This is a genomic window from Pseudoalteromonas sp. MQS005, from assembly GCF_001661605.1.
In the GTDB taxonomy this organism is placed as follows: domain Bacteria; phylum Pseudomonadota; class Gammaproteobacteria; order Enterobacterales; family Alteromonadaceae; genus Pseudoalteromonas; species Pseudoalteromonas tetraodonis.
Window position 1 is genome coordinate 1 of sequence record NZ_LYRQ01000022.1, and the last position, 57671, is coordinate 57671.

Here is a 57671-nt window from a genome sequence, read left to right on the forward strand (position 1 = left end):
GGCTTAACCATACAACGCCAAACGCGTTTTATGCGACAGTTTAAGCAAGAAGTTAATAGACTAAAGTAGATACTTAAAGACTTTTATTATCAGAATTCCAAATTTTAGTTAGTACGTAGCGATACGGACTGACACCCAAATTTGCTTGGTGACAATAGCGTTTTGGACCCACCTGACCCCATGCCGAACTCAGTAGTGAAACGAAACAGCGCCGATGATAGTGTAGCATTTGCTATGTGAAAGTAGGACATTACCAGGCTCCAAATTAGAGAAAGCCCGACTAGCAATAGTCGGGCTTTTTTACGTCTGCAGAAAAGTAAAAACGTAGGTGAAAGGTAAAAGGCATCAGGTAAAAGGAAAATAATAAGCGCCTAATGCCGACTCTATACATTTGCTATGTAACTCTCTACCGATGTGGGCACTACGACATTACCAAGCTCCAAATTAAGAAAGCCCGACTAGAAATAGTCGGGCTTTTTTACGTCTGCAGAAAAGTAAAAATATTAGCTATCAGCCGTCAGCTATCAGCTGCACAGCGTTAACTTGACCACTGTATCATGGGTTGAGTATCTCGAAACCTATGGGTAAAAGAACGCGACGACCACCTCAGAGCCTAATATATACTCTACCGCTGTAGGGACCACGACATTCTATTGCGTTGTCGCTAAGAATAACGTATCAGCATCAGGTAGCAAATCCATATAATACCAATCCGCAATAATACTCAATAATTTTGCGGGGCTAAACATGTCGCTATCTGTGTTAAAAAATTCTTATTTAGAACAACTAAATAAGAATTTTTTGCCTAGCTATCACCCCGTTTTTCCTGCCTCAAAATAGACCGCTTAATTAAGCGAATTGGTATAAGTCTGGATGATGAAGTGAAAAGTAAAGTTTAAAAACCGACTATGCTTGTGCGTAGTTTGATTTATTACCTAACCAGCGGTGAATAAGAGGGTCTATATGCTGAGGGTATTGCTTAAGCATTTGTTGTGCGATGGGCCTTACTTGATTGAGTGTTTGTTTATCGCGTGTTAAATCAGCGATTTTGAATTCGGCTAAACCGGTTTGTTTAGTTCCAAGTACTTCACCTGGGCCGCGTATTTCTAAATCACGCTCTGCTATAACAAAGCCATCGTTACTATGGCGCAGTACTCCTAATCGCTTCTGTGCAGTCTGAGAAAGTGGTGCATGGTATAAAAGAACGCAATGCGATGCGGTTGCCCCACGTCCTACACGGCCTCGTAATTGGTGAAGCTGTGCTAAACCTAAGCGCTCTGGGTTTTCAATAATAATTAGGCTCGCATTGGGGACATCAACACCGACCTCGATTACGGTTGTTGCGACAAGTACATGAATGTTCCCCGTTTTAAACTCACTCATAATGGCTTGCTTTTCAGTGGCTTTCATTCTCCCATGGACTAAACCAATATTAAGTTCAGGTAAGGCTTCTTTTAATTGTAAAGCACTGTCTTCAGCTGCTTGGCATTGTAATACTTCAGACTCGTCTATAAGAGTACATACCCAGTAAACTTGTCGACCTTGTTCATTACAGGCAAGTTTCACTCGACTAATGATGTCATCTCTGCGGGTATCAGGGATAGCAACAGTGGTAATTGGTGTTCTTCCTGGTGGTAATTCGTCGATCACTGAGGTTTCTAAATCGGCATAAGCAGTCATCGCGAGCGTACGTGGTATAGGTGTTGCTGTCATTACTAGTTGATGTGGATAACAATCACCAAAGCGCCCTTTTTCACGCAGTGATAAACGTTGATGAACCCCAAAGCGATGTTGCTCATCAATAATAATAAGTACGAGATTGTTAAATTTTACTTCATCTTGAAATAAAGCATGGGTACCCACAATCATCTGCGCTTCACCAGAGGCGATCATTGCAAGGGTATTAACTCGCTCTTTTCCTTTTGTTTTACCGCCTAGCCAAGCAACCGATATTCCAAGGTTTTCAAACCAGCTGGAAAAGTTAATTCCGTGTTGCTCTGATAATATCTCTGTTGGCGCCATTAATGCGACCTGATAGCCTTGTGCTATCGCAGTTAAAGCGCTCAGGGCTGCGACTAATGTTTTACCAGAGCCTACATCCCCTTGGACAAGTCGCATCATAGGGTAAGCGTGTTGCATGTCTGTTTTAATTTCTGATACTACACGGCTTTGTGCATTGGTTGGCGCAAAGGGTAACTGTGCTAGAAATTGCGCTTCTAATGGATTAGTGGGCTCAAGGGCAATAGCTTTAACTTGTTGTCCTTGCTCTCTTACTTTTAAGAGGCTGAGATTTTGAGCCAACAACTCTTCAAAAACGAGCCGTTGTTGTGCTGGGTGAGTCCCTTGTTCAAGCGCAATTATATCAACATCATTAGGGGGGCGATGCAGTAGCAATAACGCATCACTTAACGGTAGTTGCGATGGTTGCCATTGTTGAGGTAGTAGCTCTTCTACTGCGTATTTTTGAAGCAATTCTATTGCCTGTTCACTCAACGCCCTGATAGAGAGTTGCTTTACCCCCTCGGTTGTTGAATAGACTGGCGTAAGTGTTGATGATGTTGGTTGCTGTTCAAAAGTGTCGCTAATACTGTATTCAGGATGACTCATTTCAAAGCCAACACGTCCGCGACGTATTTCGCCAAAACAGCGAATTATTTTACCCGCGCTAAATGCGTTTTTTTGTGCTGCGGTAAAATTAAAAAATCGTAGTGTTAACCTACCTGTCCCATCATTTATTTGGCAAACCAGCATACGCCTTTTACCAAAGGTAATTTGGCTTGTTTCAATGGTTGCTTGAACCGTTACATGGCTATGTGCGGTAAGCTCACTAATAGCATAAATACGCGTTCTGTCTTCATACCTTAGCGGTAAATGAAAAAGCATATCTTGCACTGTGGTGATGCCTAGCTTTAAAAGTCGTTCAGCCATTTTAGGGCCTACGCCTTTAAGTTCTGTGATTGGGTATTGGCTTAAGCTAGGTTTAGACAAAGTAGGCTCAATTATTGTTATTTAGTGAGTTAAGTGTACTTATACACTGTATATGCATCAAGTATGTTTTAATGCCTGCCAAAATTGTTCATCCGCAACGATTTCGCCATGCTCATCAAGTGCGGGATAAGGTAAGTTCTTTTGCTTACACTGCCTTGCAATAATTGGGTGGCAGCCTTCAAAATACATTGGGTGTTTTATTTCTTCACTCAGCATATTTCTATTATATAACCCAGCTAACTCACGTTGACGTTGTGCTTCGAATAAGATTAATGCTGCTGCAACGGATACATTTAACGATTGCACCATGCCTTGCATTGGAATAATGATGTTTTGATCTGCATATTCGAGCGCTTTTTCTGAGATCCCCGTTTTTTCTTGGCCGACAATAATTGCAGTGGGTTTAGTGTAATCAATTTCTCTAAAATCGACGGCATCTTCACTTAAATGAGTTGCCAAAATTTGTACATCAGGGTTATGAGCACGGATACTGGCTGCGGCATCATCTATATTTCTGTGAAGGTGTGTGTCTAACCAGTTCTTACTGCCACCTGAGGTATTATTGGTTAGCCACTTTTGCTTTTCTGGCCAGACTGCATGCACATGATGGCAACCAACAGCATCGGCCGTTCTGACTATGGCAGATAAGTTATGGTGTTTATGTACGTCTTCTAAACACACGGTAAGATCGGTTTGACGACGTGAAAGTACACTTTCAATTCTTTGATAACGAGTTTGCTGCATGGGAGTCCTCTTTTTCGGCAAATTATACGAGATTTTTCACCTTAAGGCACCACTGTTCGGCTAATCGGGTTTTGTAATGAGATCAGGGTTTCGGTTGACTGAATAGCTTCTATTGCTTGTATTTTATTGATCAACACATCTTGTAGATGATCGATCGAGCGAGTCATTACTTTAATAAAAATACTGTAATTACCGGTGGTGTAATATGCTTCAACAACCTCTTCTAATGATTCAAGCTTAATCAGAGTTTGTGGGTAGTCTCTGGCATTATTTAAATTAATGCCGATAAAACAACATACATCGTAGCCAAGCTGTTTGGTATTAATGGTTAATTGGGTACCTGTAATGATCCCCGCTTGTTTCATTTTTTCAATCCGCACATGAATTGTCCCTGCACTGACACCGAAACGCTTTGCTAATTCAGCATAGGGTGTACGTGCATTATCCATTAATGCATGCAGAATCTGTTTGTCTAGATTATCGATTTGATAATTTTCCATAGGTTTAGTTGCTTTGTATTGTTGTATTTAATGTTTTTATACCATTTTTTTAATGATTTTAATATCTTAAAGCTATTTTTGTTATGGGTTATTGAATTAAACCGTTTAATTGTTACGATAACCATATTGAAGCGCTACTAAGCGCTGAGTCGCCAATACAATAACTGGGAATGAGGCCAATTATTATGAGTTCACACTATGTGCAGCAGCAGCAGCAAATAAGTAAAGTTAAACAGTTTTTTTCACAGCAATTAGAGCAAAAGTTAGGCTTAATTGAAGTACAGGCACCTATTTTAGCTAAAGTAGGTGACGGTACTCAGGATAACTTAAGTGGACACGAGAACGCTGTTGCGGTGAATGTTAAAGCCATTACAGATAGCCGTTACGAAGTTGTGCATTCGTTAGCAAAGTGGAAACGTAAAACTTTGGGCGAGTATGGTTTCTCTAAAGGTGAAGGAATTTACACGCAAATGAAAGCGTTGCGACCTGATGAAGATTCATTAAGTCCAATCCATTCTGTGTATGTTGATCAGTGGGATTGGGAACAAGTTATTTGTGAAAGTACGGAGCGTTCTTTATCTACTTTGAAGCAAACGGTTGAAACTATTTACCAAGGTATTAAAGCCACTGAGAAATATGTTAGTGACAGCTTTGGTTTAACACCATTTTTACCTACAGAGATTACTTTTGTACATAGTGAAGCATTACGTAAAATGTACCCAGATTTTACAGCCAAGCAGCGTGAAAAGGCGATTACTCAAGAATATGGCGCTGTATTTTTAATTGGTATTGGGGGAGCATTGAGTGATGGCAAAATTCATGATGTGAGAGCGCCAGATTACGACGATTGGTCAACCCCGACATGCGAGCAGTACATGGGATTAAATGGTGATATTTTAGTATGGAACCCAGTGCTTGAAGACGCTTTCGAAATCTCATCGATGGGAATTCGTGTAAGCCCTGAAGTATTGCAAACTCAATTAAGTATTACGGGAGACGAAGACCGTTTAGAGTTTGACTGGCATAAGGCATTGCTAGAAAGTAAGCTTCCACAGACAATTGGCGGTGGTATTGGTCAATCTCGTTTAGCGATGCTGTTATTACAAAAACAACATATAGGGCAAGTGCAGGTAGGTGTGTGGCCAGCGCAAACCTATACAAGTGTAGATGGTTTACTATAAAAAAGTTGGGGCTGTTACTAACAGCCCCTTATTATTAAGTTTTAAATTCAATTTCTATTTTATTATTTTCTAACTTAACACTACTCGGTGGGAAGTTACGGGTCGTTTTAAGCAGTTTATTGAAGATATGAATCTCTACACCCGAATGTAAAACGCTATTCACAGTCAACATGGCTTCATCGAGTAACGTATTCAGTTTTTGCTCTAAACCTGCTACCTGCTTTTCTAATTGTTCTGCTTGCTGACTATGGTGTAGCTGCGTAGTGCCAATTTTATTTATGAGTTCATTTTTTTTATCTGCATCTTTAATTAAATCTGCTTTTTCTAAAGCCGCTTGTAAACTATCAACTTGTTCATTTGTTGCTGTTAGTTCACTAAAAGATTTATCAATCTCTTTGGTCATTTCAGTGGCTGAAGCCGCTAAATTAATTACCATTTTAGCACCAGATTCATTACCTATCTCGCCGGCAATCAGTTTAGTGGCATCTAGAATTTCACCCCCAAATAGCTTTCCTTTAGGTAACTCTGATTGACCAATTTGTATTGTACTCTTTGCTTTCATTGAGCTGTGGCTAGCTTGACGTTCAAGCAGAATGTTATTAGCTTCAATGTAACAATATTGAGAGTGTGAGGCATGGACATCGCCTGCGCATATTATTCTACAAGACAGTGATTTATCTTCAGGCTTTTGATGGCCAATTACCCCTTGTTTTACAGTTATATCGCCTCCTGCGGTTAATTCGCCAGATTCAACCGTACCAAAAACGGTAATGTCGCCCGTTGCATTAATACGCATTCCTGGCTCTACATTTTTACTTACTATCACACTGCCTTCAAAGTCGATATGCCCTGTTTTTACCGACACATCGTTGACAGTAAAAATATCGTCAACACGCATGCCATTATTTATTTCAACCGGCACGCCAGCAATCGTAGAGAGTAATTCCATCGGATTATTTTTTGAGATTTCAGTGCCCTCACCTGCAATTAGAGTATGAACCTCTCCGGGTTTTGCAGGTAATACATCGCCTAACACGGTAAACCCTTCTTGGCCTGGTGTAGCGGGTTGTTGCTGTACTAGTAATTCACCTGGTTTTACACTTGCTAACTTACCAAAGTCACGCATATCTACACTGCCATCTTCTTTTAATTTAGGGGCTTTGAGACGATCTTTAAGTGTTTGAACCATTGCGTTAAATTTAGTTGGTTTACCGTCTATAGGTAAGCGCCCTTTGGCGAGTGGACCACTTACTACGGAGCCAGGTGGGAGTTCAGATTGCTTTTGTAAAAGTTGCTCTAAAAATGCTTGTTTATAACCTCTTGCGACGTGCGCTTTAACTAATTCTTTTTTAGCTTCATCAAAACTCAGTGTTGCTCCCCCTTTAGCAAGAGTGAGCGTGCCCGTGGCTAGCATTTTATCATCACTTATCTCCACGCTTAAGGTGGCATCATGACGTGTTGCAACAACTAATATACGTTCAGGTGTTGCACTGCTGAAATAGTTATTTATGGCGTCATGATTGATTTCACACTCGCTGTAAGGCGATTGTTCAATTGCTTCAATGATAAAAGCAGCACTGGCGGGTGCAGATTTACTCGTATCGAGCAATACATTGCCATTATGAGCAAGCTTAAACACAAGTTATCCTTTTCTACTACTAAAGTAAGGTTTAATAAAATAACGTGATTACAGAGTGCTAGAATTTTAGTTTTGAGTCAAGAATTCATCAAAGTGTAGTTACAGATTGGAATAAAAGCTATGAGCGGCGCTCATAGCTTATAGAGGTTAGTTTGTTGAAGGAAGTTCCATAATGCCGTCTATTTCTACTTGTACACCTTTAGGTAGTGCACGAACGCCAATAGCAGCGCGAGCAGGATAAGGCTGTTTAAAATATTGGCTCATTACTTCGTTAACAATGGCAAAATTTGAAAGATCAGTAAGGTAAATATTTACTTTTACTAAATCTTGAATGGTGCCGCCAGCTTCTTCACAAACCGCACAAATATTTTTAAATACTTGGTGTGTTTGCTCGCTAAAGTCTTCAGATATAACGTCCATTGTTTCAGGGACAAGTGGAATTTGCCCAGATAAATAAACCGCTGTGCCCACTTTTACTGCTTGGCTGTATGTGCCAATCGCTGCAGGTGCTTTATCCGTTGATATAAATGCTTTATTCATGATGTTCCTATTTTATTTTTTACGATAGACTTTTTGTACATCCGGCATCACACGTATACGACGCATGATATTAGCGACATGGATACGGTTTTTAACTGTGATCCCTAAGTCTATCACGTATAAATTACTTTCTTTTTCATCGGTAGCTATTTCTACAATATTGGCCTGTGTAGTGGCGACCACATTGGTTAATTTAGCCAGCGCACCTTGGTGGTTAATAATTTCTACTCGTAAAGCCGCAATGTATTCTTTTTCTGGATTATCATCCCATTTTACGACTAGGTATTTTGAACGATCATTTTCCCAGCCACGAATGTTCTTACACTCTTGGCGATGAACTGTTAAACCTTTACCCTGGCTGACATGAGCTGTAATAGCGTCTCCAGGCACTGGACGACAACATTTTGAATAATTAACTAACATACCTTCAGTGCCAATAATGGTCGCTTTTGCACGTTTAGCAATATCGTTTAAATCATCGTTGTCGTTTTGTAATAAGCGTTTGGCAATCAGCATGCTCATTAAATTACCTGAGCCAATTTCTACCAGTAGCTCTAAGGTTGAAGAGAGTTCATGCTCCTCAAGCACTCGCGTAATATTTTCAGCTGGCAGGTTATCAAACTTGTTTTCACCTAGGGCTGAATCAAGTAAGCGACGACCTAATAATAATGCTTCTTCATGCTGTTGGCTTTTAAGGTAGTTACGTACGCCCAGTCGCGCTTTACCAGTAACAATAAAGTTAAGCCATGTTGCGTTAGGATGAGCGCCTGAGCTAGTAATAATTTCTATTGTTTGCCCAGTATCAATGGCTTTACTTAAAGGATAAGGTTTACGATTAACGCGTGCGCCTACACAAGTATTACCAACATCAGTATGAACGGCATAAGCAAAATCGACCGCAGTCGCGCCCATTGGCAGTTCAACGATGCGACCATCTGGGGTAAAGACATAAATTTCTTCAGGGAAGAGTTCGGTTTTAACGTTTTCAACAAACTCAAATGATGATCCCGCACTTTGCTGTAACTCTAGTAAGCTTTGCATCCATTGGCGAGCACGCTGCTGCGCAGTGTGACCCGCATTGTCGCCAGACTTTTTATACATCCAGTGAGCCGCGACTCCTTTGTCTGCCATGTGATCCATATCGTGAGTACGGATTTGAATTTCAACAGGAATACCATGCGGGCCAACCAAAGAAGTATGAAGTGATTGATAGCCATTAGTTTTTGGCACGGCAATATAGTCTTTAAAGCGGGTTTCAATTGGCTTATATAAGTTATGAGCAACGCCGAGTACGCGATAACAGGTGTCCATAGAATCTACCGCAATACGAAAAGCGTAAATATCCATGACTTCGTTAAATAGTAACTCTTTGTTGAGCATTTTTTTATAAATACTGTATAGATGCTTTTCACGGCCTGATACGGTGGCCTTTATGCCAGACTCCTCAAGGCGTGCTTCAATTTCTGTTTGAATATTTGAAATAACTTCTTTGCGATTTCCACGCGCTTTAGCCACTTCAGATTTAAGTGCACGATGACGCATTGGATACAGCGCTTGAAAACCTAAGTCTTCTAGCTCATTTTTTATATCGTGAATACCTAAACGATTAGCAATCGGCGCATAAATTTCTAGAGTTTCGCGAGCAATACGGCGGCGTTTATCAGGGCGAAGTGCGCCTAATGTTCGCATGTTATGCGTTCTATCAGCCAACTTGATTAAAATAACCCGAATATCTTGGGTCATTGCCATAATCATTTTTCGATAGTTTTCAGCTTGAAACTCTTTTTTATCTTTAAAGCTTAACTTATCAAGCTTGCTCACACCTTCAACGAGTTCAGCCACCGTTTCACCAAATATTTCAGCTAAATCTTGTTGGCTAAAATCGGTATCTTCAATCACATCGTGCATTAGTGCTGCCATGAGCGTTTCATGGTCAAGGTGCATGCTAGCTAGTATCTGAGTTACTTCAACGGGGTGAGTAATGTAAGGTTCGCCACTTGAGCGAGTTTGACCTTCATGGGCCTCTCGGGCTACCACATAGGCTTTTTGGACTAGCTCAACATCGTCTGCTGGCAAGTATTTTGAGATTTTCTTTTTAAGACCTTCAAAAAGATACATTCACACTCCAATGTTCTCGTGAAGCAAATAAGTTAGGATAAGTTACGAATATACGATGAAAACAAAGGATTGCCAACGGCTATAGTTGAAATACTATGCCGTTAGCTAAATCAAACCGGGCGGTTGATTATTGGTTGCCACCAACAATGGCAGCAACAGCAGCTAGTTCTGCCGCTTCTTGGTGTTGTTGTTCTTCACGATCAATAACATCCATTGAAGAATTATCAACTAAACCAAGTTCGATTTCACGTAAAGCAACAACTGTTGGCTTATCGTTCTCAGGATCTACTAGTGGGTCTTTACCACCAACAGCAATTTGGCGGGCACGACGGGCCGCAACTAAAATTAAGTCAAAACGATTACCAATTGCATCTACTGCATCTTCAACTGTTACGCGAGCCATCTTAGCACTCCAAAATAATTTAAAAGCAAAGGCGTAGTTTACTGCACGCAGCAGGTTTCGCCAATAGCCAGTGGTTAATTTTTATCTGTTTTAGGGCATGAACACCTAATTAATCTTAATTTAGATTATTTGAGTAGCTCATTAATTAAAGTTTGATGACGCGTTGTTTGCACTTTTAGCGTTAATCGCTGTGCAATAACAACACTTTCTATCTCACTTAAAGCAGTATCAAAATCATCATTCACAACAACAAAGTCATACTCATCGTAATGAGAGGTTTCTGATTGAGCTTGTGCCATACGCCCGGCAATAATTTCAGCTGAGTCTTGGCCACGGTTATTTAAACGTTGCTCTAACTCTTGCTTTGACGGCGGTAAAATAAAGATAGTTTTTACGTCTTTCATTATTTCTCGAACTTGGCGAGCACCTTGCCAATCAATATCTAAAAACACATCAATGCCAGCGGCGAGTTGCTCTTCAATAGCTTGCTTAGAAGTACCGTAATAATTGTCAAATACTTGTGCCCATTCAAAAAAGTCATCTTTGGCAATTAGTGCCTTAAACTCATCAACCGATACAAAATGGTAGTGTTCCGCATCATTTTCACCAGGGCGCGGTGCGCGGGTAGTGTGCGATACCGATACTTTCATATCAGCATGTTTTTTCAGTAATGCATTTATTAAGCTCGATTTACCCGCCCCAGAAGGCGCAGATAAAATAAATAAGTTTCCGCGAGAGTGTGCCATTATTTTTTACCTAAAATGAAACAAGCACAGCTATTAAAAAGCCTGCCTTAATTTCACTATTGTACTTTATTTGATGAAGCTTACTCAACTGCTGCAGCATTACCAATAAAGATAGGCAGCTTTAAAGAGTGATGTATGAGGTGTTGGGTCATAGATTTTGAATCTTGCATAATGCAAATAGCGGTATTGCAACTTGCATATTTAAGCATGGTTAAAAATTAATATACTTTAAATTCATGGTGTTAAATTTTGGAATAAAGCCTGCATTAGTTAAGTTATATAACTACAGAGGGCGTACTTATGAAATTAACCCATCTCGGTAAAGTGTGCTTTATATTGTGGCCTTGCACCGTATTTAGCCAGCCATTTGATAATTGCCCCAGCCAGGCTTTTTTAATGCAAGATGCTAAAGCGCAGCTTTATGGTATCGATTTAGTGTCGGCTAAGCCGACGGTGTTGGCCGCGGCTTTAGCGTTTAACACTGAAGCTAACAATGAAAGCGTAAATGCTATAGGTTTTAATTATAAAGATCAGTACTTATATGGCTTTAGCCGCCAAGCACCAAAAAGTGTGGTGCAAATAGATAGCAGCTACCAAATGACTCGTTTAAATGTCACTGGGCTGCCAGATACTAATTTTTATGTAGGTGACATTCAGGTAACAGGCGAAGATACAAACCAACGCGCTGCTTATTATGTTTACACTCCTCGATTTGGTTTATACGAAATTGATTTAAACTCAGATTTAACCGCTGAAATTGCCGCACGACTTTTGCCAAATAGTGCTAATTGGAATTTAGGGATTTACGACTTTGCCTTTCATCCACAAAGCAATTTACTTTATGCTGTTGAATCGAATGGTGATTTGCATGAAATTGATGTTGCTAATAATACCACCACGTTTATAACACAACTCGATATTGGTGATGATACTGGCGCTTTTGGTGCCGCGTATTTTGATATTGACGGTCAGTTTTATTTTAGTAATAACAAAAGCGGAAAAATACATAAAGTTGATTTAAGTACCAGCCCCGTAGTTGACTATACCCCAATAGCCAACGTATTTACCTCTGGACCTAAATCGAGTCAAAATGATGGTGCTCGATGCGCTATTGCAGAAGTTGCGGTAACCGATAGCTCTATCGACTTTGGTGATGCGCCTTTTCCATACAATACCAGCCTAGCTCAAAGTGGCGCCAGGCATTTATTCGATCCTAATGGTACTGGCAGTAGCCTTATTTATTTGGGTGAAACGGTCGATGGTGAAAATATTAATACGAATGACGATTTAATCAATAATCCCATAGACGACTCTGATGACGGGGTTAGCTTTGTTACCGCGATTGCTGCAGGGCAAGACAGTCAAATTATTGTAAATGCATCAGCAAATAGCTTTTTATATGCTTGGTTTGACTGGGATCAAAATGGTGGGTTTAGCGAAACTGAGCGCATGCTAACGAAGTACCCACTAAATCAAGGTGATAACAGTATTTTAGTTAGCGTACCAAGTAATGTTAAAGCCGGACAAACATGGGCTCGTTTTCGAGTAACCGATGGCTCTGAGGCATCGCTAATTACCGCCACGGGCGGGGTGCTAGGTGGCGAAGTGGAAGACTACCCAATAACCACATTTGCCAGTGCTATTTACCCCGGTGAAAACGATTGGGTAACGCTTGCTTATGAGGATAAATGGCCGTTTGCAGGCGATTACGATTTTAATGATGTGGTTGTCAATTATCGCACTACACAACTTATTGAAGGCAATGATGTGGTTGGCTATAAAATTGATGGTCAACTTGTTGGGGTAGGCGCTACTTATCACAACGGTTTTGCCGTTAGGCTTACAGAAACCATTAATAACACAACCAATACTATTTTAAGCAGTGAAATTGATGAGCCAAATATTATTTACACTATTAATGGAGAGCTACAACTCGACTCGCCATTAGAAGCAAACCGTGAGCAGGCTATTTTAATTTTTATGCAAGATACTTGGCAGCATGTAACTAAGCAAGCAGGTTGCGATTACTTCAGAACTCAAAGCAATTGTGATGTAAACAGTAAGGTGACGTTTAGTATGACGATTCCATTAAAAGCCCCTAAAGCTAAATCAAGTGCACCAGGTACGCTACTCGACCCATTCATTTTTGCTGCACAAGGCTTTTACCACGGTGACTTTTTAACCGGTAAAGATGCCAGAAGTTGGGAGGTTCATCTAAAAAACCAAGCGCCGACAGAGGCCTTTGATAGTAATTTATTCGCTGTTAGTGGCGCAGATGATGCCAGCCAACAAGCCTCCGAGCTGTTTTTTCAAACTGAAAATGGCCTTCCATGGGCGATTGAAGTCGGTATGCAGTGGCTACATCCTCTTGAGGGGGTAGACATCACCACCGCATATGACCGCTTTGCTAATTTTGCGCAGTCGTCAGGTCAGCAAGCACCGCAGTGGTTTAACAGTTTCAACGCACCGAGTGTGGTTGTTAAAGGAGAACAGTAATGAAAAAATTAACCGTTATTTTATGCTCATTATCACTGCTAACAGCCTGCGGGGGCGGAGGCGATGAAAGTGCTGCACCTGTACCGACCAATGTGGCTCCTCCCGTTGCTGACCCAGTAACGCCTAGGCCTCAAGGAATGGCAAGCTTAGTTATTAATAATGACTTTAACTTATCAACAAAATTTAATTTAGCTATTGATTTAGCGCTTTCTAGAGGCGATGAAAGAGCGTACCTGAATATTTGTCAGAAAAAATCGAATACAGAACGTGCAGATTACAATAACTGTTTATTTAGGGCTCCTTTAACGCAAGGAACACTCACAACCACACTCCCTATGAGTCGGCAAGATATAACACTGGTGGCCGAAATTTGGTTTTATGACACCAGCACGCAACCACTTGCTTATACATGGCAGTTTGACTCCCAAACACAAAATCAAGTGTTTGAGATCAGATAGCATCAAGCGATACCGGCTGAACCGCTAAAACTAAAAAGTGAAGTAAAGAATATACCTAGGTATATTCTTTTTATTGTTAAAAAGAGGTGTTCATGATTAAGGCTATTATGAGTTGGCGTTATAATTTTAAACAACGCTATAACTTCGCTGTTATCGTAGCAATTGCATTAATGCTGATAGTCGCTGCATTTAATCCATGGCAATTTTATTACGCTGATTTATTAATTTCCTTTCGATTTCCTTTACTGGTCGCAGCGTTGTTTTTAGCATTGTTATTGGTTGCGCTTAAACAAGGATGGTTTGGGGGAGTCATTGCGATGATTTGCATCATAAATTTAAGTTCACTGGTGCCGCTGCATTCATTAGAAACAGCCCCCTCTGAGGCGGCAATAACGGTTAAACAAATTAACCTAAATTACAATAACCCCTATATAGAAATGCATCTAAAAAACTTACAAAACCAGCCATGGGATGTGCTTGTTTTGCAAGAGTTTAGCGATTTAAACCGGCATTTACTCACGCCGTTTTTAAATACAGCTAGTTTGTTTGGTTATCGTGAGGTAGAAGGGATCCCCTACGGTATTGTGGTTATTTCGCGTTTACCGATTATACACAGGCAGCAAGTTAAATTGGATGGCGACAGATTAGGTTACATTAAGCTTAAACTACTATTGAATAAGCGCCCCATTACTGCTTTTGTTGCCCATCCTCCTTCACCAAGAACTGTCGCTCATTGGCACAACCGGAATCGGTTATTATCAGCAATGGGCAATGCTAGCTCACAAGAAAGTGGCCCTTGGTTTATTGCTGGCGATTTAAATATTGTTCCTTGGTCGGGCTATTTTAATTGGTCTAATGCGCAAAGCTGTTATGCAGCTGCAAATGCATATACCAGCTTTGCACCTACTGCAATAAAACACACTTTAATGACAGGCTTGCCAATTGACCATTGTATTTTCAATCAAGAGTTTAATTTATCTTCTTTGGAAGTGAGTGACTTTAAAGGCAGCGATCATAAATTATTAAGCTATACATTAAACTTAAAAGTTAGGTGAACTTATTTGAGGCTAATATACAACAAGTAGCTTAAACGCTACTTGTTGTGATGGGTGCAGTATTTATGGGGCAGTAGTAAATGTGTTTTTTAAATCATGTAATAAATGGCGTAAATTACGCTTATGTGGGAATAACGTAAACGCGGCAGTTGTTGTCGATAACGCTTTAAATTTTGCGCCTATTTCTCGATAATACTCACCGTAGCACTCTAATATACGTGCTTGTGCTTTTATTTGTGCAATCATTCCAGCATCTCTTTTGCAGCGTGAAACAATTTCTTTCATCGCGTTGAGCCTGTTTTTACGATTCGCGGTAATAGAGCCTGCTCTCATTAAGTAATCCATGGCTACGCGCGGCGAAAAAGCTACATCACCAATTCTTGCAAGTTTTAACCAGCAATCCCAATCACTTGCGCTGTTTAATACGTTATCAAATCGGCCGACATAATTAATGGCCGAGCGTTTAACCATAACTGAAGAGGTCCCTATTACATTAGCAAAAATAAGTAAGTCCATTGGTGATTCTAAGTTTTGGTACCCCATATTTTTCTTATCAACAAATTTTGAAAACTCAGGCCAAAAAGAAAAGCAATCCACAATAGGCTTATAATCTTCATTTACATGCATATAGTTAGTAAAGCTTAAAACACATTCGGGGTGTTCTTTCATATAACCTAATTGCTCATACAGTTTATCATCGCTCCAGTAATCGTCGGCATCTAAAAATGCAATATAGTCACCTTTAGCAGCGGCAATAGCACGGTTGCGTACATTAACTACACCGGTATTTTCTTGCTCTAAAATAACCAACTGAGGAAATGTGTTCTGCGCTTTTTTTAACCAATCAACACTGCCATCAGTTGAGCCATCATCTATAACGATAATTTCTAGATTTACATTTTTTTGAGCAATAACACTATTCAATGCTTTTGCTAAATACTGTTTGCAATTGTAGTTTGGGATAATAACGCTTATTTCTGTTTTCATGAGCTGTACCCTAGCTTCTATTAATTAACTGGGTAAGTACTACGCAAGTTAAGCGCCAATTATTTTTATAGCTTTGCGCGGTGTTTTTTGTCTAATGCTTTGCATTTTGCAATATATGTTCGCAAATTGACTGTAATCTTACCATTTTCAGTGCTTTTTAACCGGGCACGGTTCTTGCGAAATACTCTTTAGAATCTTTTGGAGTATTTAGCATGAAACATATAGGCATTGTTGTACCAAGCTTCCATATCCCGTCGGAAACCTTTGTGGTGACAGAAATAAATGCACTTGTTAAAACCGGGCATAAAGTGAGTGTTATCACGTTTGAAAATTTAAACAACAGTGCAAATCTCGATAGCAGTGTCAAAGTCATTATTATTAAAAAGTCTTTTGGTGCTGCGGCTAAATTTGCCGTGTTTAAACCGCTTGCTGTTCTTAAGACTGCAAAAATTGCTCTGCGCTTTACCTCAATCTCAGCCACGTCGCTGCTAGGATATGGGTTAAACATTGCAGAAATAATTAAGCAGCAGGGCATTTCCCATCTACATTGCCACTTTATGCATGCGCCGCTGGCGTATTCTATTATTGCTAGCAAAATAGCGGGTATTAGTGTGTCTTCCATTGGCCATGGTCATGATGTGTATGTTAACGACACCGACCTCAAACTTAAACTTTCGCTATGCGACTTTTCAGTTGCTGTGTGTAAAGACATGGCGCAAAAACTAAGTAATTACAACGTTGGAAAAGTTGAATTATTACATTGTGGTGTTGATTTAAGTTTATTTAGTGCCACCCCCAATCGACTTAATGAGTCGGTTAAATTGTTATTTATTGGACGCTTAGTTGAGAAAAAAGGACTGCAATTTTTATTACCTGCTATAAAAAAGTTAAGTAAAAAATACGCTATTTGCTTAGACATTGTGGGAGAAGGCCCACTAATGAATGACTTAAAGTTTTTATGCGAAGAGCTAGGTCTTGATAAAGACATTCGTTTTTTAGGGCGTCGCACGCCACTTTGGCTATCAAAAAACACCAGTAATTATTCGGCACTCGTTGCGCCATTTTGTGTGTCTAGCAATGGTGACAGAGACACTGGGCCTGTGGTTCTTAAAGAGGCTATGGCCAGTGGTATTCCTGTGCTTACTACCAAGCTTATGGGAGCAAAGGAGATTGTAAATGATTCAGTCGGCTTTAAATGTGAGCCCTCAAGTATTATAGGTTTAGAGACTATTTTAACTCAATTTTGTGAGCTCAATCCGTATGAAAGATATGCCAAAGGTGTTAATGCTAAGCGGTTGGTTGCAAATAAATTTAATGCCAGCTCGCAAGCTAAAAAGTTGTCATCTTGGGTGCAAAACTCTTAAGGATTAAAGATGAATGGATTTAAGCAAATAGCCTATTTTGGATTATCAACATTATTACTCAAAGGGCTTGGCTTTGCTTTACTCCCTATATCGACTCGTCTTTTAAACCCGTCACAGTTTGGTGAACTTAATTTTTTAGTCTCTATTTCAGCGGTCATGTCTTTACTGCTGTGCCTAGGTTTACCTGAACTACTTTTTAAACAGCAAATGAAAAGCGTTGTTTGTAAGCAGGCCTTATTTAGGGATGCATTGATTTTATGTAGTGTGTTAAGCACTGCATTTGTAATTGCTGTTGTATTGTTTGCTGACCTAGTACTGGATTTATTGCCTATCTCTGTTAATGAAATAGATCTGCAATTATTAGCCGTTAACTTGGCATTTTCGTCGGTATTATCGATTGTATTTTGCTTTTTTAGGTATTACGAAATGGCTAAGCAGTTCTGTTATTTAGCTGTTTTACAAGGGGTAGGGCAAACTCTACTGACCATCGTGTTATTGTATTTAGGGTATGGTGTAACCGGCGTTATGCTTTCCGGTGCGGTGGCGAGTTTTATTGTGTTAATACTGTCGCTGTGGCAAATAGCACGCACTATTAATATTAGTTTTAAGTGTGTTGCATGGAATATTACGTCTAAAAATACGCTGTTTTTATTAAGTATTATTGTCTCTTCACTCTTTGTGTACGCTAATAATGGCGCAGAAAACTGGTTTATTGCAGCCAGTGTGGGTAAAGAAAAGCTTGCTCAATATTATGTTGCTCTGCAATTTGCAGTGATGACCTCGTTTACATTTGAACCAATCAGAATGTGGTGGTTTTCACGCCGTTTTGACGAGCTAACCTCAAGCCGCAGTCACTATGTGTTTTTATGTGAATTAAGCCTCGAAATTGCGATTGCCCTTTGCAGCATCATGCTACTTATAGCGCCGCACTTATTCACCCTGGTTTTACCACAAGGTTATTTACTTAATGCATGGCTATTACCTAGTTTAATACTCATTGTTGTGCTGAGGCACCATAGCGATTTACTTAATATTGGTTGTTATATTCACTATAACGGTTTGTTTGTGACTATTATTAATGCAGTGAGTGCTACAAGCGTATTAATTGCATTAAGTTTTTTAGTGCCAAAATGGGGAATATTAGGTGCGGTTGTATCGCTTGCGTTGGCGCAAACTTTAAAAACGCTACTGTTTGTAATTATTAGTCAAAAGCTAGAACACTTGGCATTTAAAGTACAAAGCCTGCTCCCCAGCTGGTTGTGCTTTATCCTTGTGTTTTCGTTAAGTGTGACGCAAGTGACTTACTACATTGTAGGGCAGGTTGCTGTGTTGGTGTGCTTGTTTGCGGTGTTATTTAAAAAGTATAAACACCACATCACGGGAATATTGCAACGGCTTTTAGCAAGGAAGGCGCATGGTTAACTGGTATAAAGAGCATTACTTATTAATAAATGGCTTAGTGATAACGGCGCTTATTTTAAGCTTGTATTCGTTGTTTGGGCCTATAGCTGCTTTTGCCTTGTTACTTTTACCATTTGCTGGCGTATTAGCCGTACGTATTAGTACTGTGTTTATTATCTTATTTATTCTATTTAGTTATTTTAGGATTCATGAAGCATTTGTGTTTTTAATGCCGCTTAAAATTCCTAAATTACTAGCGTTAGCCTCTTTACTGGCCATTGTCTGGCATTTATTTATCTCTAAAACATTAAAACCGCATTGGAGCTCAGCTCATCTTATTTTTGTCATTTGGTTTGTGTGGCTTACCGTGTGTGTGTTTTCGGCTTCAAACCGCGGCGTTGCCATTGAGTATTGGTCTGGGGTGTTGGTTAAAGTTTTTATTATGGTGTTTGTGATCAGCTGGTGGCTAACGCGATTTTCTCACTTTAGTTACGTAAGACTAGGTATTATGATTTCTGGTGTGACCATTGCGCTGGTGGCACTGAATAACAAAATTAATGGTGTGGGGCTAGTCGAGGGCACCCGTGTCACTATTTCCCGAGAGTATCGTTCACAGCTGGGCGATCCAAATGACTTATCTTTAGTGCTCATGTTTCCCGTGTCTTTTTTAGCTGCTGAATTATTTAATACCTACAACAATCCATATCGACGATTATTTGCAGGCGTTGGTTTAATTTTGGCTATTTCAGGAGTGATAGCCACGCAAAGCCGAGGCGGGTTGTTAGGTATTGCTGCTATTTTAAGTTTCTTTTTATATCAAAAAGTAAAAAATCCTGTGGTTGTGGCTTTGTGTGGAGCAGTTGCCATGATAGCTATGATGGTATTTGCAGGTATTTCAGATAGACAAAGTGGTGGTGCTGCCGAAGGCGGGGTTGATGAATCAGCCATGGGTAGAATTTATGCCTGGCAAGCGGCAATAAATATGGCGTTGTCTAACCCGCTAACAGGCGTTGGAGTAAATAATTTCTTTGTAAACTATTATTTTTATAGCCCACACTGGGATGGCAAGAATCATGCAGTACATAGCACATGGTTTCAGGTTCTCGGAGAAACTGGCTTTGTTGGGTTTTGTATTTTTTTACTGGTTATCGCCAGTATTTATCGCAGCTTGTCTCGAGTGTTTTGTATTAATAAGCTCAATCACAATCCTGAAGTGACAGTGAACGCAAACGCATTAAAAGCCGGCTTAATTGGTTTTATGGTTGCAGGCACGTTTTTAACTCAAGCTTTTACATGGCCTTTGTATATTATTTTGTCACTGACCATTGCCCTAGAAAAGCTGACTACCGACAGTAATAAGGACTCGTTTTATGTTGACCCAACTAAAGCATTGGCTAAAAAATAGTAACAGCCCCTCGGCAAGACGTTTGTTTAAGTTTGCAAAGTCGCTGCGTAATCCGCAGATCCCAGTTGTTCCTCTACTGCACAGTGGGCTTTATCATTTACACCACGTTATAAAGCAGTTTGTTCATGAGCTACTGCGAATATTTTATTACACCCCATTATTTAAAAGCCAAATTCAAGGCAGTAAAAAGCGCTTATATTTATATTCGGGTATGCCTCAGGTGCTTGGTAAATTAAAAATTGAATGTAAGAACAATGTCAGGATCTCGGGGATCAGTACTTTGTGTGGTCGGGTAAGTAACGAGCGTGAGCCGTTATTAAGTATTGGAAATAATGTTGATATTGGCTGGCAGAATGCATTTTCGGTAGGGCGAAAAATTATACTTGAAGATGATGTAAGACTTGCGGGACGCGTTTTTTTAGCTGGCTTTCCTGGGCACCCCATTGATTGTGAACGCCGCGCCAATTCTGAAAGTGATGATGAGAGCCAAATTGGCGATATTATTATTAAGCGCGGAGCATGGATTGGGACCGGCGTTACAGTACTTGCTGGGGTAACCATAGGCACGGGAGCTATTATAGGGGCAGGTAGTGTGGTAACGAAAGATATTCCCGATTTTACTATTGCCGCAGGTAATCCGGCTAAAGTAGTTAAAAACATAGCGGAGTGAACGGATGAAATTTATTGTTTTTGCAGAAGATTGGGGGAGCCACCCTAGTAGTACTCAGCATTTATTTTCAGAGCTTGCAAAAAAACAGCAAGTGCATTGGATTAACTCTGTGGGAATGCGCAAACCAAGCGTGAAATTAAATGATATAAAACGCATTATTAATAAATTTAAACAGCTATTTCAACGCTCAAAGAGCAGCAAAATAGCGACGCCTAAAAATATGAAGGTATATAAACTGCCTATTTTGCCATGGCACGATAATTGGTTAGTCCGCAGGTATAATCGTTGGGTTTTCTCTCGTAATATAGATGCTAATAAAACCAGTGAGCCAATTATATATTGGTTAAGCGTACCAACGGCGTGTTATCTGTTTGATAAAAGAGCCACAGACTCGCTAATTTATTATTGTGGTGATGATTTTAGTGCGCTGGCTGGGGTTGACCCTGTACTTATTGCACCTTTTGAGCAGCAGCTGATTAAACACGCAGATTTAATTTATGTGATCAGTGAGTTATTAAAAACTAAAATGCCTGCTGAAAAAACTAAGTTACTCACACATGGCGTTAGCTTTGATTTATTTACGAGTAAAGTCGAAAAAGCCGCAGAAATTAGCGCTATTAACACCCCCATTATTGGCTTTTATGGCAGCATTAATGCCTGGCTTGATATTTCATTATTAATGGCGCTGGCCGACACTAGGCCGCAGTATCAAATAGTACTGGTTGGCGATATTACTACTCCTATTTCAGCGTTGCTGCAGTTTAAAAATGTAACGCATATTAGCGCGGTTGAGCACACGCGGTTGGTCTCGTTTTCAGCTCATTGGGATGTATCTATTTTACCATTTGTCGATAATGAGCAAATTAGAGCCTGTGACCCGCTTAAATTAAAAGAATATTTAGCGGTAGGAAAACCGATAGTCGCGACAGACTTTGCGGCAGTCAATCATTACCACTCGCATATTTTTATAGCCCAATCGCAGAATGATTTTATTGAAAAAATCGATCAGGCGTTGTCACTCAGTCAAGCCAAATTAAGCTTATTACATGCAGTCCAAAAAAACATTGCAAAAGAGCATAGCTGGCCGGCCAAAGCGCTTACTGTGATCAACGACCTACAATTATTAAGTACCCCTATTAAGCCATAAATGTAATATTGGCGCGCCATGTGCAACTACCCCATTAAAGAAGGCTATTTACGCTGTAAATTTTTATTTTGCAAATAGCCGCAAAGTTTCGCATAGCAATATGCAAATTAATGGGTAGTGATTATGTTAGTTAGAGAGCAAATAAAAAGATTACTTTATTTAGCTTTGTACGCTGTTTACACCAGGGCAAAGCTATTTGTTTTGCCGTTGTTAATTGTACCCGTCGTAGTGATTGTATTAGCGGCAACGTCACAAAAGCAATATACAAACCATGCCACTATTCTTATCGAAGAGTCTGCACTGCTTAATCCCTATCTAGATGATTTGTCGTTCTCGTTTGATTTATCAAATAGGATGGCAGCTTTACGCACCTTAGTGATCAGCCGTAAAGTTTTGATTGCCGTAGCAAAAGAAACTAATTTAGTTGCAGAAAATGCCTCGCCCGCAAAAATAGAAAAAATACATCAAGAGCTTTCACAGGCGCTTTCGTTGTCCTTGGTGGGTGATGAGCTAGTACGCGTTAACTTTATTTGGCACGACCAAACCCAAATGAAGGCGGTGCTAGAAAAAGTGGTAGAGAAATTTATAGAAAGTTTATTAGCCCCAACGAAAGCATCACTGGATACCTCAGAGCAATTTTTTTATCAGCAACTGGTTAGCCTAAGAGAGGAGTTAGAGATTTCTGAAGCTTCGCTTGCCAGCTTTAAAGCAAAAAACAGTAATACCTTACCCGCCGTTTTACACAGTAATAGGCAAACCTTCGATAAGTTATTAAGCGATCAACAACAAAAGTCCATTGTGCTCTCGGGTGCTAATGCCAAGCTTGAGGCACTTACTTCAAAAATGGGTCAAGCAAACCCGATTCTAGGGCGCATAGAAGAGAAAATAATTACTGCAGAGTCAGAGCTAAGCTTTTTAAAAACCCGCTATACCGATAAACATAGCAAAGTGGTGTCCAAAAAGCGTGAATTACTTAGTATTAAAGCACGTCAGCAAGCGTTAATTGAAAATGGTAAAGGTCTTGATGCCACTAATATTGATCAGCTTTGGCAAATGGCTAATACCTTACCCAGTGGAAAAGATAATGAAAGTAATGTGCTGGTGTCACAAATACTCGCTTTAGAAGAAGCTAAAAATAACGTACTGCAGCACCAGCAAGAATACGACATGTTAGAGAAACAAGTGAATGAAGTGAGCGAGCGCTTACTAGTAACCAGTGATATAGAAAAACAACTCAGAAAGCTAGAGCGGGACTACGATGTAAAACAGTCTTTATACAAAGACATGTTAGGGCGTTACGAAATGGCAAAAGTGACAGGCAAGCTGGTTAAGTATGAAGGTCCTGACAAAGTGAAAACTATTGAGCGAGCTTATAGTCCTACGCAGCCAATTAATACCTCACTCGTGGTGGCAATCATTGTGGGTATTGTTTTAGGTATATTTACCAGTACAACCTGTGTTTTTGTAGCCACCTTATTCGACAGTCACTTAAAAGATATTCAAACCATTGAAAAGCTATCGTCACTAGACGTGGTAACCATTTTACCCATTGTTGGCCAAAGCACATTATATGCTCCGGTTAGTCCATCAATGCACGTCCTTAACAAGGGGAATTAACATGAACGTTTTACATTTAGTCCAACATTTTAAAATTGGCGGACTGGAAAAAATGGCCGTGACTTTAATGCAAAAAAGCCGATTTGCTAACACCAGTATTATCGTCTCTTTGGAGGGCACGGAGCAGAATGCAATAAATGAATGGCCAGCATTGTCAGCCTTTGAGCAAAAACTTATAAGCCTAAATAAAGCCCCTAAATTTGAACTAGGTGTGATTAAAAAGCTCAGTGTAATAATCAAACAACATAATATTAGCGTGATCCATAGCCATCATATTGGCCCGATGCTTTACGCTAGCCTTACCTGTTTAGTTAACCCAAGTGTTAAACATGTATCGACAATTCATGATGCGTGGTACTTAAAAAACTTTAAACAGCGACTAATTACAAAAGTGCTCAACAAGCTGACCAAAATACACTGGGTGGCTGATGCGCAAGTGGTAGCCAATGAGTTTTATAACGAAACCGCCATTACAGCCGATAGCACTATTCTTAATGGCATTGATTTTCAGCAATTTAGTTACATAAATGAAGCTACAGCACGGATTAAGCTTAACTTACCGCACGATAAAAAACTTATTGGCTGTTCTGCTCGTTTAGAGCCGGGGAAGGGTCATTTAGATTTAATTAAATTACTCCCTGCCTTACCTAAAGAAATTGAACTCGTATTTGCTGGTAATGGCAGTTTACGTTTTTCATTGATGAGTGCTGCAGTGTCACTAGGGGTGGTAGAGCGAGTGCATTTTTTAGGAAATGTGCAGCATATGGAATTATTTTACTCGGCCATTAATGTGATGTGTTTGTACTCACAACGAGAGGGGTTACCTCTGTCTATTTTAGAGTCGATGGCATGTGGAAAAGTAATAGTGGCAACCGATGTCGGTGGCATTAGTGAAGTGGTCAGTAATAAGCAGGGTATTTTAGTAAAACCTAATGATGTATTTGGCTTAAAACTTGCCCTATTAAAAGCATTGGAAATGAAGCACGGGCAATGCATTCGAGAGTATATTCTCTCAATTGCGGATGCAAACAAAATGAGCGAAGCCTATGACCATTTTTATAATGGCTTAGCTTCATAAGGGGATTACGATGACTTTCTTACTAATTACATTGGCGATTTTGATTGTGTTGGTGTTGTACCATCATGTTGGTTACTTATTGTTATTAAAGCTTTTTAGTAACGATGAAGTGAAAATCGAATCAAACGCTACCCCGGCAACAACGCGCTTTGGTATTTTAATGTGCGCCTACAACGAGCAAGAACATATTCGTGAAAAGCTCTATAACCTTGGCTCTATGTTATACAGCACAGAGCAGTATGCTATTCATGTTTACCTTGATGGCTGTACAGACAAAACCTATGACGAGGCGATGATTGCTCAATCGCATCTTGCAAAGCAAAATGTAGTGTGTCATTTGCATTTTAATAAGATCAATAAAGGTAAGTCGTTTGGTGTTAATGAGTTAATAAAACTAACTAAACCAAATTACGATGTATTACTGTTCACCGATGTTAGTGCATTACTCAGTGTGGATGTACTAAATAAAATTGATGCTGATTTTAAAGACCCTCAGGTCAATGTGATCACGGGAGTGTATATATTAGATGACTTAGCCACCAAAGAGCAGCAACAGTATTGGCAATATCAAAATAAAGTAAAAAGTATGGAGTCATCATTAGGCGCTGTTATTGGCGTACCCGGTGCCATGTTTGCTATACGCGCTGAATATGCTCAGTTATTAGATGCGAGCACTATAAACGATGATTTTATTTTGTCGATGAAAGCACTTAATAAAGGTGGTAAAGCGCTAGTAAATAACGAGATCAACATTGTTGAACGTGAATGCGATGAACAAAGCCATGATTACGCCCGAAGAGTAAGGTTAGGCGCTGGCAATTGGCAACAAATTAAAATGCTGTCTGAGCTATTTAATCCAAAATTAGGCTGGGTAAGCTTTAATTATATTTCGCACAAGGTATTACGTGGCATTATGCCCATTATACTGGTGCTGATTTATGGATTACTAATTTCTTTGGCGGTTTTTTCTAACGTGTTTTTAGCCAAAGTAGCCTGTATTACATTAGCCGTTGTACATGGCGTGGGTGCATTAAAACAGCTTTTGAGCATAAAGACTAAATGGCCGGTGATCGACAGTATTAACTATATTGTAGCGGCATACTTGTGTGCTTTTTGGGGGATTATTAAATTTGAACGCGGTGATTATAGTGAGCATTGGCAGCGCGTTCACCAAACCAAGCAGTCTAATAATCTTGTGATTAGAGCAGTAAAGCGCGGCATTGATATTTTAGGCTCTGCTATTGGCTTAATTGTTCTGTCTCCTGTAATGCTCATGGTTGCATTGGTGATTAAGTTCAGTTCTAAAGGACCTGTGTTGTTTAAACAGTTAAGAGTAGGGCAAAGTGATGATGACTTTGTGGCACTTTTTAACGTATTAAAATTTCGCTCTATGGTGGTTGATGCTGAGGTTAAAAGTGGAGCAGTGTGGGCAAGTAAAGATGATCCGCGTATTACCCCAGTAGGGCGCTTTATTCGCAAGACACGGTTAGATGAATTACCTCAGCTGTGGAACGTACTCATAGGTGATATGTCGCTGATAGGACCTCGCCCTGAACGGCCTGTTTTTTATTCCAAGCTTGAAAAAGATATTCCCTATTTTTGTCAGCGTACCTATGGCATAAAACCAGGTATATCTGGGTTAGCGCAAGTAATGAATGGTTATGATGAAACAATTGATGATGCACGCAATAAAATTGGTTGGGATTACGCCTATATGTTGAGTACATCGTCTGCTCGTAGTTGGTGTTATATGGAATTGACTATTTTCTTTAAAACATTGGTTGTTATTTTTACCGGTAAAGGCCAATAACCTGCTTCGCATAATGCAATTGCACACCCAAAAAGCAATTGCATTATGCATCTTCATTTCAAAATCCAATCAAAAAATCAATAAATATCATATTTTTCAAAGCGTTAAATTTGGCATTCTTCTTGTAACTGTCTATTTGAGTTCATACTTTTAATAGGTAATTAAAATGAAAAATGTAGCCAATAAAATAGATAACACCGTTGTTACCATTCCTAATGACTTTTCAGGCTTTGCTGTTGATGAGCTAAAAGATCAGTTTGAGCTGCTCGTTGAGCAAGACTCAAATTGTGTTGTTTTAGACTTTTCTAAAACCGAATTTATCGACTCTTCGGGAATAGGTGCTATTGTTTTTCTATATAAAAGAATTGAAAAACAAAGTAATAAGCTATCTTTACTTAATGTCACGGGGCAGCCGTTTAAGTTAATGAACTTATTAAGAGTGGATAAAACCATTCCATTTATTGATGCAGTATAGAGGTTATCAGGGAGAGTTTTATGAAGGCGCGCATAGCAATTGTCATTTTCATATTTTTAGGCGGATGTGCTTCTTGGCCAGATGAAGGACAAGGAGGCTTGGCCGAAAAATATCAAAACTATCCATTAAATGATCAACAGCTTGATGAAACATTTAACCAACCCGAGAGTGTGGTTAGAAGTGAGTTTGAGCACTTAGTACTTAAGCTTGAATTATTAAAGGCGCAAGATATTAATGCCTGTATGCCAGCACAGTTATTAAAAGCCCAAATTTATGAAAACCGTATTCGCCGTTTAATTGCAGCCCAAATGTGGGAAGACGCAGAGCACGACCTATTGATTCATTATCATGGCCTTAATCAATTAACTAATCACTTTGACACAGTGAGAAAAGCCACTAACTGTGCGGCGCCGACCGATGAACAACCGGCATTAGTTAATATAAAAAAGCAAATAGCAGAGTTATTAAATAGTGATAACCAATTTGCATTTAACGCCTTTGAAATAACCCCTAAATATGCCGTAAGGGTTGCTCAAGCAGCCGATTTAATTAAACAACTAGAAAGTATTAGTATTTTACTTATTGGCCATACTGACTCAGTAGGCAGTAAAAATAGTAATTACGAGCTGGCTTTAAAACGCGCTGAAACTGTTAAGCATTGGCTGGGTGTTTATGGGGTGCCTACCTATAACATTACCACTTTAACCCAAGGCAGTTTAAAACCATTTAGTGAGTCGGAGCAAAGCGAGCAAAAACGCCATTCAGACCGCCGAGTTGAGGCTGTTATTTTAGATGCTAACGTGCAAAGTGAAGATAGTAAACACGTAAAGTCACTAATGAATTGGACTAAAATTATTGAAAAGAAAAAGGAGTAATGTATGAAACTTATTTTTGCTGTCTTCGTTTTTTTCTTTTTAATAACGAACTCTGCGTTTGCAGCGCAAGCCGATGAATCCATAGTACAAGCAGGTAATAAGCTGTTTTTGTATGTGCCAGGGGAAGTTGAATTTGAAACAACCTTTGAGGTCGATAAAAAAGGTCAAATTAACATACCTGAGGTGGGGCAGTTTCAGGTAGGTAATAAAACGGTTGCGCAAATAGAGGCAGAACTTAAACCTATTCTTGCAGAGTTGTTTGTTGCAATAGATGACTTTTATGTGGAGCTCAGAAGCAGAGATATATTTATTAATGTTTTAGGGTATGTGATCACACCCTCACAGGTGAGTATTCCCGATGATGGTAATATTCAAATGGTGATAGCTAAAGCAAATGGACTAAGACCTGGCGCACAGCTCGATCGCTTACAAATAAGGCGCAAAGATGAAGTAATTGAATTTAATTACAAAGCATATTTAGACTCAGGCGACATAAATTTATTACCAAAGCTTAAAAGTGAAGATACTGTGTTTGTGCCTGTTTCTCCACTCCTTGGTAACGTACAAATTGATTTTGATGCACAAACGCTTAGTGCTACAGGGGATGCAAGCGACAACAGTGCCATTACTATGCTTGGTGAAGTGCACAACCCTGGTAGTTTTTCGTTTAAAGAAAATATGACGCTTCTAGATGCGCTGATGCGTGCGGAAGGGGTTACTCGCTATGCGGATGTAACTAAAATTAGAGTGATTGTTGATAAAGCTCCTGTTATTTTTGATTTAAAAGCATATTTAGATAAACCTACCGATAGCAACATGCCGCTACTAAAAGCGGGATCAACCATATATGTGCCGATTATGGTGGATGATGTAAACACCACATCGCGAACTGTTTATATTATGGGTGAGGTACAAAAGCCCGGTGCCTATGAGGCTGCCGACAGTACTAACTTTTTAGACATTTTAGCCAATGCAGGTGGGCCAACTCGCTTTGCAGAAACACGGCAAATAAAAATATTAACCCCTGCTGGAGAGAGCATACTTTTTGATTTGCAGGGCTATAGTGAGGGATTAATCACCGCCAAAGTGCCTGATTTAAACCCCGGTGATGTAATATTTGTCCCTGAAAAAACAGACGTTAACGAAAAAAGCTGGTTAAAAATTCCAACAAAACGCGCAATTAAAATTATAGGTGCTATTCAATCTCCTGGTCGTTATGAATGGAGTAATGAAATGGATTTTACTGATCTATTAGCGCATGCTGGTGGCCCTACTAAAGGCGCTAACGTAAACGATATTAAAATTTTGCGAAATGGCGATGTCACCCAACGATTTGATCTTGAAAAATACACTCTTACTAACGGTGAAATTGCGCTGCCGAGTTTAATTGCTGGCGATACTATTATTGTTGAAGAGTTACCCGTAGACCCAGGAGACAATAAATCGCAATGGATACGTCAAGAGTCGAGCAAGTCTATTTATATCATGGGGCAAGTAGGTTCTCCTGGGCGCTACGCGTTCAATGATAATATGCATTTTATTGATATTTTGGCAGCAGCAGATGGTCCTAATGGGAGTGCGGATATTCGTAATATTAGAGTTACGCATCGTAATGGTAATCGTGCTCGAGTGAGTAAACTTGATTTAGCGATGTATTTTGAAACTGGCGATGAAACGTTATTTCCTCATGTGTTACCCGGCGACACAATATTTATTCCAGAAAAAGACAAAGATTGGTTACGTACCCCTAAAGAGCGTGTTGTTCGTATTATGGGAGCAGTTCAAAAGCCTGGTCGATATAACTTTGATGATACGATGTCTATTTTAGATGTGCTTGCTGAAGCTGGGGGGCCGTCAAGTTCAGCTTTAATTGACAAAATAGTGGTTGTTAACCATTCATGCTGTAAAGAACAGTCTCGCGTGTTTAATTTTGAGGAATTTATAAAGTCTCCAAACTCAGCCAATATACCGGTACTTAGAGCTGGTGATACGCTATATGTGCCCGATAAAGGTCAAGACTTAATTAGCCAGTTTAAAGATAACTTTCTCGACTTTATAACGATTATTGCCTTGGTGATTAGCCTATGAACTTGATACCTGGGCAGTACCATGAATTAGAAACCATTTGTAATACCTTAATTGATGATGAAGCACGTTGTGTAACATTTATTTCCTTGTATGGTGGAGAAGGTTCATCAACCGCCTGTATTAGTGTTGCTCAACGTTTAAAAAGTCAGAATAAGTCGGTATTAGTCATCGACCTTAACCCTATTAGTTCGTTTCGTTTAGATAAGCAGCTGCCAACATTAACTAAGTTGTGGCGCTTTGATGATATTTCCTGTCAGCTTAGTGTTATGCCTTATCAAGGGATTGAAGTACTTACAATTCACAATTTAGAGTCCATTGATTCAGCAAAAAACAAACATGTTTTAAATGAGGCGGTACTGCGTTTAAAACAAGAATATGATTATGTGCTGCTAGATATGTCGCCAGCATTAAAGTTAAATCGTAATAATGTACCACTGCATTCTTTAAGCTTATGTAGCGAGCTGACCTTAGTTACTGTTGCATTGGGTATTAATGATGAGGAGTCATTATGCCAAGGAGTTGCAGAACTTAAGCAAGCGGGTCATAGCAATATAAAGCTACTGGTAAGTCAACATAACTTTGCCCCTTTAGGAGAACGCATGTTATTACTTTTACAGCGACACTCACCAAAGTGGCCGAGATTGTGCGCTTTTTTAACCAGCAAAATAAACAAACAAAAGTGGTTGTTTAAACATTACTGAGACCTTTATGGATATATTATTTGAGCGACGTTTTGAATTATTGTGGCCGACCTTAACTGAAATACGTCAAGTACTTAAACATGTATTGGGCGCTTTATCGGTGACTCGAGATGAAACCGATGCAGCAGGCTTAGTAGCAACCGAATACCTTACTAACTTAATTCGCCATAATGAGGGGGATGAGCAGCTTATTATGCTGCGTATTAACCAAATAAATCATGATACTTACCAATTAACTTTTATAGATGAACTTAAGCCCTATAATTTATTTAAACAAAACAACTCTTCATGGACATTAGCATCGAATGAGTTGGTAGAAGGGGGGATGGGGGTTGAGCTTATTCGCCATTACTTTGCCGATGCCACCTACGACACCCGTGCAGGTAAAAATTATTTCTCTTTTCCTTTAACCAATATCGATAAACGACCCAGCATTATTTATGTTGATGATGATATCACTCAATTAGCATTAATGAGTGCCTACTTAAAAGATAAGTTTAATGTCATCACTTGCGAAAACATAGACGCTGGTTGGCAAGCTATTTTAACCTCAGATGCCAGTATATTGTTACTTGATCATAAACTTAAACAAGGAACGTGTGAGCCATTACTCGAAAAGCTTAATAAATCAAATTTAAAGTCACAGTTATCAGTGGTGATGCTAACCGGTGATGATAGCGAAGAAGTGATCAGTAAAATTAACCGTTTGGGGGTTGATGATTACTTAATTAAACCAGTTAAAAAAAATAAGCTACTACAAAGCATAGAGCGGGTAACACACAGATTCGCTTATTTATCTTATCAAAGCACATTTGGGTTAACGCCCTCAAAAGTACTCTTGGGGCATAATAAAACAGCGCATATTTTTGGCTCAATTGGTGTGGGTAATGGGGGGGATTTTTTCATGCCAATTAACGATGAAGGTACGGCTTTTATACTCGGTGATATGATGGGCCATGGCTTACAAGCCCTCAAAGAAAGCTTTGCTATAAAAGGTTTTATAAGTGGCTTTTTAGCAACGGGGTTAGCGTATCAAGAAATGTTAGCAGCGCTGAATAATGCGCTATATAAGCAACAATTATGCAAATCGAGCTTAGTGACTTTAGTGATCTGTTTTTTAGAAAATAATAAACTGTATTGGCTCAATGCCGGCCATCCTGCGCCGGTTGTTATTAACAAAAATGGTGACTTATCTCAGTTAAATGGCACAGGGCCGCTACTTGGGCTTTCTAATGATCATCAATATACGTTGTATGAAGCCAAGCTTGATAATGTTGAACATATTATACTTTACACCGACGGCTGGACCGATAACCGTTTCACCGACAAAGACGAAATGACTGAATTAAAAAAAATCATCCCCACACAAAGCACCTCAGCAGAGGATTTTGCACACTCCTTATGGAAAAATTCACAGGTTGCCCTTTCTAAAGAAGTGGATGATGCTTCGTTAATAATCATTAATTGAATTTGATTTAATTAACTGTATAGTTAACTTAATATCCATAAGTTAATATTTTTTCTCTAAATAATTCTTAGCGAGTTGCTAAAAGGAATGGGATTATGCCACCAACAATACTGATTGTAGAAGATACCCAATCGCTTGCTATGATGTATCAGTCTTATCTTTTACCAACTGGTGTCAACACGCTGGTGGCAAATGATGGCGCAACGGCTTTAAATATTATTGATAAAATTAAACCAGACTTAATTGTACTTGATGTCATGTTACCCGACATGAACGGGCTGGATATCCTTGCTCAGCTAGAACCCGACAATTTTCCACACGTTGTTGTATTAACTGGGCATGCAACCAAAGAAATGGCAATTCAAGCGATTAAGTTAGGCGCTAGTGATTTTTTAGAAAAGCCAGTAGAGGCAGAACGTTTTCGTATAACCATTAACAACACTCTCAAAATAAAAGACTTAAAACAAACAGTTACCAAGTATAAAAATATTTATGAAAACGGCCGTTACTTTGATTTGATTGGCAGCTCTAAGCAAATGCAATCGGTGTATCAAGTTATTAGTTCTGCTTCAGCGAGCAAAGCCACGGTATTTATTACCGGCGAAAGCGGTACCGGCAAAGAGCTCTGTGCACGGGCTGTGCATCAAGCGTCTAATCGTGCCGACAAGCCTTTTGTGGCACTTAATTGTGCCGCTATCCCAAAAGATTTAATTGAAAGCGAAATATTTGGCCATTTAAAAGGTGCCTTCACTGGAGCAATTGCAAATCGGTTAGGCGCTGCAGGGCAGGCCGATGGCGGTACGCTGTTTTTAGATGAGTTATGTGAAATGGATATTAATTTACAAAGTAAATTACTCCGCTTTATTCAAACAGGTACTTATCAACAAGTCGGCAGTGAAAAACAAGTAAAGGTTGATGTGCGATTTGTTTGTGCAACTAACAGAAACCCACTTGCTGAAGTTGAAGCAGGTCGATTTAGAGAAGATTTGTATTACAGGCTGCATGTTATTCCAATTGAGTTGCCGCCACTTAGAGAGCGCGGCAAAGATATTATCGAAATAGCACAAGCGCTATTTATTAAAATAGCCAAGGAAGAGCAACACCCTTATAAAGGGATCACCGACGATGTAAAACAGTTTTTAGCGCAGTACGATTGGCCCGGTAATGTTAGGCAGCTAGAAAATGTGATCCGTAATATTTTAGTACTTAATCCACAAGAGTGGATTGACGTATCTATGTTACCTGCGTTGCCACAAAGCGTGCAAAAGGAGCCTCGCAACGAGAGTCAAGCTGGGCAGCTCAACACATCGATACAAGTGCAAGAGTTTGAAGAGTTACCGCAGGTTGAAAGTGAAGTTAAGGCTTTATGGGTCGCCGAAAAAGAATATATAGAACGAGTAATAAAAATATGTGCAACCAATATTCCTAAAGCTGCCGCTCTTTTAGATGTAAGTCCTTCAACCCTATACCGAAAAATTAAAGGGTGGGAAGAAAATTTATAATAATGTTTTTGCTGTATAAGCAGTTTGTAACAAAGCAAACTGTTTTTTACCTGAAAAACGCTCTTCAAGCATAGCGTATGCTGAGTGTGCCATTTCGCTTTTTTGTGTTGTAGATAAAGCAAGTAATGCTTCTATCGATTGTTGGCATTCTAGTGCGCTTGCTGATTTCATTAAAAAACCATTCACTCCATTGTTTATAATGCTAGGAATAGCGCCCACTGGACTGCTAATAACAATTTTATGATTGCTCATACTCTCAAGCAAGGTCATAGGCAGGCCTTCCTCTCTAGAGCAAATGAGTAAAGCATCAACATGTTGCCAAATAGCATCTCGATTAGTTAATCCATGATAATGAAGATTGTTTAGTTGGGGGATAGCGCTGCGCATTGGGCCATCACCAAAAAGGTGAAACTCCACTTGTTTATTTATCAGCATATTTTGAGCTAAGGCATAAAAGATATCAGGGCCCTTTTCATAAGATAAGCGGCCAACAAAGCCGATTTTAAGTACCGGTTGAGCAAAATCAGTACTAGGAGGTTCGGTTATTGCGATGAAGTTTTCCAGTAATTGAGCGTTTTTTATTGTTTTACTAATTTTTTCAGACACTGCAAAGTTCGTTGATAACCCACTAAGCCATAAATCTAATTTGTTATACAGCCATATTTTTCCTGTACCAGCCTCTCCTGCATGGTAAGTGCTAACACAATGCTTATTTGTAAGTTTACAGGCTAAGCGCCCTAAAATTCCAGCTTTATAGCCATGGGTATGAATGACTGTATTGCGATCGTAACTGCTAAACCGCATGATTAAACTCACAAGCGAGCCTTGCAGAAAATCATACTGTATGCTTTGATCATCAAGTAATCTATAAAATTCATTATTCCTATGATTCTTATAAAATAAAACTGAACAATTAACTCGATTTTTATTAAGCAGTTTGTGTAACTCTATAATGTGAGTCTCAATACCACCAATTATGGAAGAGTCTACAAACAATATAATCCGATTATTCACAACGAGCTCCAAAAGAAAATTATGATAGATACATCTGTAATAGAACAATTAAAATATGATGTTGGCGATAGCATGGCTATTGAGCTTTTAAATGTTTTTGTTGATGAGTCTAAAAAGTTAGTTGCACAAATGCTTGCCTCAACCAAGCCTGAAGAGATTGAACTGTATGCACATAGCTTAAAAAGTAGTGGCTATAGTTTTGGTGCAACAAGGTTAGCGCAAACGTGCCAATTGATTGAACAGCAAGTTAAAGTCAATGGCTTAGATACTGAAGTGACAACGCTTTTAAAATTAGCCGATGCACAGAGTAAAAAAACTTTTGAATATATGAACGAACTTATCCAAAACCATTAAGCGTGTTTCTCTGCATTAAAAGAGCTTTTTAATAACTCTGAGAATACATTTTTTAACTCATCAATATTATGTAAATGTTTACCCGTTTCCTTGCATTTCTCTCCCTGTTGTAAAATCTCGATAATGGCAGAAGGAGAAATGCTTAAATCGTATATTTTAGTGCCGAGCTTTTTTTGTAACCAATCAATACCAGCAATGTCTGTATGCTGCATAACACTGCTTTCCCGAGCCGTGTTTTCTATAAATATGCGACACGCAGAGGTTTGTTTTATAGCGTTGGTAATATCTGTAATTAAAAATGTTGGCATAACGCTAGTAATGATACTTCCAGGGCCAATAATGATTAAATCGGCATCTAAAATAGCCTCAACAGCACCAGGCGCTGGTGGCACAGCTTTTGATAAGTAAACTGAGGTTGGTAGCTCATTTAAGGCATCAATCGCGCATTCACCAAATATTTTTTCACCATTATTTAGCTCGGCAATTAAATCTGTTGGTAAATCAGACATAGGTAACACAGTCTCTTTGTTCCCAAGCAAACGATTAAAAGACGCAATGGCCTCGGTAGGAGAGTGTGTTAGCTGGGTTAACCCTAATAGCGTTAAGTTTCCTAAGCAATGACCTGCCATGTCGCCATGCATAAATCTATGTTCATACATAGCATGAGCTTGTGTACCTTCTCCGGCGAGCTGTACGCAGCAGCGTCTTATATCACCTAAAGCAATGCAATCCTGCTCATCTCTTATGCGTCCGGTACTACCGCCATTATCAGTAGTGGCTACAATCGCGGTTAAGTGATTACATAAGGGTTTGATAGCACTTAATACTTGCGCTAATCCGTGACCACCACCGATACACACTATTTTCATAGCTATGCCTTTATGTGTTTATTTATATTAATAAAGCAGAAATCATTCCATCCTGCCAAAAAAAATAACTCAATGATTTATATTAAATTTTGTTCTATATTAATTAGTCATAACATCGATTTTGATATTCTTTGCAAAACGCGATGCATTTTAGCTGAGGGAGTGGGTATGCAACGTAATGAATTAATTACTATTACGCAGTTGCAAAGGCAGTTAGCGTTATTGCATCAGTGTGATGATGAAATTGATATTTTAGCGACTATCTCAGCGTTACTGCAGCCGCTACTGCGATACCAAGATTGCATTGTTTTAAAAAAAACACATAATCACTTCTTAACTGTTGGCACATCGAACATCGATTTTGATGAGAAAATATGGCCGCCATGCACTGCATTTTTACAGGCACTCGAAAGCGGTTATTCATTTAGCCATAACCCATCGGCAGAACAACTATTTGCTACGTCAAAAAAGATCAATAGCCGCGATATAAAAACAGCGCTGTTAATAGGAATTAACACAACAAGCGAGCAGTGCTTGTTTATTTTCACTCATGTGAATAACAAAAATAATGATGAGATTATAGTCTCACAGCTAATAAAGGTATTTCTTCAGCAAGCATTTCATGCTTTTTTACAGTTAAATAAATTACATGCCCACACTCAACAGTCGGTTTTATTGCTCGATAAATTTTCACAGCTTTCTACTTTATTTAAAGAATTAGCGAGAGAGTGGTTTTGGCGAACTGAGCCCGATATGACATTTATTAGCGTTAATAATCTTGAAAGAGAAGACAATACCTATGCGCAAATTTTTATTAATAAAAGCATAGAGTCTTTGCGCACTAAAAATGAGCAAAAAAATACACAAAAATGGCAAGCCTTCGCAGCATTATTGGCAGAGCATGAGGATTTTAGTGGGTTTGAGTTTGAAGTTAACTCACCCACTCCTTTATGGGTTTCGCTCAATGGTAAGTCACAATTTGACGAGCAAGGAAACTTTATTGGTTACTTAGGTATCGCTAAAGATATCACCATTTCAAAAGAGCGAGAAACAGCACTTGAAAATGAAAAACTAAAAGCAGAGGAAGCCAGTAAAACAAAAACAAAATTTTTAACCATTATGTCGCATGAAATAAGAACACCCATGAATGCGATTATGGGGATGATCGAGTTATTAATAGACACCGACCTGACTCAAGAGCAACGCCAATGGCTAGATTACGCAAATTCGAGTGCAGATATTCTGTATGGATTAATCACCGATGTATTGGATTTCTCAAAAATTGAATCAGGAACCATATTAATCGCCAACAAACCCTTAAATGTAAAACTGCTTATCGAGAATATCGTCGGACAGTTGCATATAATTGAAGACAGTGAAGATATTATTTTTTCAGTTTCGATTAATGATGATATTCCCACTTTTATAATGGGGGATGAGTTTAGATTAGGGCAGATACTGTTTAATCTTATTGGCAATGCGTTTAAGTTTACCCACTCAGGACACATTGCATTATGTGTAAGCATTGTCGATGACAACTTAAAATTCACTATTGAAGATTCAGGAGTGGGTATTGCAAAAAAAGATCTGGTCTTTATATTTCAGCCATTTCGACAAGTTAATGAAGGAATAAACAGAAAAAACGAAGGCGTTGGACTGGGACTGAGTATTTCAAAAAACCTAATCGAACTTATGGGTGGCTCTATTAGTGTAGAAACACAATTAGGATTAGGTAGTAAGTTTACGATTATACTGCCATTTAAAGAAGCAGCTATTAATGAAATTAAACCTGAGCTCTCATCACAGCAGCCAGAATTATCAGTTCTTGTTGCTGAGGATAATAAAACCAATCAAGTACTCATAAAGGCATTCTTACAAAAGCTAAATCATAAAGTCACTATTGCTAATGATGGGGTAGAAGCAATTGAGTTTATGAAACTCAAACACTTCGACTTAATTTTAATGGATATCATGATGCCAACCATGGATGGTTTAACCGCAACACAGCATATCCGTAATGAGCTGTTAAGTGACATTCCAATTTTTGCACTGACAGCCAATGCCTCAACCGATGACAAGGCATCGTGCTTTAAAGTAGGTATTAATAAAGTACTTACCAAGCCTATTAAGTTTGAAACCTTAAAAGCGTCTCTAAGTACGCTTTTATAAGCGGTAATAAAAAAGGGCATAATTACACGTAATTATGCCCTTTTTTTAATTTATAGCTTGTTACTCGATATTTTGGATCTGCTCATTGAGTAGCGGTCTAGACCCTCAAAAAATCAATAAGTTACCGAAAAGAAACCGTTCAAAAATGCCTGTTTGCCCACCAAACTGCCCACCACTTGCCTATGGCTTTTACTAAATCTTAGTGGTTAGCAATGGAAAAACAGTGTCGTTTTTATGCTGCTGTTAGAGCTAAAACATAGCAGTTTTGAAGGGCTTTATCGAGTAATTTTTTCAACACTTTATTTAATAATGGATACAATAATATCCACTTTATGTTTATTTCGCTATAATGGATATGACTGTATCCATTTGGCCTTTGCGGATGAAATTTACCTTACTTGATGATACCGATGTAAGCCACGCCTATGCGGCTTATTTACGTGAGTTACGAAAGCAGGCAAAGCTGTCACGAGCGGCGCTTGCTGAGCGAAGCTGCGTACCTGCGGCCACCATTAAGAAATTTGAGCTGACCGGGCAAATTTCATTTCGCCAATTGCTGTTGCTATGGCAGACCCTTGATTCGCTAGAGAGGCTCTATCAACTCACACAACCTAGCAAAGAACGGGTCACTATGCCCTCTAGTATTGATGAGGTGCTAAAAGATGAGTTTTAAACCCATTCAAAAACTCGCCGTGACTCGCACCTTAAGTTCAGGTGAGCAGGTTGCAGTAGGGGTCTTGGCGCAGAATCGGCAAGGCGTTTTTTTTCAGTATGCAGACAGCTATTTGCAGCAGTTTGGCAATTTATCACCGTTTACCTTGCAAGCGAATACGCTAGTTCAAGCCGCACCTAAAGCGCCGCACCAAGGTGTACATGGCGTATTTGGAGATTGTTTGCCCGATGGCTGGGGCATGTTGTTACAAGATCGTATTTTCCGGCAAAAGGGCATCCTACCTAATCAATTAACGGCGATGGATAGACTGGCCTTTGTCGGTGATAAAGGCATGGGAGCGCTGTCTTTTTCTCCGGTGTCTGAGTTTTCAGCCACGACATACGCGGACATTGATTTAGCAACCTTGGGCTTAGAAGCACAAACGCTGTTCGATGCTTCGATGTCAGATTATATGGATGATAATCACGATGAGTTAGATGGGCATACGCAACAAGTGTTGGCCGCATTAGTCGCCGGTGGTAGTTCGGGTGGAGCAAGGCCCAAGGCGCAGATTTATATGCCTGCAGGGGAAACTCAGCATTGTCGAACCTTTGCTCAGCCTAGAGATGAGGCTTGGCTGGTGAAGTTTACCTCGAAAAATCTCGCGCTCGGCCATGAAGAAGGTTTGTGCGAGGCAGTTTATTTACAAATGGCAGAACTTGCTAAGTGTCAACCGCCGCAATGGCAACTCATTGAAGCACCAACTACAAGCGGTGCGTCTGCTTGGTTGGCGCTTAAGCGTTTTGATTATGTCACTGAACAGGCCGACTTAGGCAGAAAGCGCAGTGCAGGTCGATTGCATATGCACAGCGCTTGCGGGCTGCTGGATGCAGACTTTCGAACGCCAAGTTTAGATTACATTGATTTAATTAAAGCCAGCCGTCAGTTGTGTAAATCGCCAGCGGCTGGACAGCTGCAATTTCGCCGCGCCATTTTTAATCTGCTGTCGTCTAATCAAGACGACCACAGTAAAAACTGGGCGTTTTTGCAAGCGGATGACGGTCAATGGGATCCTGCCCCTTTTTACGATGTTACCTACAGCCCGCATCCATTCAACGAACACGCCACTGCTTTCGGCGGTTATGGCAAAGCGCCATCGCTTAAGGTGATGCAAAAACTTGTTACTAGTGCTGGCTTTGCGAATTGGAATGATGCAAAGCAAGTTATTGAAGAAGTCGCAGAAGCCATCAGCCAGTTTACGTATCTGGCACAGCAGCAAGGGATCAGTAAAACAACAGTGTCTGCGATTGCTAAGACATTGGAGCAGCGTAAACAAGAAAATGCAGCGCTTTTTCTATAACGATTTTGTTAAAACAAACTTTTCAATTCACCATAAATAGATAGCAAGGTCATCGTGAGCGAATATCAATACTATAAATTTGAGCGTCTGGATGGGTATTTAGATGCTAAAGCACGTCAAGCACTCAGGGCCATTTCAAGCCGTGCCGAGATCAGCGCTACGTCCTTTCAGGTGTATTACACCTACAGTGACCTAAAGGCGGAACCTTCTGAGCTGATATTAAAATACTTTGATATTGGTTTTTACTATGCCGATTGGGGCTCAATCGATGTATACATCAAGCTACCAGCAGGAACGCTTCCAGATGCGTTACTTGGCTTTTCAAGTGATGGACTTCATGTTCACGAAAACGATGAGTGGCAGTTACTGATTTTTTCCCTTGAGGAGTATGACGAATATTTTGACGATGAGCATGCCGACGAATTTTTCCAGCATTTAGCTGGGTTACGCAGCGGGTTAATGCAAGGGGATTGGCGCCTTGTGTACTTTATGTGGCTCAAAGCGTTTGATTTTAATGATGGCGTTGAGCGAGTGCCGTTAATTCAATTCGATTTTGAGCACCTCAGTGAAGAGGAGCAGGCGTTTGCTGCGCTGTATGGTATTCCCTTAGCATTGGTTAAGGCGCTCGCCATGGTGCTGAGCGAACAACCCAGTCACCAAGCCAAACAAACTCAGCTTACGCTTGATGCGTGGATCCATAATCTCTCGCAAGCAGAGAAAGACACGCTATTACGCACGTTGTTTGAGCAAGGCCAGCTAACCCGTCACCAAGCCTTAGCGCTGACGCGAAAAGAACCCGCTAACACAGACGAGATCTATCAATACTGGTTAACCTCCGCCGTCATTTCTCCTTTCATTGAGCAAGCGCAAAGTCAATTACAGCAAGAGCAAGCCGCAGCACTCGCAAAAAAATTAGCTATCGAAAAAGCAGAAAAAGAAAAAGCGTTGACGGATGTTTACAATCGGCGTGAGCACTACTGGCAGCAAGCACAAGAGCAAGCGGATCGCACTTGCGCCAGTGGTTACGATGCGGCATCACGCTATTTGCATCAGCTGTTTGAGGCCTATCAGTTCAAAGCGGATGAAGCAGTGTTTGAACAACGCTTTGAGCGCTTTGTTGTGGCGAATAATAGCCGTAAAGCGCTGTTAAATCGGTTGAGTGATTTGCTTAAACGATGAGGCAAGAGACTGGCCAAATGACGTTAGCAAAAAACTGATTGAGGGTTAATGGAAGGTTGTAAGCCCGCCAAAAGGTTTACAGATTGTTACCCATAAAGTCACTTTGTGTAGACCTCTAACCTCTGCATTAGCCCGTTCAGTAAAAATACACAGATGAGCACTTCACTTGAATTCCACACTTTAACGCGCAGAAAAGTGTGGAATTATACATTTCTATGCGCATAAAAGTGTAATTCGCAACCTTTGGCGTTCAGGGATCCATTTCATCGCCTTGGCCAACGCGCAAGCTAAACCTAAAGGTGGGATATAAATCCAATTATATTGAGTAAAGTAGGAATATAGTCCCACATGTAAATTGTTGGAGTTGCTTGGGATTCAAAGTTGGACTATATTCCCATTAACGGTTAAATAGTGGGAATATAGTCCCTTTGGTTGGTGATATGGCTAAGCGTGACTTACACAATGTACTGTTTCCGAAGCAGCGAAAAATCCTGACGCATTTTGGTGAAGACTTGCTGTTGGCGATGAAACGACGTGGTTTTACCAAAAAGCTACTGTGTGAACGTACTGGTTTTGATCATAAAACCGTGAATAAAGTCTTCGCCGGTGATCCGGGCGTTGCCATAGGCACTTACTTAAAAGTGATGGCCGTTCTTGGCATGGAAAGCAACTTTGCAGAAATGGCCGCTCATGATGAAGTGGGTATCAAGCTGCAAAACATAAAATTGCTGGAAGGTTCAAAATGAGCCGTGAAATCGTCGAAGTCTATGCCGACTGGCAGCCAATTGAAGCGCCTTTGCTAATTGGGCTGCTTGCTTACAGTGATTCAAGCCGAGGTGGCGTATTTAGTTTTGCCTACGATAAAGCATTTTTAACCTCAGCCTATCGCTTGCAAATTGATCCAATCCTAACGCTTCACTCCGGTGAACTCTATAACGATGAAGCCGATAAAAACTTTCGCGCATTTCTTGATTCATCGCCTGATAGATGGGGGCGTATTTTAATGCAGCGGCGTGCGGCGATTGAGGCGCGCAAAGGCATTCGAGCAACAAGTCGATTAAACGAATTGGATTACCTGCTGGGCGTACATGACTCTTATCGGATGGGGGGGATTCGATTTAAGCGAGTAGGCTCGGATGCTTTTTTGGACGACAACTCTGAGTTTGCTGCGCCACCAATGGCTTCTTTGCGAGAGCTAGAGCACGCAGCAATGCAGATTGAAAAAGACGATAACATCGACAGTGACGAGTATTACCGCTGGTTGAAAATGCTGATTTCACCAGGATCATCATTAGGTGGTGCAAGACCCAAGGCTTGTGTCACAGATGAACAAGGCCACTTGTGGATTGCCAAGTTTCCCAATTTAAATGATACCCATGACGTGGGCGCGTGGGAGATGGTCTGTTATGAATTGGCTCTGGCGGCAGGTGTTGACATGTATCCAAGTGAGATCAGGCAATTTTCATCACAGCACCATACCTTTTTAACAAAACGGTTTGATCGCGACGGTGAAAAGCGGCTGCATTTTTCATCGGCTATGACACAGCTTCAATACTATGATGGTGAACAATCTCACGGTGCCAGCTACTTAGAGATTGCTGAATTTATTTCCAATTGTGGTGCACAAACCGAAGCTGATTTAGCACAGTTATGGCGTCGAATTGTGTTTAATATTGCAGTGTCCAACACGGATGATCACCTGCGTAACCATGGCTTTTTATTAACGAAGAATGGTTGGAAGTTATCACCCGCTTATGATTTAAACCCGATAGTGGGTAAGCATGGCCTGCATCTGAATATAACCGATGCAGACAACACTTTAGACTACCAATTAGCCTTTGACGTAAAAGACTTCTTCAGACTTTCGCAAACCCAAGCCACGCAAATTTACGATGAAGTATTAATTGCGGTTAAGCAATGGCAAACCGTTGCTAAGCGGCTAGGGATCAGCCGAGCGGAGCAAGCCATGAAACAATCAGCGTTTAACGTTTAATGAGTCAGTGAAACTATATTTTCATTTTTAATCAGATAAAGAAGTTTTAGTTTCACTTTATGCTTTGCCTCATACTCCATGTGTTTTAACACTTCGCTCATCCGTTGGGCACCAGGGGCAGATTGGGCAAAGCCTTAGTTCACGCCACTTAGCCGCACACTAACCCTGCCCACAGAGCATTTATTGTTTTGGCACTATCTACAAACTGGGGCAGCTAGCTACCTGTACCCTCAGAAAGCTGCACGATCTGGGCATTTATCTGCCTACTGCGTCCGATTAGTACTGGCAAACTCCTAACTGAACTTAACAGATCAGTGAGGAAGCAAACGATGAACCCAACTACACAATTACCCACAAACTCAGTACACCCAGCGCGTCAGCAGCGGATTTTGCGCTTGCCCGAGGTAAAGGCCAAAACAGGCTTTGGCCGCAGTACCATTTATGCCCTGATGGCCAGCGGTGAATTTCCCCGTTCCATTCGCATTGGTGCGCGTGCCGTGGGCTGGTTAGAAAGCGATATCGACCAGTGGATTGAAACCCGCCGTATCGGTGCTGCTTATGGCCGTGGATAAACCATCAGCATCAACCCCGTTACCTGCCAGTGATATGCATAGCAACGAGCCAACATTACCGCCTGGTTTTGCCTATAACGCGCAAAACTGGCTGGTGATGCAACCAGCAGGGCAAGATAGCCCTGTTAAAATCTGTTCTTGGCTGCAAGTAGCTGCTCGTACTCGCGATCCACAAGGGGACAACTACGGCTATTTATTACACTGGTTAGACGATGACAATCGCCATCGCTACTGGGCTATGCCAGCAGAACTATTGGCCGGAGACGGCAGCGAGTACCGTCGGATATTACTCAGCCGAGGCATGCGCCTAAGCAACAGTGTCAAAGCGCGGCAGTTGCTCTCGCTGTTTATTCAACAAATGGGCGAACTGGCTACGCAAAAGGCTATCAGCGTGAACTGTATTGGTTGGCATCACCACGCTTATGTGCATCCGCGCCTCACCTTTTACCCAAGCGAACACAGCAACAACCCGCGTATGGTGCTGCAAACCATGCACCCGATAGAAGGCTTTATTCAACAAGGCAGTAGCGACAGTTGGCGGCAGCACGTTGGTCGTTATTGTCTGGATAACCCGCTATTAATTGTTGGTGTTTGTGCTGCGCTGGCTGCGCCTTTGTTGCATTTGTGCGGGGTGGATGGTTTTGGTTTACACCTCTTCGGAGCCAGCAGTACTGGTAAAACCGCAGCGCTGTATCCAGCATTATCGGTGTGGGGCGAACCCAATCAACTGCGCCACAGTTGGCGTGCCACGGCCAACGGTTTAGAAGGCACAGCATTAGCGCATAACGATGCCTTGCTGGCGCTCGACGAAATGGGCGAAGTTGACCCCAAGGAAGCAGGCGATGTCGCTTATATGCTTGCCAATGGGCAAGGTAAAACCCGTGCAGGCAAATACGGTGAAATGCGCTTACCCGCCCGTTGGCGTTTGGTGTTTTTATCTACTGGCGAAGTGACGCTCGAAAGTCACCTTGCCAGTATCGGTAAGCGCGTAAAAGCCGGTCAGCAAGTGCGCGTGATTGATCTCAGTGCCGATGCTGGAGCGCAAATGGGCGTGTTTAACCAGAGCCATGGTATGAATGCCGCCGATTTAGCCGATCATCTTAAACAGCAAAGTCGCCAACATTACGGCAGCTTGTCCTTGGACTGGTTACGGTATTTAACGCAGCACGGCGCACAGGTGCGACCCGTTTTCCAAAACGTACGCCAACACTTTTTAGCCAGCTTGCCTGTCGAGGCAGACGGCCAAGTGCGCCGGGTCGCCGAAAAGTTTGCCGTACTGGCTAGTGCTGGGTTGTTAGCCATTCAAGCCAAAGTACTCGATTGGCCAACCCAAAGTGTCGAAGCCGCCTGCTTAAATCAGCTTAACCAATGGATACTTGCTCGCGGTGGTGTAGCCGCCAATGAAGATCAACAAGCCATTCGCCAAGTGCGCAGCTTTATTGAGCAGCATGGCGAAAGCCGCTTTACGCCTAAACAAATCGGTTACAGCAGCCAAGTACGCCAACGAGCAGGGTGGATAGATGTCACCGGCCCACAAACCCTCTACCTGTTTTACCCAACTGGCTGGCGTGAAGCCACCGAAGGCCTAAGCCCAGATCGCGCCGCCAAAGCGCTGATGGCCGCAGGTTACCTAATCCCCGATGGCAACCGACCACAGCGAAAAGTCAGCCTGCCCGACAACACCCGCCCACGAATGTACTGTGTTAAAGGCAGCATCTTGGATGACTAAAAAGGCGATGAATCCTATGTAGGCTTGTCGCCTTGCAGTGCACCGCCAGTCAACCTAAAGGCTGGGCTAGGATTAAAGGCTAAGGCAGACAATACCGCTAGAGGCATTCCCGTGAACCGTTAGCGTACCAACAACCAGCACCGAACGAATAACAAATTCGCTCAATTATTTGGTTTTAACTCAAATAAGTTGAGAATAATCATAATCGTGGTAGGGTAAGCAACAGTGAAAAATCCCCAAGTTTATGGTTAAGAAAACACCGTGGAGAGAGCATGATCCGCTGCCACCTAGCCCGATTAATGGGTGAGAGAAAAATGCGCATTAGCGACGTGATGCGAGAAACCGGCCTCAGCCGTACCACCGTCACGCTACTGTACAAAGAAACCGCGCTCAAGGTGGACTTAGAGGCGCTCGATAAGCTGTGCGAGTTATTTAACTGCCCTCTAAGCGATTTGCTTGAGCAGGTTCCTAATTAAAACGACTACAAGGAATGTTATGGCCTTCAATACTAATAAATTTAATGAAGATAGCCGAGTAAAAATCCCTGCTATTCTTCATTTAATGCGTCTAGGTTATAAGTACCTGTCACTTAAAGGGCAAAGCTGGGATCTCGACACCAATATCTTCCCTGACGTATTCAAAGCCGCTATCGGCAAAATTAACCCTGGTATTGAAGATGCTGAAGCTGGTCGTTTGCTAGAAGATGTTAAACTACTGCTGGATAACGAAGACCTAGGTAAAGCCTTTTTTGAGCGCCTGTCAGAACGTTCAAATACCAAGCTGATCGATTTTGAAAACTTCAATAACAATACCTTCCATGTTGTTACCGAGCTAACGTGCCAAAACGGTGATGAAGAGTTCCGCCCAGATATTACGCTGCTTATCAATGGCATGCCGTTAGTGTTTATCGAGGTGAAGAAGCCAAATAATCGCGAAGGTATCTTGGCCGAGCGCGACCGCATCAACAAACGCTTTCAAAACCCTAAGTTCAAGCGCTTTGCCAACATCACCCAGTTTATGATTTTCTCCAATAACATGGAGTACGACGACGGCGACCCAGAACCCGTGCAAGGTGCCTTCTATGCCAGTAGTTCTTACCATAAGCCGGTATTTAACTATTTCCGCGAAGAAGAAATCTTAAACTTAACCGCCCTGTTGAAGCAGGTATCGGATGATGACGAGCTAAAAGTCTTAAAAGACAACAATCTGGAAGTGATCCGCAGTAACCCAGAGTTCCAGACCAACAAGCAGCCCGATCGCCCAACCAACCGCATTTGTACCTCTTTACTCAGTCGTGAGCGTTTAGCCTTTATTTTGCGTTACGCATTGGCCTATGTGTCTGAGTCAGACGGGTTACAAAAACACATCATGCGTTACCCGCAGTTGTTTGCCACCAAAGCTATTGAACAAAAGCTAAGCGAAGGCGTTAAAAAAGGTATTATTTGGCACACCCAAGGCAGTGGTAAAACCGCCCTAACGTTTTACAACGTGCGCTTTTTAACTGACTACTTCCAAAAGCAGCAAGTTATTCCTAAGTTTTACTTTGTTGTTGACCGCTTAGACCTACTGCAACAAGCGCAGCGTGAATTTACCGCCCGTGGTTTAACCGTTCACACCATCAACTCGCGGGATGCCTTTACGCGTGACATCAAAGCCACACAGGTGATCCACAACCATTCTGGCAAGCCAGAAATCACCGTGGTAAATATTCAAAAGTTTAAAGATGACCCAGATGTAGTCAGCACCAAAGACTATAACGTAACGATCCAGCGCGTGTATTTTTTAGATGAAGTACACCGCAGCTATAACCCCAAAGGCAGTTTTTTGGCCAACTTGAGTCAGTCAGACAGCAACGCCATCAAAATTGGCCTAACTGGCACGCCGCTATTGGGGGATGACTACAACTCACGAGCCTTGTTTGGTGATTACATTCACAAGTACTACTACAACGCGTCTATTGCCGACGGCTACACCTTGCGCTTAATTCGAGAAGAGATCAGCACCCAATACAAAATCGAATTGCAAAAAGCCCTTGAAGAAGCCGAAGTGAAAATGGGCGATGTCGATCGCAAGCTGATTTACGCCCACCCAAGCTTTGTTGAGCCCATGCTGACTTACATCGTAAACGACTTTGAAAAAAGCCGTGGCGCATTAAACGATGCAACCATTGGTGGCATGGTTATTTGCGACAGCTCAGATCAAGCCAAGCAGATGTTTGAAATCTTCAATGGCGTTTATGCCGATGCACCTATTCTGCCGCAAACATCCAATTCAAATAGCCAAGTACTCGAAGTCGCTGAGCCTGCGCCAACCAGTTATGCAGAGTCTGCTAAACAAGCACAAAAGGTAAAAAACGCGGCCCTGATTCTGCACGACATCGGCACCAAAGAAGAGCGCAAAAACTGGGTGGAAGACTTCAAAGCAGGCAAAATCGACTTTTTGTTTGTTTATAACATGCTACTCACTGGCTTTGACGCCAAACGCTTAAAAAAGCTCTACCTTGGCCGGGTGATTCGCAAGCACAACTTGCTGCAAGCGCTCACGCGAGTTAACCGAACCTACAAAGATTTTCGCTACGGTTATGTGGTGGATTTTGCTGATATTCGTAAAGAGTTTGATGCCACCAACAAGGCCTATTTCGACGAATTACAGTCAGAACTGGGCGATGAGATGGAGCACTACTCGCACCTGTTTAAATCTAAGGAAGAGATCAAGCAAGAAATCGAGCATATCAAAGACGTACTGTTCCGTTTTGATACCGACAACATGGAAGAGTTCTGCAACCAGATCAGCCAAATACAAGACCGCGATACCGTACTAGCACTCAAAAAAGCCTTAGCCGATGCACGCAGCTTGTATAACTTGATCCGCTTGCAAGGTGAGTATGACTTTCTCGATGAACTGGATTTTGCCAAGCTCAATGTGCTTTACCGTGAAACCAGTAATCACTTGGATTTACTCAATCTTAAAAACGATCTAGAAAGTGGCGAAGACACCAGTAACCTGCTCAATCGCGCCTTAGAAGACGTGATCTTCAAGTTTGTAAAAATCGGCGAAGAAGAGTTGGTACTGGCCGACAAGCTGAAAAACACCCTGCGCCAAACCCGCGAAGCACTGGCTAGCAACTTTGACCAGCAAGACCCACAATTTATCAGCTTAAAAGAAGAGCTAGAGCGCCTGTTTAAGAAGAAAAACTTAAGCGAAGTCACGCAGGATGAAATGGTTGCCAACATCGACACACTGAATAAAATTCACGACCGCGTTAAAGAGCTGAACCGCCAAAACAACCAATTAAGGCAAAAATACCTCGGCGATGCCAAATACACCCGTATTCACAAGCGCTTACAAGAGCGCCAGCAAAGCCGAAGCGATATTAGCGAATCAGAACGCAAAATTTTTGAGGCATTGGCAGGCGTGAAACAAGATGCCGACGAGCAAGTGCTCAACAACAGCCAAGTGCTCGACAACGAAAGCTACTTCGAACGGCAAATGATGCCGCTGGTGATTGGCCGCTTTATGAAAGAACAGCAAATCAAACTTAACGCCGACGCCTCGCGTTACATTAACCACCTCGTCGTCGCAGAATATTTAAAAGAATTTAATACCGGCAGCCAAGCGTGGTAATGCGGTAAAATCGAATAGGAAATAAATAGAAAATGGTTGAATTAGAATTTCAGCAAAAAACCAAAACCTTAATTGATAGCTTAAAAAGCATCTGTGCCAACTATGGTTTAGGTAACGACGGTAACGAATTTAAAATCATTACCCAAACCTTTTTGTACAAGTTTTTAAACGACAAGTTTGCCTTTGAAGCGAAAAAGCTCGACGATAATATTGCCAAAGCCGATAAGTGGGAAGAAGCACTGGCAGCCATGAGCGAAGACGACCTCGATATGCTGCAACTGCAAATGGGCGGCGATACCGCACGGTTAAAGCCGCAGCACTTTATTAGCTACCTGTTTAGCCAACAAAACGCGCCGGACTTTGCCAAACTGTTTGATGACACCTTAATCGATATCGCCATCACCAATAACGATGTATTCGCGGTAAAAACCGATGGTGGCGCAAAAGTGGTGCTGTTCGACCGCATCAGCCAATACATTGCTGACGATTCAAAACGCGACGCCTTCTGCCGCGCCATTATCAATAAACTGGTTGAGTTCAGCTTTGAGCGTATCTTCACGCAAAAATTCGACTTCTACGCCACCATCTTTGAATACCTGATCAAAGACTACAACAGCAACTCGGGCGGCAAATACGCCGAGTATTTTACCCCCCATGCGGTAGCGCGCATTATGGCGGAGATTTTAGTGCCACAAGCTGAGCGAGGTACCGTACGCAATGTTGCCTGTTACGATCCATCGGCAGGTTCGGGTACTTTGTTAATGAACGTGGCGCACGCCATTGGTGAAAACCGCTGTAGTATTTATACGCAAGATATTTCGCAAAAATCCTCGAACCTGCTGCGTTTAAACCTGATCTTAAATAACCTGGTGCACTCAATCCCCAATGTGATCCAAGGTAATACGGTGCTTCATCCTTACCATAAAGATGGCAAAGAGTTAAAACGCTTTGACTATATTGTTTCCAACCCGCCGTTTAAGCTCGATTTCAGCGACTTTAGAGATGAGCTAGACAGCAAGGAAAACAAAGAACGCTTCTTTGCTGGTATTCCTAAAGCACCGGCGAAAGCAAAAGACAAAATGGCGATCTACTCGCTGTTTTTACAACACATCATTGCCTCACTTAAACCAAACGGCAAAGCAGCAGTCGTGGTGCCAACGGGGTTTATTACCGCCCAATCCGGTATCGACAAAAAAATCCGTGAGCACTTGGTGAAAAACAAAATGCTGGCGGGTGTTGTTTCTATGCCATCCAACATCTTCGCCACTACCGGCACCAACGTATCCATTCTGTTTATCGATGCCAGCAACGATGGCGATGTAGTACTGGTGGACGCCTCCAACTTGGGCGAAAAAGTTAAAGATGGTAAAAACCAAAAAACCGTATTAACAACAGCAGAAGAACAACAAATTATTGATGTGTTTAACGCCAAAGAAACCATCGAGGATCTATCGGTAGCGGTGAGTTATGACGACATCGAAGCCAAAAACTTCAGCTTGAGTGCAGGCCAATACTTTGATGTCAAAATCGAATATGTGGATATTACCCCAGAACAGTTTGCTGAAAAGATGCAGGGCTTTACCAGCAACTTGGATAGTCTGTTTAATCAGTCTCGTGAATTGGAAACGGAGATTAAAAAGCAATTGGCGGGGTTGAAGTATGAGTGAGTATCGCCTTAAAGATTTAGTTAAAATTAAAAACGGTCGAGATCATAAAAGCCTTGCTGATGGTGTCTACCCTGTTTATGGCAGTGGTGGCTTAATGAGAATGGTGGATAGTTATCTGTATGATAAGCCGAGCATTTTACTCCCACGAAAAGGCACTCTGAATAACATTCAGTATTCAGACCAACCGTTTTGGACAGTAGATACCCTTTACTACACCGAAATTAATCAAAACAAAGTTGATGCTTATTACCTTTACTATTACTTAAAGTTGTTAGATTTAAATTCTTTATCTAGCGGTACAGGTGTGCCGAGTATGACTTTTGGTGCTTACAATGGGATTAAGGTCAAACTACCTCAACTAGATATTCAGAAGAAAATTTCGACCTTGTTGCGTGCAATCGACAAAAAAATCGAACTCAACAACCGCATCAACGCCGAACTAGAAGCCATGGCCAAAACTCTGTACGACTACTGGTTTGTACAGTTCGACTTCCCCGACGACTCACCACAAGGCCAAGGCAAACCCTACAAAACCTCTGGCGGTAAAATGGTCTACAACCCAACCCTAAAGCGGGAAATACCGGAGGGGTGGGAAGTTGATACTTTATCAAGCTGGATAGCATCCGATAAAACGGGGGACTGGGGAAAGGAAGAACAGGAAGGAAACTACACCCTTCAAGTCGACTGTATAAGGGGGGCAGATATTAATGGACTAAACGGCAATGGGAAAATTGCGGCTCCTAATCGCTTTATCCTTGAAAAGAATGATCATAAGCTTTTAGCTCCATTTGACTTGGTAATAGAAATTTCTGGTGGCAGTCCAACTCAGTCTACAGGGCGAATGGCTTATATAACTGATGATGTGTTAGACCGATTTACTCATCCATTAATTTGTTCAAATTTTTGTAAGGCAATATCCCTTCGTAATAAAGACTTATTCTATTGTTTTGCTTACCTTTGGAACGACCTATATGGCAATGGAGTATTGTTTGGATGGGAAGGGAAAACAAGCGGAATCAAAAACTTACTATTTGATTCATTTGTAACCAAGCACCAAGTACCCATTCCACCTATGGGTTTAGCGAAGCAATTTTTTGATTTCGCAGCTCCACTTGAACAACAGAAGCAAACTCTTCTTAAAGAGAATGCTAGGTTAGAGTCATTACGAGACTGGCTTCTCCCCATGCTAATGAACGGCCAAGTCACCGTTGGGGAGGCAAGCTAAAATGTTAAACCCTAACACCCCACCGCTTAATCAGGAGGCAGCATGAAATTTAACTTTGCACACTTAGGCGGTATTGATAAAGGCACCGTTGAACTGGGCGATTTAACCGTGATTTGTGGCCCCAATAATATGGGTAAAACCTATATTAGCTATGCCATCTATGGCTTGTTACGTCATTTTAAACAGTGGATTGATTTGTCGGTCTCCCGTGAGCGTTTAGCGCCGTTGGCAATCGGGGCTGCAAATGGCTAAAGACCTAACCGCATCATCACATGACCGTCAAAATATCCTTAACAACCGCTACGCCCTGCAACAAGCCGAGCAGCACTTAGGTTTGGGTGGTGTGAACTTTGAAGGTGAAACGGTATTCACCAAGGCACAGGTAGTTGCCTTGTATGACGTTACAGACCGTACTATTGAGCGCTACTTATCTAGCCATGCCGATGAGTTAAAAAGCAACGGCTACCAGGTGCTAAAAGGTAAAAAGCTAAAGGAATTCAAGACGATACTTTCTGGTACCGACATCAATGACGGTACCAAAACCACCGCGCTGGGTTTGTTCAGTTTTCGTGCAGTGCTCAACATAGGGATGTTACTAACAGAAAGTGAACCCGCACGCCTTTTGCGTTCACGTCTGCTGGATATTGTCTTGGATGTAATGGCTGAGCGTGTGGGTGGTCATACTAAGTTTATTAATCAGCGTGATGAAAATTACCTTGTCTCTGCTCTGCAAGAAGAAAACTACCGCCGCCAGTTCACTGATGCATTGGATAAGTACGTAGAGGTCAATAAGTGGACGTATGCACGTTTTACAAACTTGATCTATCAAAGCATTTTTCATGAGAATGCTGCTGAATATAAAAAGGTTTTAAACCTTGCAACGAAAACCAATATCCGCGAGACCCTATATTCAGAAGTGCTTAATCTGATTGCCAGCTACGAATCAGGCATTGCTCATGAACTAGAGCAAGCCAGCAATAAATTAGGCCGCAAGCTTTCGCAGAAAGAGGCGGAGGGTCTGTTTGCGAGTTTCGAAAGCCATCCTCTGTTTAAACCACTGATTTTGGATGCCAGAACTAAAATGGCCAGTCGCGATTTGTGCTTCCGTGATGCCTTGCATGAAAAGCTGGAAGCTTACATTCAATCGGTACCCGAAGCTGATTTTGATCGCTTCTTGGGTGAGAAGAGCCGTTCTTTGGAAGAGCAATTGAGTGATCCAGAAACATTGGCCGTACTCAAACGCTTGAAAGATCGATAAGCAAAGGAATGTGGCTATGAGCGATTCTACAGACACAGGCTTACGGTTCTTCTATTTCGATGTGGCGCATGCGATTGGCGTTCACGATTGGATCATAGAGCATTCTGGCGGGCTAGCAGGCACCAAAGACGTTGGTCAGTTAGCCAGCCCCTTAGAACACATACAAAATGACTGCTATTACCCAGAATTGGAGGACAAGCTGACTCACTTGGTATTCTCCATTAATAAAAACCATGCTTTTAATGATGGCAATAAACGATCATCTTTGGTGTTAGGCGCTTATTTCCTTGAACTAAACGGTTTTGACTATGTGGTAAAACGCTTTGCCAAAGAAATGGAAAACATCGTCGTTTGGGTTGCAGATAACGTGATCGACAAGGATCTATTACGTCAGATCATCAGCTCAATACTTTATGACGACGATTATCCAGAGTCCGTTAAATTGGCTATATTTGAAGCGATCGAAGCAGCTAAAGATTACTAACCATTTCGTGGATCATCACGAGATGGTACGAGTATATGGCCATTTAGCATTGTTAATATTAAAATCGCACCAACAACACCCCTCCCGCTACCCTTTAGAACAGCGCCCTGTGAGGGGTTACTCGTTTCTGGGGCTTGTGATTTCGGGTAGTTTTTAAGAGATAAGCCCCAGTCTTAACGGCGACTGAGGCGCAGCCACGAGCCAAAACACTAGGTAAAGGCTCAACCAGCTTTAAATAGCTTGAGTGAAATTGTGATTTTCTTCAAAACAAATATCAAGCTATTTAGCCTTGTTGTTGAGTTTCCTTCTCGTTACCAAAGCATTTGTTCGTAATCCACACATCATTCTCCGGCCCACAAAGGTGGTGCAGCAGCGCTAGATTGATCTGGTGGGTGATCACGTTGCCGTTTCGTTTTTGGCACTCTTTTTTCAAACCTTTCAGTAATAACCCCGTGCATGATTTGCCCACTTGCTCCGGCGAACTGGGCAGGCAAAAGGCGCGGTTTTGCTGTTTGGGGTGCAAGGTAGCGCGCTTTCCTGTTTTAGATAAAGGCGTAATGCACCAAAAGATACAGGCGTTGGCGCGCGTGTTTGCGAGCAATGTGTTGGTTTGACTCGTGCCATTCCTATCTGTCGGTAATAAATGTGCCGGCAACAAATGCGCTGCTAACAAAACTAGTCCGCCTTGCGCGTTGCCATCAATCTCAGGTAAAGGCAACCAAAACAGGTTTGGCCATTGCTCGGGGCTTTGCCATTTTTCTACGATCTCTTGTGCGCCAATGCTGCTCAGCCATTGGTGAATCGGGCAGCCTGGGTGCGCTTGTTTAACGCGCGGTAACTGATAGGTCAGCCAGCGGGTTAAACGTTCGGCGGCATTATCGCACTGGCTTAATGCTGGGTAGAGGGTAAACGCGCCATGCCCAACCAGTAAAGCGACCACCTGCTGTATCCATTCTCTATCCCAATCGTTACCACTTGCCCATAACACGTCACTTATCACCTTATTGGTTTTTCATGCCGTCTATTTTCAGTGGTCGGGTGCAGACGCGGTGGTGAATTAGATGAAAGAAATGGCCATCAAACTAACCAGTCAAATCGGTTTTTTATGATGACCTGTGCGCGGCTAACTGTTTGATATATACAGTCCAATACAGCGCTGTTTGGCGGCATTTGGCTAGTGCAAAAAATCGAGACGCCAAACGATCGTTTGCATTCTGGGTTAGAAAAAACAAACGGTTTGTACTTTGGATTCGAGGTTGGTTTAGAGTACAAAAAGTGCCAAACCTTGCTTTTTGCCAGTAATAGCAAGGCTTAGTAGCGTTGGATTTCAATCGAGACGCCAAACAGTGAATGGGCTAATTTCCCTGTTTGGCGTTTCGATCCAAAAGCCAAACGGATAGTGGTTTTGGCGTAAGGGGGTAAAGGCATGGGGAAGTGTTTGCGCGAACACGCGAATGATTGCCCTGTAAAACCAATCGACAAAAACGCCAACTTGGTTTATATTTTTAAAATTATTTTAGTTTTTATAAACCAGAGGTCTGTATGATTGGAGAGCGCATAAAACGAGCCCGTGCAGCCGCTGGCCTGTCGATGCAGGCCTTGGGTGAGCAAGTTGGTATTAGTGCCAACATGGTTAAAAAATACGAGCACGACCAGAGTATGCCTTCGTCGGGAGTTTTACTTAAATTAGCGACGGCTTTGTCGGTTCGTACTGAATACTTCTTTCGCTCAGCACAGGTGACTTTGGGTGAGGTGGAGTATCGTAAAAAAGCCTCAGCTTCAGCTAAGTTGCTAAAGAAGATTGAGTCCGATGTGGTTGACCAAGCTGAGCGCTGGTTAGCGCTTAAAAATGTATGGCCAAACTTCCCGATAGCGAGTTTTAACTACCACCCCGACGTTCCTGTTGTAAGCACTTTAGACGCAGTAGAACAGGTTGCTGCTAAAGTCCGTACTGATTGGCAGTTGGGTATGAATCCATTGCCAGACTTAATCGACTTGCTTGAGTCTAAAGGTATTCTGGTGATTGTCAGTAACGTACCCCAAGCCGATAAATTTGATGGGTTACAAGCCAAAATATCAGGGCAGCCAATTGTTGTTGTGTCCTCTCATTGGCCTGGTTGCCGTCAGCGGTTTACATTGGCGCATGAACTTGGCCACCTTGTTTTACATGGCTTACTAGATGAATCCATTGACGAAGAGATGGCCTGCAACCGCTTTGCTTCTGCGTTTTTACTGCCTGAAGTAGGCCTTTTTCAGCATCTAGGAGAGCGACGTTCGAACGTAGACCCCAAAGAGCTGTATTTCCTGAAACATGAATATGGCCTAAGCATGGCGGCTTGTTTGTATCGCAGTGCCGACCTTGGTGTGATCACCGAAGAGAAAAAACGCCAAATATTTATACAGTTCTCAAAAAACGGTTGGCGTAAGCAGGAGCCAGGGAATCCTTATCCACAAGAACAGACATTATTGTTTGAGCAGTTGGTTTATCGTGCATTGGCAGAGGGAATTGTTAGTGAATCCAAAGCCGCTGAGCTGTTACAGATGTCAGTAATGGCATTGCATAAGCAGCGTCAAATGTTGACTGAGGCGGTGTAAATGTATTTGTTGATCAGTGATGCCAATATTCTCATTGATCTCGAAGAAGGCCAATTATTAGAAGTCTTTTTCAATTTGCCTTACCAGTTCAAAGTTCCAGATGTGTTATTCCACGAGGAGCTAAGCGATCAACATGGCTATTTACTCGAGTTAGGGTTGTTGTTGGGTGAGTTAAGCCCGGAGTCTATGATGTACTCATTTGAACTGAGGCAAAAGTATGCTGGCCCTAGCATGAACGATTGCTTTGCACTTGCGTTGGCGAAACAAGAACAGTGTCCATTGCTAACTGGGGATATGGCGCTTAGGAAGGCGGCTGAAAAAGAAGCGATATTAGTTCAAGGTACGCTATGGGTTGTCGAGCAGCTCGTCACCCATAGTGTATTGTCAGTTGAAGAAGCTCAAGCTGCCTACGATAAAATGGCAAAAGCTGGTCGTCGCTTACCTTGGGCGCTTGCAAAACAGCGTTTAACCCAATTATAAACTTTGCATAGCCCCAATTGCCCCATTCCTTGGGGCGGTTCACATCCCTCTTATTCACCCTCTGAAGCTCGGCATATCAAGTGTTGCCCCATTGTCCCAACTGCCCACAGTAAGTGAGCAAATGGGGGCTTGTTAGTTTCGCCTGATGGGCTTTTTCGGCATGCGGCTGCGTTTGCCATCGAAAAAGGCTAATACCCTGAACCAATAGAGTGATTCTTCATAACCTAGGCTGTACGTTGGGCGTGCAGGCGGGATGAGCCCCAGTTTGCGTCCTAGGCTGACAATCACGTAGAACGTGAGTTTTAATGTCAGCCAAGGAGCGAGTACCAAGAATACCATCAGGCAATACCGAGTAAGTGCGTAGCCTATACCATAAGGCTGTTCGAGTAGGGCAATGCCAATACACCAGCCAAGTCCTGCCAGCATGGCTATTGGAAAGGTAATGGGGGCGAGTCGCATCATAAATTGCATGTTAATGCCCTCCTGTGTTGTGCTGTGAAGGGTGCTCAAAGTTCACCAGCGGTTCGATCACATCAGCCACGGTTTGATGAGCAATACGGCGCTCTTCAAAGTAATCGTGGCGGTCGTAGATACCCTCAACGCCTTTTAGCTTATGGTTAAGACAGCGTTCGGCTACATTGCCAGCAATGCCCAAAGAAGCGGCAAGGCTGCGAAAGGTGCGGCGCAGATCGTGTACGGTGAAGTGTTCAAGTTTGCCCATTTTATTGGGAGGCTGTTTTTTGCGCCCTGGCTCGCGACCAAAGAGTTTAGAAATGGCGCGGTTTAGCGTATCTGGCCCCATATGTGGACGATGGCTTGCTCGTCTGGCTGGAAAAACATAAGGCGAGCCACAAGCGCGGGCTTGCAGCTCGTTAAACCAGGCAATGGCTTGGCGCGGTAAGGGAATGCTGATTGGCACGCCAGTTTTACTGCGTTCTTTGGGTAGATCCCACACGCCCGTGGTTAAATCCATTTCACGCCACATGGCTTC

The 57671-nt window shown here is 41.6% G+C and carries 50 protein-coding genes and 1 rRNA gene (1 of these 51 running past the window's edge); 37 read left to right on the forward strand and 14 right to left on the reverse strand.

The genetic code is table 11. From position 1 onward, the window contains the following. Positions 1-144: 144 nt before the first annotated feature. Positions 145-259 (forward strand): 5S ribosomal RNA (rrf, locus tag A9479_RS09445). Between the two features lie 647 nt (positions 260-906). On the opposite strand, the gene recG is transcribed toward rrf, so the two are convergent. From recG to asnC, 3 genes are read right to left on the reverse strand one after another with little or no spacing between them, the layout of a single operon-like run. After that, complete coding sequence (gene recG / locus A9479_RS09450) at positions 907-2988, reverse strand: ATP-dependent DNA helicase RecG (RefSeq protein WP_064663280.1); 2082 nt, start codon at positions 2986-2988, stop codon at positions 907-909. A 57-nt stretch (positions 2989-3045) separates the two neighbouring features. Continuing rightward, complete coding sequence (gene trmH / locus A9479_RS09455; protein ID WP_024601822.1) at positions 3046-3732, reverse strand: tRNA (guanosine(18)-2'-O)-methyltransferase TrmH; 687 nt, start codon at positions 3730-3732, stop codon at positions 3046-3048. 41 nt (positions 3733-3773) lie between these two features. Beyond that, positions 3774-4232: a transcriptional regulator AsnC gene (gene asnC, locus A9479_RS09460; protein WP_013466068.1), complete on the reverse strand. Its 459-nt coding sequence runs from the start codon at positions 4230-4232 to the stop codon at positions 3774-3776. A gap of 185 nt (positions 4233-4417) precedes the next feature. On the opposite strand from asnC, the gene asnA reads away from it, so the two are divergent. Beyond that, positions 4418-5413 (forward strand): aspartate--ammonia ligase, encoded by a 996-nt coding sequence (asnA, locus tag A9479_RS09465; RefSeq protein ID WP_064663281.1) that lies wholly within the window; start codon positions 4418-4420, stop codon positions 5411-5413. A gap of 34 nt (positions 5414-5447) precedes the next feature. Here the strand turns inward: asnA and A9479_RS09470 are convergent, their stop codons facing one another. From A9479_RS09470 to gmk, 5 genes are all read right to left on the reverse strand, one after another. Continuing rightward, positions 5448-7052, reverse strand: a complete 1605-nt coding sequence (locus tag A9479_RS09470) for a DUF342 domain-containing protein (protein ID WP_013466065.1) — start codon at positions 7050-7052, stop codon at positions 5448-5450. A 147-nt stretch (positions 7053-7199) separates the two neighbouring features. Then, entirely contained in the window at positions 7200-7592 is a 393-nt protein-coding gene (locus A9479_RS09475) for a RidA family protein (protein ID WP_013466064.1), read from the reverse strand. Positions 7593-7604: 12 nt separating this feature from the next. Continuing rightward, positions 7605-9710 (reverse strand): bifunctional GTP diphosphokinase/guanosine-3',5'-bis pyrophosphate 3'-pyrophosphohydrolase, encoded by a 2106-nt coding sequence (spoT, locus tag A9479_RS09480; protein WP_013466063.1) that lies wholly within the window; start codon positions 9708-9710, stop codon positions 7605-7607. A gap of 127 nt (positions 9711-9837) precedes the next feature. After that, positions 9838-10113, reverse strand: coding sequence for a DNA-directed RNA polymerase subunit omega (rpoZ, locus tag A9479_RS09485; protein WP_008108220.1), 276 nt, complete (start codon positions 10111-10113; stop codon positions 9838-9840). Between the two features lie 125 nt (positions 10114-10238). Further along, positions 10239-10859, reverse strand: a complete 621-nt coding sequence (gene gmk, locus A9479_RS09490) for a guanylate kinase (protein WP_033103760.1) — start codon at positions 10857-10859, stop codon at positions 10239-10241. Positions 10860-11159: 300 nt separating this feature from the next. On the opposite strand from gmk, the gene A9479_RS09495 reads away from it, so the two are divergent. From A9479_RS09495 to A9479_RS09505, 3 genes are all read left to right on the forward strand, one after another. Continuing rightward, the gene (locus tag A9479_RS09495) at positions 11160-13355 is read left to right on the forward strand and encodes an LruC domain-containing protein (protein WP_064663282.1); all 2196 of its coding nucleotides are present in this window, start codon (positions 11160-11162) and stop codon (positions 13353-13355) included. Beyond that, a complete protein-coding gene (locus A9479_RS09500; RefSeq protein WP_064663283.1) occupies positions 13355-13813 on the forward strand; it encodes a hypothetical protein in 459 nt (152 codons plus the stop codon). Before A9479_RS09495 ends, A9479_RS09500 begins: the two co-directional genes overlap by 1 nt. A gap of 92 nt (positions 13814-13905) precedes the next feature. Beyond that, positions 13906-14868, forward strand: a complete 963-nt coding sequence (locus A9479_RS09505) for an endonuclease/exonuclease/phosphatase family protein (protein WP_064663284.1) — start codon at positions 13906-13908, stop codon at positions 14866-14868. A 63-nt stretch (positions 14869-14931) separates the two neighbouring features. On the opposite strand, the gene A9479_RS09510 is transcribed toward A9479_RS09505, so the two are convergent. Then, on the reverse strand, positions 14932-15855 hold the full coding sequence (locus A9479_RS09510) for a glycosyltransferase family 2 protein (protein WP_064663285.1): 924 nt from the start codon (positions 15853-15855) through the stop codon (positions 14932-14934). 212 nt (positions 15856-16067) lie between these two features. Here A9479_RS09510 and A9479_RS09515 point away from each other — a divergent pair, with 212 nt between their 5' ends. From A9479_RS09515 to A9479_RS09580, 14 genes are all read left to right on the forward strand, one after another. Further along, positions 16068-17219, forward strand: a complete 1152-nt coding sequence (locus A9479_RS09515) for a glycosyltransferase (RefSeq protein ID WP_064663286.1) — start codon at positions 16068-16070, stop codon at positions 17217-17219. A gap of 9 nt (positions 17220-17228) precedes the next feature. Continuing rightward, positions 17229-18641: a lipopolysaccharide biosynthesis protein gene (locus A9479_RS09520; protein WP_064663287.1), complete on the forward strand. Its 1413-nt coding sequence runs from the start codon at positions 17229-17231 to the stop codon at positions 18639-18641. Continuing rightward, a complete protein-coding gene (locus A9479_RS09525) occupies positions 18634-20025 on the forward strand; it encodes an O-antigen ligase (protein WP_064663288.1) in 1392 nt (463 codons plus the stop codon). The genes A9479_RS09520 and A9479_RS09525 overlap by 8 nt, the downstream gene beginning before the upstream one ends. Then, positions 19991-20695 carry an acyltransferase gene (locus tag A9479_RS09530; protein ID WP_064663289.1) on the forward strand — a complete coding sequence of 235 codons (705 nt, stop codon included), beginning with the start codon at positions 19991-19993 and terminating at the stop codon, positions 20693-20695. The genes A9479_RS09525 and A9479_RS09530 overlap by 35 nt, the downstream gene beginning before the upstream one ends. Positions 20696-20699: 4 nt before the next feature. Continuing rightward, a complete protein-coding gene (locus tag A9479_RS09535) occupies positions 20700-21842 on the forward strand; it encodes a glycosyltransferase (RefSeq protein WP_064663290.1) in 1143 nt (380 codons plus the stop codon). Positions 21843-21965: 123 nt separating this feature from the next. Further along, complete coding sequence (locus tag A9479_RS09540; protein WP_064663291.1) at positions 21966-23459, forward strand: GNVR domain-containing protein; 1494 nt, start codon at positions 21966-21968, stop codon at positions 23457-23459. Position 23460: 1 nt separating this feature from the next. Continuing rightward, entirely contained in the window at positions 23461-24537 is a 1077-nt protein-coding gene (locus A9479_RS09545) for a glycosyltransferase (RefSeq protein ID WP_064663292.1), read from the forward strand. A gap of 10 nt (positions 24538-24547) precedes the next feature. Beyond that, positions 24548-26347, forward strand: coding sequence for a sugar transferase (locus tag A9479_RS09550; protein WP_064663293.1), 1800 nt, complete (start codon positions 24548-24550; stop codon positions 26345-26347). A gap of 166 nt (positions 26348-26513) precedes the next feature. Beyond that, positions 26514-26822, forward strand: coding sequence for an STAS domain-containing protein (locus A9479_RS09555; protein WP_008109353.1), 309 nt, complete (start codon positions 26514-26516; stop codon positions 26820-26822). A gap of 20 nt (positions 26823-26842) precedes the next feature. Beyond that, a complete protein-coding gene (locus tag A9479_RS09560) occupies positions 26843-27697 on the forward strand; it encodes an OmpA family protein (protein ID WP_064663294.1) in 855 nt (284 codons plus the stop codon). Positions 27698-27700: 3 nt separating this feature from the next. Beyond that, positions 27701-29785: an SLBB domain-containing protein gene (locus tag A9479_RS09565; RefSeq protein WP_064663295.1), complete on the forward strand. Its 2085-nt coding sequence runs from the start codon at positions 27701-27703 to the stop codon at positions 29783-29785. After that, positions 29782-30486, forward strand: coding sequence for an AAA family ATPase (locus A9479_RS09570; RefSeq protein WP_064663296.1), 705 nt, complete (start codon positions 29782-29784; stop codon positions 30484-30486). The genes A9479_RS09565 and A9479_RS09570 overlap by 4 nt, the downstream gene beginning before the upstream one ends. A gap of 7 nt (positions 30487-30493) precedes the next feature. Further along, positions 30494-31954 carry a SpoIIE family protein phosphatase gene (locus tag A9479_RS09575; RefSeq protein ID WP_064663297.1) on the forward strand — a complete coding sequence of 487 codons (1461 nt, stop codon included), beginning with the start codon at positions 30494-30496 and terminating at the stop codon, positions 31952-31954. Positions 31955-32049: 95 nt separating this feature from the next. Beyond that, complete coding sequence (locus A9479_RS09580; RefSeq protein WP_064663298.1) at positions 32050-33456, forward strand: sigma-54 dependent transcriptional regulator; 1407 nt, start codon at positions 32050-32052, stop codon at positions 33454-33456. Here A9479_RS09580 and A9479_RS09585 read toward each other — a convergent pair. Further along, positions 33451-34470, reverse strand: coding sequence for a glycosyltransferase family 4 protein (locus tag A9479_RS09585; protein ID WP_064663299.1), 1020 nt, complete (start codon positions 34468-34470; stop codon positions 33451-33453). The two genes, A9479_RS09580 and A9479_RS09585, sit on opposite strands and share 6 nt — an antisense overlap. A gap of 21 nt (positions 34471-34491) precedes the next feature. Between A9479_RS09585 and A9479_RS09590 the strand changes: the two genes are divergently transcribed. Continuing rightward, positions 34492-34824: an Hpt domain-containing protein gene (locus A9479_RS09590; protein WP_064663300.1), complete on the forward strand. Its 333-nt coding sequence runs from the start codon at positions 34492-34494 to the stop codon at positions 34822-34824. On the opposite strand, the gene yvcK is transcribed toward A9479_RS09590, so the two are convergent. After that, the gene (gene yvcK, locus A9479_RS09595) at positions 34821-35693 is read right to left on the reverse strand and encodes a uridine diphosphate-N-acetylglucosamine-binding protein YvcK (RefSeq protein WP_064663301.1); all 873 of its coding nucleotides are present in this window, start codon (positions 35691-35693) and stop codon (positions 34821-34823) included. The two genes, A9479_RS09590 and yvcK, sit on opposite strands and share 4 nt — an antisense overlap. Before the next feature lie 168 nt (positions 35694-35861). Here yvcK and A9479_RS09600 point away from each other — a divergent pair, with 168 nt between their 5' ends. From A9479_RS09600 to A9479_RS09670, 15 genes are all read left to right on the forward strand, one after another. Continuing rightward, positions 35862-37862, forward strand: coding sequence for an ATP-binding protein (locus tag A9479_RS09600; RefSeq protein ID WP_082918320.1), 2001 nt, complete (start codon positions 35862-35864; stop codon positions 37860-37862). 382 nt (positions 37863-38244) lie between these two features. Next, positions 38245-38535 (forward strand): helix-turn-helix transcriptional regulator, encoded by a 291-nt coding sequence (locus tag A9479_RS09605; protein ID WP_000673265.1) that lies wholly within the window; start codon positions 38245-38247, stop codon positions 38533-38535. After that, the gene (locus A9479_RS09610) at positions 38525-39874 is read left to right on the forward strand and encodes a type II toxin-antitoxin system HipA family toxin (RefSeq protein ID WP_064663302.1); all 1350 of its coding nucleotides are present in this window, start codon (positions 38525-38527) and stop codon (positions 39872-39874) included. The genes A9479_RS09605 and A9479_RS09610 overlap by 11 nt, the downstream gene beginning before the upstream one ends. A 54-nt stretch (positions 39875-39928) precedes the next feature. Further along, entirely contained in the window at positions 39929-41053 is a 1125-nt protein-coding gene (locus A9479_RS09615; RefSeq protein WP_064663303.1) for a hypothetical protein, read from the forward strand. Positions 41054-41493: 440 nt separating this feature from the next. Continuing rightward, positions 41494-41799, forward strand: coding sequence for a helix-turn-helix domain-containing protein (locus A9479_RS09620; protein WP_036984862.1), 306 nt, complete (start codon positions 41494-41496; stop codon positions 41797-41799). Further along, positions 41796-43046 carry a type II toxin-antitoxin system HipA family toxin gene (locus tag A9479_RS09625; RefSeq protein WP_064663304.1) on the forward strand — a complete coding sequence of 417 codons (1251 nt, stop codon included), beginning with the start codon at positions 41796-41798 and terminating at the stop codon, positions 43044-43046. Before A9479_RS09620 ends, A9479_RS09625 begins: the two co-directional genes overlap by 4 nt. Before the next feature lie 329 nt (positions 43047-43375). After that, entirely contained in the window at positions 43376-43618 is a 243-nt protein-coding gene (locus A9479_RS09630; protein ID WP_064663305.1) for an AlpA family transcriptional regulator, read from the forward strand. Beyond that, positions 43605-45347: a DUF927 domain-containing protein gene (locus tag A9479_RS09635; RefSeq protein WP_064663306.1), complete on the forward strand. Its 1743-nt coding sequence runs from the start codon at positions 43605-43607 to the stop codon at positions 45345-45347. The genes A9479_RS09630 and A9479_RS09635 overlap by 14 nt, the downstream gene beginning before the upstream one ends. Before the next feature lie 272 nt (positions 45348-45619). Continuing rightward, positions 45620-45823: a helix-turn-helix transcriptional regulator gene (locus tag A9479_RS09640; RefSeq protein ID WP_033539344.1), complete on the forward strand. Its 204-nt coding sequence runs from the start codon at positions 45620-45622 to the stop codon at positions 45821-45823. 19 nt (positions 45824-45842) lie between these two features. After that, positions 45843-48971, forward strand: coding sequence for a type I restriction endonuclease subunit R (locus tag A9479_RS09645; protein ID WP_082918321.1), 3129 nt, complete (start codon positions 45843-45845; stop codon positions 48969-48971). A 32-nt stretch (positions 48972-49003) separates the two neighbouring features. Next, a complete protein-coding gene (locus A9479_RS09650; protein WP_064663307.1) occupies positions 49004-50638 on the forward strand; it encodes a class I SAM-dependent DNA methyltransferase in 1635 nt (544 codons plus the stop codon). Beyond that, positions 50631-51863 (forward strand): restriction endonuclease subunit S, encoded by a 1233-nt coding sequence (locus tag A9479_RS20085; RefSeq protein ID WP_064663308.1) that lies wholly within the window; start codon positions 50631-50633, stop codon positions 51861-51863. The genes A9479_RS09650 and A9479_RS20085 overlap by 8 nt, the downstream gene beginning before the upstream one ends. 42 nt (positions 51864-51905) lie before the next feature. Next, the gene (locus A9479_RS09660; RefSeq protein WP_064663309.1) at positions 51906-52115 is read left to right on the forward strand and encodes a hypothetical protein; all 210 of its coding nucleotides are present in this window, start codon (positions 51906-51908) and stop codon (positions 52113-52115) included. Then, positions 52108-53121, forward strand: coding sequence for a hypothetical protein (locus tag A9479_RS09665; protein ID WP_064663310.1), 1014 nt, complete (start codon positions 52108-52110; stop codon positions 53119-53121). Before A9479_RS09660 ends, A9479_RS09665 begins: the two co-directional genes overlap by 8 nt. 16 nt (positions 53122-53137) lie before the next feature. After that, positions 53138-53605, forward strand: coding sequence for a type II toxin-antitoxin system death-on-curing family toxin (locus A9479_RS09670; protein ID WP_064663311.1), 468 nt, complete (start codon positions 53138-53140; stop codon positions 53603-53605). 283 nt (positions 53606-53888) lie between these two features. Here A9479_RS09670 and A9479_RS09675 read toward each other — a convergent pair whose 3' ends face one another. After that, complete coding sequence (locus A9479_RS09675) at positions 53889-54593, reverse strand: hypothetical protein (RefSeq protein WP_064663312.1); 705 nt, start codon at positions 54591-54593, stop codon at positions 53889-53891. A 554-nt stretch (positions 54594-55147) separates the two neighbouring features. Here A9479_RS09675 and A9479_RS09680 point away from each other — a divergent pair. Then, positions 55148-56200, forward strand: a complete 1053-nt coding sequence (locus tag A9479_RS09680) for an ImmA/IrrE family metallo-endopeptidase (RefSeq protein ID WP_064663313.1) — start codon at positions 55148-55150, stop codon at positions 56198-56200. Beyond that, positions 56201-56680: a PIN domain-containing protein gene (locus A9479_RS09685; protein WP_055464387.1), complete on the forward strand. Its 480-nt coding sequence runs from the start codon at positions 56201-56203 to the stop codon at positions 56678-56680. A 132-nt stretch (positions 56681-56812) separates the two neighbouring features. On the opposite strand, the gene A9479_RS09690 is transcribed toward A9479_RS09685, so the two are convergent. Together A9479_RS09690 and A9479_RS09695 are read right to left on the reverse strand one after the other, a co-directional pair. Beyond that, positions 56813-57151, reverse strand: coding sequence for a hypothetical protein (locus A9479_RS09690; protein WP_064663314.1), 339 nt, complete (start codon positions 57149-57151; stop codon positions 56813-56815). Between the two features lies 1 nt (position 57152). Further along, a protein-coding gene (locus tag A9479_RS09695) for a site-specific integrase (RefSeq protein WP_064663315.1) crosses the window boundary here: on the reverse strand, positions 57153-57671 show its end. 738 nt of this gene lie beyond the right edge of the window; 519 of the gene's 1257 nt are visible here — the last part of the coding sequence; its start codon lies beyond the right edge, outside the window — the gene reads right to left on this strand; it ends in the stop codon at positions 57153-57155.

Bases quoted from the DNA above. Each gene is read 5' to 3' on its own strand.
- trmH (WP_024601822.1), bottom strand. From the start codon at position 3,732: ATGCAGCAAACTCGTTATCAAAGAATTGAAAGTGTACTTTCACGTCGT.
- asnC (WP_013466068.1), bottom strand. From the start codon at position 4,232: ATGGAAAATTATCAAATCGATAATCTAGACAAACAGATTCTGCATGCA.
- asnA (WP_064663281.1), top strand. From the start codon at position 4,418: ATGAGTTCACACTATGTGCAGCAGCAGCAGCAAATAAGTAAAGTTAAA.
- A9479_RS09475 (WP_013466064.1), bottom strand. From the start codon at position 7,592: ATGAATAAAGCATTTATATCAACGGATAAAGCACCTGCAGCGATTGGC.
- spoT (WP_013466063.1), bottom strand. From the start codon at position 9,710: ATGTATCTTTTTGAAGGTCTTAAAAAGAAAATCTCAAAATACTTGCCA.
- rpoZ (WP_008108220.1), bottom strand. From the start codon at position 10,113: ATGGCTCGCGTAACAGTTGAAGATGCAGTAGATGCAATTGGTAATCGT.
- gmk (WP_033103760.1), bottom strand. From the start codon at position 10,859: ATGGCACACTCTCGCGGAAACTTATTTATTTTATCTGCGCCTTCTGGG.
- A9479_RS09495 (WP_064663282.1), top strand. From the start codon at position 11,160: ATGAAATTAACCCATCTCGGTAAAGTGTGCTTTATATTGTGGCCTTGC.
- A9479_RS09500 (WP_064663283.1), top strand. From the start codon at position 13,355: ATGAAAAAATTAACCGTTATTTTATGCTCATTATCACTGCTAACAGCC.
- A9479_RS09505 (WP_064663284.1), top strand. From the start codon at position 13,906: ATGATTAAGGCTATTATGAGTTGGCGTTATAATTTTAAACAACGCTAT.
- A9479_RS09510 (WP_064663285.1), bottom strand. From the start codon at position 15,855: ATGAAAACAGAAATAAGCGTTATTATCCCAAACTACAATTGCAAACAG.
- A9479_RS09515 (WP_064663286.1), top strand. From the start codon at position 16,068: ATGAAACATATAGGCATTGTTGTACCAAGCTTCCATATCCCGTCGGAA.
- A9479_RS09520 (WP_064663287.1), top strand. From the start codon at position 17,229: ATGAATGGATTTAAGCAAATAGCCTATTTTGGATTATCAACATTATTA.
- A9479_RS09525 (WP_064663288.1), top strand. From the start codon at position 18,634: ATGGTTAACTGGTATAAAGAGCATTACTTATTAATAAATGGCTTAGTG.
- A9479_RS09530 (WP_064663289.1), top strand. From the start codon at position 19,991: ATGTTGACCCAACTAAAGCATTGGCTAAAAAATAGTAACAGCCCCTCG.
- A9479_RS09535 (WP_064663290.1), top strand. From the start codon at position 20,700: ATGAAATTTATTGTTTTTGCAGAAGATTGGGGGAGCCACCCTAGTAGT.
- A9479_RS09540 (WP_064663291.1), top strand. From the start codon at position 21,966: ATGTTAGTTAGAGAGCAAATAAAAAGATTACTTTATTTAGCTTTGTAC.
- A9479_RS09545 (WP_064663292.1), top strand. From the start codon at position 23,461: ATGAACGTTTTACATTTAGTCCAACATTTTAAAATTGGCGGACTGGAA.
- A9479_RS09550 (WP_064663293.1), top strand. From the start codon at position 24,548: ATGACTTTCTTACTAATTACATTGGCGATTTTGATTGTGTTGGTGTTG.
- A9479_RS09555 (WP_008109353.1), top strand. From the start codon at position 26,514: ATGAAAAATGTAGCCAATAAAATAGATAACACCGTTGTTACCATTCCT.
- A9479_RS09560 (WP_064663294.1), top strand. From the start codon at position 26,843: ATGAAGGCGCGCATAGCAATTGTCATTTTCATATTTTTAGGCGGATGT.
- A9479_RS09565 (WP_064663295.1), top strand. From the start codon at position 27,701: ATGAAACTTATTTTTGCTGTCTTCGTTTTTTTCTTTTTAATAACGAAC.
- A9479_RS09570 (WP_064663296.1), top strand. From the start codon at position 29,782: ATGAACTTGATACCTGGGCAGTACCATGAATTAGAAACCATTTGTAAT.
- A9479_RS09575 (WP_064663297.1), top strand. From the start codon at position 30,494: ATGGATATATTATTTGAGCGACGTTTTGAATTATTGTGGCCGACCTTA.
- A9479_RS09580 (WP_064663298.1), top strand. From the start codon at position 32,050: ATGCCACCAACAATACTGATTGTAGAAGATACCCAATCGCTTGCTATG.
- A9479_RS09590 (WP_064663300.1), top strand. From the start codon at position 34,492: ATGATAGATACATCTGTAATAGAACAATTAAAATATGATGTTGGCGAT.
- yvcK (WP_064663301.1), bottom strand. From the start codon at position 35,693: ATGAAAATAGTGTGTATCGGTGGTGGTCACGGATTAGCGCAAGTATTA.
- A9479_RS09600 (WP_082918320.1), top strand. From the start codon at position 35,862: ATGCAACGTAATGAATTAATTACTATTACGCAGTTGCAAAGGCAGTTA.
- A9479_RS09605 (WP_000673265.1), top strand. From the start codon at position 38,245: ATGAAATTTACCTTACTTGATGATACCGATGTAAGCCACGCCTATGCG.
- A9479_RS09610 (WP_064663302.1), top strand. From the start codon at position 38,525: ATGAGTTTTAAACCCATTCAAAAACTCGCCGTGACTCGCACCTTAAGT.
- A9479_RS09620 (WP_036984862.1), top strand. From the start codon at position 41,494: ATGGCTAAGCGTGACTTACACAATGTACTGTTTCCGAAGCAGCGAAAA.
- A9479_RS09625 (WP_064663304.1), top strand. From the start codon at position 41,796: ATGAGCCGTGAAATCGTCGAAGTCTATGCCGACTGGCAGCCAATTGAA.
- A9479_RS09630 (WP_064663305.1), top strand. From the start codon at position 43,376: ATGAACCCAACTACACAATTACCCACAAACTCAGTACACCCAGCGCGT.
- A9479_RS09635 (WP_064663306.1), top strand. From the start codon at position 43,605: ATGGCCGTGGATAAACCATCAGCATCAACCCCGTTACCTGCCAGTGAT.
- A9479_RS09640 (WP_033539344.1), top strand. From the start codon at position 45,620: ATGATCCGCTGCCACCTAGCCCGATTAATGGGTGAGAGAAAAATGCGC.
- A9479_RS09645 (WP_082918321.1), top strand. From the start codon at position 45,843: ATGGCCTTCAATACTAATAAATTTAATGAAGATAGCCGAGTAAAAATC.
- A9479_RS09650 (WP_064663307.1), top strand. From the start codon at position 49,004: ATGGTTGAATTAGAATTTCAGCAAAAAACCAAAACCTTAATTGATAGC.
- A9479_RS20085 (WP_064663308.1), top strand. From the start codon at position 50,631: ATGAGTGAGTATCGCCTTAAAGATTTAGTTAAAATTAAAAACGGTCGA.
- A9479_RS09660 (WP_064663309.1), top strand. From the start codon at position 51,906: ATGAAATTTAACTTTGCACACTTAGGCGGTATTGATAAAGGCACCGTT.
- A9479_RS09665 (WP_064663310.1), top strand. From the start codon at position 52,108: ATGGCTAAAGACCTAACCGCATCATCACATGACCGTCAAAATATCCTT.
- A9479_RS09670 (WP_064663311.1), top strand. From the start codon at position 53,138: ATGAGCGATTCTACAGACACAGGCTTACGGTTCTTCTATTTCGATGTG.
- A9479_RS09680 (WP_064663313.1), top strand. From the start codon at position 55,148: ATGATTGGAGAGCGCATAAAACGAGCCCGTGCAGCCGCTGGCCTGTCG.
- A9479_RS09685 (WP_055464387.1), top strand. From the start codon at position 56,201: ATGTATTTGTTGATCAGTGATGCCAATATTCTCATTGATCTCGAAGAA.
- A9479_RS09690 (WP_064663314.1), bottom strand. From the start codon at position 57,151: ATGCAATTTATGATGCGACTCGCCCCCATTACCTTTCCAATAGCCATG.